The organism is Saccharothrix sp. NRRL B-16348, from assembly GCF_001280085.1.
GTDB lineage: Bacteria > Actinomycetota > Actinomycetes > Mycobacteriales > Pseudonocardiaceae > Actinosynnema.
Genome location: NZ_LGED01000147.1, coordinates 1 through 57671 on the forward strand (window position 1 = coordinate 1; position 57671 = coordinate 57671).

General features: G+C 71.3%; 38 protein-coding genes (1 of these 38 running past the window's edge). 24 read left to right on the forward strand and 14 right to left on the reverse strand.

Going from position 1 to position 57671, the window contains the following annotated elements:
* On the forward strand, positions 1 to 752 hold a 752-nt coding region (locus ADK67_RS52550; protein ID WP_197289461.1), incomplete at its 5' end, for an RICIN domain-containing protein.
* A 71-nt stretch (positions 753 to 823) separates the two neighbouring features.
* On the opposite strand, the gene ADK67_RS15045 is transcribed toward ADK67_RS52550, so the two are convergent.
* The 4 genes from ADK67_RS15045 to ADK67_RS15060 form a co-directional block, all read right to left on the reverse strand.
* Positions 824 to 2857 (reverse strand): iron ABC transporter permease, encoded by a 2034-nt coding sequence (locus ADK67_RS15045; RefSeq protein WP_053717058.1) that lies wholly within the window; start codon positions 2855 to 2857, stop codon positions 824 to 826.
* Positions 2857 to 3822 (reverse strand): ABC transporter substrate-binding protein, encoded by a 966-nt coding sequence (locus tag ADK67_RS15050; protein WP_053717059.1) that lies wholly within the window; start codon positions 3820 to 3822, stop codon positions 2857 to 2859. Before ADK67_RS15050 ends, ADK67_RS15045 begins: the two co-directional genes overlap by 1 nt.
* A 31-nt stretch (positions 3823 to 3853) precedes the next feature.
* The gene (locus tag ADK67_RS15055; RefSeq protein WP_053717060.1) at positions 3854 to 4672 is read right to left on the reverse strand and encodes an ABC transporter ATP-binding protein; all 819 of its coding nucleotides are present in this window, start codon (positions 4670 to 4672) and stop codon (positions 3854 to 3856) included.
* Positions 4673 to 4762: 90 nt separating this feature from the next.
* Positions 4763 to 5302 carry an SRPBCC family protein gene (locus tag ADK67_RS15060; protein WP_197289462.1) on the reverse strand — a complete coding sequence of 180 codons (540 nt, stop codon included), beginning with the start codon at positions 5300 to 5302 and terminating at the stop codon, positions 4763 to 4765.
* A gap of 163 nt (positions 5303 to 5465) precedes the next feature.
* On the opposite strand from ADK67_RS15060, the gene ADK67_RS15065 reads away from it, so the two are divergent.
* The 4 genes from ADK67_RS15065 (at position 5466) to ADK67_RS15080 (ending at position 22565) form a co-directional block, all read left to right on the forward strand.
* A complete protein-coding gene (locus ADK67_RS15065) occupies positions 5466 to 7676 on the forward strand; it encodes a terpene synthase family protein (protein WP_053717061.1) in 2211 nt (736 codons plus the stop codon).
* 103 nt (positions 7677 to 7779) lie between these two features.
* Positions 7780 to 10578: an AfsR/SARP family transcriptional regulator gene (locus tag ADK67_RS54655; protein WP_082403493.1), complete on the forward strand. Its 2799-nt coding sequence runs from the start codon at positions 7780 to 7782 to the stop codon at positions 10576 to 10578.
* A gap of 225 nt (positions 10579 to 10803) precedes the next feature.
* Positions 10804 to 20313: an RHS repeat-associated core domain-containing protein gene (locus ADK67_RS15075; protein WP_082403494.1), complete on the forward strand. Its 9510-nt coding sequence runs from the start codon at positions 10804 to 10806 to the stop codon at positions 20311 to 20313.
* Positions 20314 to 20324: 11 nt separating this feature from the next.
* Positions 20325 to 22565 carry a hypothetical protein gene (locus ADK67_RS15080; RefSeq protein ID WP_157620409.1) on the forward strand — a complete coding sequence of 747 codons (2241 nt, stop codon included), beginning with the start codon at positions 20325 to 20327 and terminating at the stop codon, positions 22563 to 22565.
* A gap of 53 nt (positions 22566 to 22618) precedes the next feature.
* Here the strand turns inward: ADK67_RS15080 and ADK67_RS15085 are convergent, their stop codons facing one another.
* From ADK67_RS15085 to ADK67_RS15100, 4 genes are all read right to left on the reverse strand, one after another.
* The gene (locus ADK67_RS15085) at positions 22619 to 23173 is read right to left on the reverse strand and encodes a PIN domain-containing protein (protein ID WP_053717064.1); all 555 of its coding nucleotides are present in this window, start codon (positions 23171 to 23173) and stop codon (positions 22619 to 22621) included.
* 21 nt (positions 23174 to 23194) lie between these two features.
* A complete protein-coding gene (locus tag ADK67_RS15090) occupies positions 23195 to 23647 on the reverse strand; it encodes a helix-turn-helix domain-containing protein (protein ID WP_053717065.1) in 453 nt (150 codons plus the stop codon).
* Positions 23648 to 23779: 132 nt separating this feature from the next.
* Entirely contained in the window at positions 23780 to 23941 is a 162-nt protein-coding gene (locus tag ADK67_RS15095; RefSeq protein ID WP_053717066.1) for a DUF397 domain-containing protein, read from the reverse strand.
* 9 nt (positions 23942 to 23950) lie between these two features.
* Positions 23951 to 24790: a helix-turn-helix domain-containing protein gene (locus ADK67_RS15100; protein WP_053717067.1), complete on the reverse strand. Its 840-nt coding sequence runs from the start codon at positions 24788 to 24790 to the stop codon at positions 23951 to 23953.
* A gap of 87 nt (positions 24791 to 24877) precedes the next feature.
* Here ADK67_RS15100 and ADK67_RS15105 point away from each other — a divergent pair, with 87 nt between their 5' ends.
* Positions 24878 to 25108, forward strand: a complete 231-nt coding sequence (locus ADK67_RS15105; protein WP_053717068.1) for a hypothetical protein — start codon at positions 24878 to 24880, stop codon at positions 25106 to 25108.
* Here the strand turns inward: ADK67_RS15105 and ADK67_RS15110 are convergent, their stop codons facing one another.
* Positions 25109 to 28072 carry a LamG-like jellyroll fold domain-containing protein gene (locus ADK67_RS15110; protein ID WP_082403495.1) on the reverse strand — a complete coding sequence of 988 codons (2964 nt, stop codon included), beginning with the start codon at positions 28070 to 28072 and terminating at the stop codon, positions 25109 to 25111. It lies immediately after the preceding gene.
* Between the two features lie 358 nt (positions 28073 to 28430).
* On the opposite strand from ADK67_RS15110, the gene ADK67_RS15115 reads away from it, so the two are divergent.
* A complete protein-coding gene (locus tag ADK67_RS15115; protein WP_231648192.1) occupies positions 28431 to 31076 on the forward strand; it encodes an AfsR/SARP family transcriptional regulator in 2646 nt (881 codons plus the stop codon).
* Here the strand turns inward: ADK67_RS15115 and ADK67_RS15120 are convergent.
* The gene (locus ADK67_RS15120; protein ID WP_053717071.1) at positions 31059 to 32369 is read right to left on the reverse strand and encodes an MFS transporter; all 1311 of its coding nucleotides are present in this window, start codon (positions 32367 to 32369) and stop codon (positions 31059 to 31061) included. The two genes, ADK67_RS15115 and ADK67_RS15120, sit on opposite strands and share 18 nt — an antisense overlap.
* A 329-nt stretch (positions 32370 to 32698) precedes the next feature.
* Between ADK67_RS15120 and ADK67_RS15125 the strand changes: the two genes are divergently transcribed.
* The 4 genes from ADK67_RS15125 to ADK67_RS15140 all read left to right on the forward strand — a co-directional run bounded on the left by ADK67_RS15125 (position 32699) and on the right by ADK67_RS15140 (position 38837).
* Positions 32699 to 33268 carry an NADPH-dependent FMN reductase gene (locus tag ADK67_RS15125; RefSeq protein WP_053717072.1) on the forward strand — a complete coding sequence of 190 codons (570 nt, stop codon included), beginning with the start codon at positions 32699 to 32701 and terminating at the stop codon, positions 33266 to 33268.
* 1 nt (position 33269) lies between these two features.
* Positions 33270 to 34250, forward strand: a complete 981-nt coding sequence (locus ADK67_RS15130; RefSeq protein ID WP_053717073.1) for a zinc-binding dehydrogenase — start codon at positions 33270 to 33272, stop codon at positions 34248 to 34250.
* Positions 34251 to 34260: 10 nt separating this feature from the next.
* Entirely contained in the window at positions 34261 to 36987 is a 2727-nt protein-coding gene (locus ADK67_RS15135; RefSeq protein WP_053717074.1) for an AAA family ATPase, read from the forward strand.
* Between the two features lie 134 nt (positions 36988 to 37121).
* Positions 37122 to 38837, forward strand: coding sequence for a family 20 glycosylhydrolase (locus ADK67_RS15140; RefSeq protein ID WP_053717075.1), 1716 nt, complete (start codon positions 37122 to 37124; stop codon positions 38835 to 38837).
* Between the two features lie 121 nt (positions 38838 to 38958).
* On the opposite strand, the gene ADK67_RS15145 is transcribed toward ADK67_RS15140, so the two are convergent.
* Positions 38959 to 39783 carry a hypothetical protein gene (locus tag ADK67_RS15145; RefSeq protein WP_053717076.1) on the reverse strand — a complete coding sequence of 275 codons (825 nt, stop codon included), beginning with the start codon at positions 39781 to 39783 and terminating at the stop codon, positions 38959 to 38961.
* A gap of 443 nt (positions 39784 to 40226) precedes the next feature.
* On the opposite strand from ADK67_RS15145, the gene ADK67_RS15150 reads away from it, so the two are divergent.
* From ADK67_RS15150 to ADK67_RS15180, 7 genes are all read left to right on the forward strand, one after another.
* The gene (locus tag ADK67_RS15150) at positions 40227 to 41189 is read left to right on the forward strand and encodes an XRE family transcriptional regulator (protein ID WP_231648193.1); all 963 of its coding nucleotides are present in this window, start codon (positions 40227 to 40229) and stop codon (positions 41187 to 41189) included.
* Positions 41190 to 41347: 158 nt separating this feature from the next.
* On the forward strand, positions 41348 to 43615 hold the full coding sequence (locus ADK67_RS15155) for an ATP-binding protein (protein WP_053717078.1): 2268 nt from the start codon (positions 41348 to 41350) through the stop codon (positions 43613 to 43615).
* Between the two features lie 164 nt (positions 43616 to 43779).
* On the forward strand, positions 43780 to 44904 hold the full coding sequence (locus ADK67_RS15160) for an acyl-CoA dehydrogenase family protein (protein ID WP_053717079.1): 1125 nt from the start codon (positions 43780 to 43782) through the stop codon (positions 44902 to 44904).
* Positions 44904 to 45911 (forward strand): s-methyl-5-thioribose-1-phosphate isomerase, encoded by a 1008-nt coding sequence (locus tag ADK67_RS15165; RefSeq protein WP_053717080.1) that lies wholly within the window; start codon positions 44904 to 44906, stop codon positions 45909 to 45911. The genes ADK67_RS15160 and ADK67_RS15165 overlap by 1 nt, the downstream gene beginning before the upstream one ends.
* Positions 45904 to 46569: an acireductone synthase gene (gene mtnC, locus ADK67_RS15170; protein ID WP_053717081.1), complete on the forward strand. Its 666-nt coding sequence runs from the start codon at positions 45904 to 45906 to the stop codon at positions 46567 to 46569. The genes ADK67_RS15165 and mtnC overlap by 8 nt, the downstream gene beginning before the upstream one ends.
* The gene (gene mtnB, locus ADK67_RS15175; protein ID WP_082403496.1) at positions 46566 to 47150 is read left to right on the forward strand and encodes a methylthioribulose 1-phosphate dehydratase; all 585 of its coding nucleotides are present in this window, start codon (positions 46566 to 46568) and stop codon (positions 47148 to 47150) included. The genes mtnC and mtnB overlap by 4 nt, the downstream gene beginning before the upstream one ends.
* Positions 47151 to 47155: 5 nt before the next feature.
* The gene (locus ADK67_RS15180; RefSeq protein ID WP_053717082.1) at positions 47156 to 47728 is read left to right on the forward strand and encodes a 1,2-dihydroxy-3-keto-5-methylthiopentene dioxygenase; all 573 of its coding nucleotides are present in this window, start codon (positions 47156 to 47158) and stop codon (positions 47726 to 47728) included.
* On the opposite strand, the gene ADK67_RS15185 is transcribed toward ADK67_RS15180, so the two are convergent.
* The 3 genes from ADK67_RS15185 to ADK67_RS15195 are packed head-to-tail and all read right to left on the reverse strand — an operon-like array spanning position 47703 to position 50258.
* Positions 47703 to 48311, reverse strand: a complete 609-nt coding sequence (locus ADK67_RS15185) for an HD domain-containing protein (RefSeq protein WP_053717083.1) — start codon at positions 48309 to 48311, stop codon at positions 47703 to 47705. The genes ADK67_RS15180 and ADK67_RS15185 overlap by 26 nt on opposite strands.
* A complete protein-coding gene (locus tag ADK67_RS15190; protein ID WP_053717084.1) occupies positions 48304 to 49593 on the reverse strand; it encodes a HAMP domain-containing sensor histidine kinase in 1290 nt (429 codons plus the stop codon). Before ADK67_RS15190 ends, ADK67_RS15185 begins: the two co-directional genes overlap by 8 nt.
* Positions 49590 to 50258, reverse strand: a complete 669-nt coding sequence (locus tag ADK67_RS15195) for a response regulator transcription factor (RefSeq protein ID WP_231648194.1) — start codon at positions 50256 to 50258, stop codon at positions 49590 to 49592. The genes ADK67_RS15190 and ADK67_RS15195 overlap by 4 nt, the downstream gene beginning before the upstream one ends.
* Before the next feature lie 224 nt (positions 50259 to 50482).
* Here ADK67_RS15195 and ADK67_RS50935 point away from each other — a divergent pair, with 224 nt between their 5' ends.
* The 6 genes from ADK67_RS50935 to ADK67_RS15225 all read left to right on the forward strand — a co-directional run.
* Complete coding sequence (locus ADK67_RS50935) at positions 50483 to 51268, forward strand: hypothetical protein (RefSeq protein ID WP_157620411.1); 786 nt, start codon at positions 50483 to 50485, stop codon at positions 51266 to 51268.
* 143 nt (positions 51269 to 51411) lie between these two features.
* Complete coding sequence (locus tag ADK67_RS15205; RefSeq protein ID WP_053717086.1) at positions 51412 to 52113, forward strand: hypothetical protein; 702 nt, start codon at positions 51412 to 51414, stop codon at positions 52111 to 52113.
* Positions 52114 to 52501: 388 nt separating this feature from the next.
* Positions 52502 to 54289 (forward strand): aa3-type cytochrome oxidase subunit I, encoded by a 1788-nt coding sequence (gene ctaD / locus ADK67_RS15210; protein WP_053717087.1) that lies wholly within the window; start codon positions 52502 to 52504, stop codon positions 54287 to 54289.
* An 89-nt stretch (positions 54290 to 54378) separates the two neighbouring features.
* Positions 54379 to 55605, forward strand: coding sequence for a phosphoserine phosphatase SerB (gene serB / locus ADK67_RS15215; RefSeq protein WP_053717088.1), 1227 nt, complete (start codon positions 54379 to 54381; stop codon positions 55603 to 55605).
* 14 nt (positions 55606 to 55619) lie between these two features.
* Positions 55620 to 56309 (forward strand): peptidyl-tRNA hydrolase, encoded by a 690-nt coding sequence (locus tag ADK67_RS15220; RefSeq protein ID WP_082403503.1) that lies wholly within the window; start codon positions 55620 to 55622, stop codon positions 56307 to 56309.
* 25 nt (positions 56310 to 56334) lie between these two features.
* Positions 56335 to 57671, forward strand: partial view of a phospholipase D-like domain-containing protein gene (locus tag ADK67_RS15225; protein ID WP_082403499.1) — the 5' portion only. Its footprint extends 73 nt past the window's final position; only the first 1337 of its 1410 coding nucleotides appear in the window; it begins with the start codon at positions 56335 to 56337; its stop codon lies off the right edge, out of view.

Consider the following 57671-nt stretch of genomic DNA (forward strand, 5'->3'; position numbering starts at 1 on the left):
CACCCGACCCCACCCCGAACGGTGAGCGGACCCCGTCCCGCACCCGACGGCGGCTGACGGTGCTGGCAGGCGTCCTGGTCGTGGTGGCAGGCGTGGTGCTGGCCGTCGTGCTCAACGACGGCACGCAAGCCCCCGCCCAGAACAACGCCGCCTCCACCACCCCCACCACGACCACCACCGCCGAACCGTCACCCGACCCGACCACCACCGAACCGTCGTCCCCACCAACCACGACCACCACCCCACCCCCACCAGCGCCGCCGACGGCCACGACCACGACCACCGTCGCCGCGCCCCAACCACCTCCCGCGCGGGGCCCGCAGGACGGCATCCAGCAGATCCGGCTCGTCCACTCCGGCCTGTGCCTCGGCGAAGGCCCCGAGGCGTCCAACCCGCAGCGCATCGTCCTCGGCCAGCACGACTGCGCCACCGCCGGCCCGCCCACCGAGCTGGAACGCCTCGCCGACGGCACCTACCGCATCAAGCTGCACAACGTGGTCAACGGCCTGGGCTGCGCCACCATGGACTACGGCGGCACGCGGGACGGCCTGCTCCTCGCCGGCGACTACTGCGACGACAGCCGACCCGACCAGCGGTTCACCCTCGAACCGGCCAACGGCGGCTACCGCCTGCGCTCCGTCCCGGGTGCCGCGTACTGCATCGGCACCCTCGCCGGCCGCACCGACCCCGGCGTCCAGCTGATCCAGAACCCCTGCAACGCCCAGGCCAGCCAGCTGTTCGTCTTCGGCTGACCCCACCGCCCGCCGAGCCGACCAACCGCCGCCCGCCGCCGACCCCCGACCCGACTCCGCCGCCCGACCGGTCAGGTGCGCATCTCGCGCGTCCGCCACATCACCAGCACGAAGTACGGCGTGCCGATCAACGCGATCACCAGCCCGGCAGGCACCTGCGCGGGCGCGATGACGGTCCGCCCCACCGTGTCCGCCGCGCTCACGAGCACCGCACCGACCGCCGCCGCGACCGGCAGCACGCGCGCGTGCCGACCGCCGACCAACGACCGGGCCAGGTGCGGCGCGACCAACCCGACGAACGCCACCACACCGATCGCCGACACGGCCGTGGCCGCCAGCACGCCCGCCGCCACCAGGATCACCAGCCGCGACCGCTCCACCCGCATCCCCAGCACGCGCGGCGTGTCCTCGTCCAGGCTGTGCAGGTCCAGCTCGCGGTGCCGCGCCCACAGCAACGGCGTCAGCAGCACCAGCGCCAGCGCGGTCGGCACCACCTGCTCCAACGTCCGCCCGTACGTCGAGCCGGACATCCACGTCAACGCCTTCGCGGTGTTCCACGGGTCCGACGTCACGATCAGCAGCGTGATCAACGCCATCCCGGCCGACCACATCGCGATGCCGATGACCACCAGCCGGTCCGAGTCCAGCCCCGACCGCCACGCCAGCCCGTAGACCAGCGCGAACGCCACCATCGCACCGGCGCCCGCCGCACCCGCGATGTGCCACGCGCCCGCCATCGGCACGGCCGTGATCAACGTGATCGCGCCGAGCCCCGCGCCCGCCGTGATGCCGAGCAGACCGGGTTCCGCCAACGGGTTGCGGCTCACCGACTGGATGCCGCACCCGGCCACCGCGAGCGCCGCACCGGCCACCAACGCGGCCAGCACGCGCGGCAGCCGCTGGTCGACCACGAACGTCAGCGCCGTGCCCGTCCGCCCCGCGAACCAGTTCGCCAGGTCGCCCAGCAGCACCAACCGGTCGCCGAGCATCAGCCCGACGGTCGGCGCCGCGACCAGCAGCACGCCCAGCACCACCGACGTCACCACGAGCCGCCGCGGCGACCCGGCCACGCCGACCCGTCCGGCGGGCGCCTGCCGGGGCGTCCCGCTGGACCGGCCCCGCCGCGCCAACCAGATCAGCACGACCGCGCCCAGGATCGTGGTCATCACCCCGGTCGGCACCCGCACCGCCGCCGCCGAACCCATGGCCGCCCGCAGCAGCACGTCCGCGCCGAGCACGATCACCACGCCGACGAGCCCGGACACCGGCAGCAGCATCCGGTGCTTGCCCAAGCCGGGCACGAACGGCGTCAGCAGCCGGGTGATCACCGGCGCGCTCAGCCCGACGAACCCGATGGGCCCGGCGATCGTCACCGCCGCCGCCGTCAGCGCCACGGTCAGCAACACCGCGCCGACACGCGTCCGCCGCACCTTCAACCCCAGCACGGTCGCGTTGTCGTCACCCAGCGCCAGGATGTCGAGCGACCGGCCCATGACCAGCAGCGCCGCCACCGCGACCACCACGACCGGCGTCATCTGCGCGGTCGCGGCCAGGTCGCTCACCGTCAGCGAGCCGGAGCCCCAGGCGAACAGCCCGGTCGTCTCCTGCTCGTACATCAGCAGCAGCAGGACCGTCGCCGACTGGAGCGTCAGCATGACGGCGGAGCCGACGAGCACGAGCCGCGGGCTGGTCGAACCGCCGCCGGACAGCCCGAGCACGACGACCGACGCCGCGAGCCCGCCGACGAACGCCGCACCGCCCGCGGGCAGCGTGGGCAGGCTCAGCCCGAACGCCGCGATGGCGACCACGGCCAGGTGCGAGCCCGCGTTCACGGCGAGCGTGTCCGGTGAGGCCAGCGGGTTGCGCGCCACCGACTGCATGCCCGCGCCGGCGACGCCCAAGGCGACGCCGAGCAGCAACGCGGCCAGCAGGCGCGGCACGCGCGAACCCTCCAGCACGGCGAAGGTCTGCGCGTCCCCGTTGCCCACCAGGGCGTTGAGCACGTCGAGCACACCGGTCGACGCGGTGCCCTGGGTGAGGTGGACGGCGGAGAGCACGGCGATGAGCGCCACGATCCCCGCCGTCACGGCGGCGGTGCGCATCATCAGGCGGTGGCAGCCTTCACGAACTGCTCGGCGACGTGGACGACCGACTTCGGCCCGCCGAACGTCCACGTGCCCGGCTCCAGCTTGACGACCTTCTTGTTCACCACGAACGGCAGCCGCTGCCACACCGGGTTGGCGGCGAGGCCGGTGGTGAACACGTCGTCCTCGGAGGCGCTGTAGAACAGCATCGTCTTCGGGTCGGTGAGCGCGGTCAGGCCCTCGACGTCGGTGGCGCCCAGGCCCCACTGCGGGTCGACCTCGCCGGTCCACGCGTTCTTCAGGCCGACCGCCTCGGCGGCGTCGGAGACGAGCGAGCCCTTGCCGAACGGGCGGATGTTGACGGTGCTGCCCTCCAGCCAGCCGTCGGCCATGAGGAACGGCGTGCCGGTCGCGCCCTTGGCCTCGACGGCCTTCTTGCCGTCGGCCAGCGCGGTGTCCAGCTCGGACAGCAGCTTGTCGCCCTCGGCGGCCTTGCCGACGGCCTGCGCGATGAGCTTCGTGTCCTCGCGCAGCCGGTCGAGGTTGCGGGAGGCGTCGCTGGCCTGGGTGACGATCACGGGGACGTACTTCTCCAGCTGGCCGACCAGCGTCTCGTCCCGGCCCTTGGCCATGATCACCAGGTCGGGGTCGAGCGCGACGATCGAGTCGACGCTGGGCTCGTTGCGCTTGCCCACGTCCTTCACGTCGGCGGCGAGCGGCACCGTCGCGTCCCACGTCTTGTAACCGGTGGCGTCCGCGACACCCACCGGCATGACACCCAGAGAGGCGACGGTTTCGGTCTCGGCCCACTCCAGCGTGACGACCTTCTTGGCCGGGGAGTCGAGCTTGACCTCCTTGCCGCGGGAGTCGGTCACGGTGACGGGCCCGCCGGCGGACTCGGTCGGCGTGGACGTCGGGGTCTCGGTCGTGCCGCACGCGGACAGCAGCACGGCCGCCGTCACGAGGGCAGGGGTGAGCAAGCGCATCGCTGGAACCTCTCGGGTGAAGGGGAAGGGGTCAGACCGGTCGAGGGGTGTGCCTGCCGAGGGGGCGGCAGTGGATCGCGCCGGTCACCGGGTCGTCGGCGACGTGCACCGTGACGCCGTAGGCGTGGGTGAGGTGCGCGCCGGTGAGGACGTCGCGGACCCCGCCCGCCGCGACGACCCTGCCCTCGCTCAGCAGCACCACCTCGTCGGCGATGATCGCCGCGTGGTCGAGGTCGTGCAGCACGACGCCCACCGCCACGTCGTGGTCGTTCGCCAGGTCGCGCACCACGTCGAGCACCTCGACCTGGTAGCGCAGGTCGAGGTGGTTGGTCGGCTCGTCGAGCAGCAGCACAGAGGTCTGCTGCGCCAGGCACGACGCCAGCCACACGCGCTGCAATTCGCCGCCGGACAGCTCGTCCACGCCCCGGTCGGCCATCGGGGTCACGCCCGTCAGGTCCATGGCGCGCTGGACGGCGGCGCTCCCCTCCAGGTCCACCCCGCGCCACCCGGTCCGGTACGGGTACCGGCCGTAGGAGACGACGTCGCGCACCGACACGCCCGACGGCGTCGGCCGCTGCTGGGTGAGCAGGGTGACGTTGCGGGCGAACTCCTTGCCGGACAGGGGGGAGTGGCCCCACACCGACCGCTCGCCCATCCGGACGTTCCCCTCGCGGGGCCGGTGCAGTCGCGCCAGGGACCGCAGGACGGTCGACTTGCCGGACCCGTTGGGACCGACGAGCGCCGTCACGACACCCGCGCGGAGTCCGAGCGAGACACCGTGCACCACCGCGCGGTCGTGGTGCGCCAGGACCAGTTCCTCACCGGCGAGCAGCGGGTCTCCCTTAGACATGAGGGGAGCCTAACCTAACGACACGGATCACCCATATGGGCGTGATCTACTGCACTTCCTGGCCTAACCGGTAACGCGGTGCGAGCAAGATCAGCCGCCGAAGTGCCGCCGCGTGTCCGCCACCAGGGAGTCGAACACCAGCACGTTCAGCCGGTCGCCCACCTTGAGCCCGGGCTCGTAGGCGAACGTCCACGTGAGCCGGGAGCCCTCGCCCGACCGCTCAACCAGGTAGTCCTCGCCGAACCGCCGGTACACCGGCAGGTTGGCCCGGTCCACCAGGAACGACTGCCGCCGCCCCTCCTCCCAGCGGATGAACACCTCGCGCAGCCGCAGCACGCCGAGCACCGCCGCCGTCCGCGTCGTGCCCACCCCGAACGGGCGAGGCGAGGTGTACTCCACGGACGACAGCAGCCGGCACCACCACAGCGGGTTGGAGGCGGCCAGTCCCCGCCACACACGTTCGGGTGACACCGGCAGGTCCAGCACGTAGCTGCGGCGCTGCGGCGCCGAGTCGAAGAAGTCCACGTCGAACGGCTCCAAGCGGGGCACGTCGTCCAGTGTGCCGCCTGCACGCCGGTTCCACCGCTCGTCCACGCGGCCGAACCACGCACCCGTGCGGTCGTACCGCACCGGCCCAACCGCCGATCGGCGGCGACCACCCACAGCAGCCCGCGATGAGCCGGTCGGGCGGACTCGGCGCTCGAACGTGTGGATCATTGCCGTCAAGTCTTGGCGGTCACGCCCCGGCACTGGTTGCGTACACCGGGTACGTCCCGACGAGAGGTGCGAGCCGATGGCGCAGCCGTTCCAGCTGCCGGATTTCTACCTGCCCTACCCGGCGCGGCTGAACCCCAACCTGGATCGCGCACGAGCGCACACGAAGGCGTGGGCGCACGAGATGGACATGATCGACGTGCCCCAGCACGGCACGGTCATCTGGACCGACGACGACCTCGACTCGCACGACTACGCCCTGCTCTGCGCCTACACCCACCCCGACGCCTCGCCGGACGACCTCGACCTCGTCACCGACTGGTACGTGTGGGTCTTCTACTTCGACGACCACTTCGTCGAGCTGTACAAGCGCAACCCGGACGTGGCGGGCGCGCAGGCCTACCTCGACCGGCTGCCGCTGTTCATGCCGGTCGACGGCGCGATCACCGACGAGCCGACGAACCCGGTCGAGAAGGGCCTCGCCGACCTGTGGACGCGCACCGTCGGCAGCCACTCCGCCGACTGGCGCCGCCGGTTCGCCGACAACACCAAGCACCTGCTGGACGAGTCCATGTGGGAGCTGCTGAACATCTCCGAGGGCAGGCTCGCCAACCCGATCGAGTACGTCGAGATGCGCCGCAAGGTGGGCGGCGCGCCGTGGTCGGCGAACCTGGTCGAGCACGTCACCGGCATGGAGGTGCCCGCCCGGATCGCCCTCACCCGCCCGATGGGCGTCCTGCGCGACACGTTCGCCGACGCCGTGCACCTGCGCAACGACCTGTTCTCCTACGAGCGCGAGGTGCTGGACGAGGGCGAGCTGAGCAACGGCGTCCTGGTGCTGGAGAAGTTCCTGGACATCCCGACCCAGGAGGCCGCCGAGGCGGTCAACGACCTGCTCACGTCCCGCCTGCACCAGTTCGAGCACACCGCGGTCACCGAGGTGCCGCTGCTGCTGGACGAGCACGCCGTCGACCCCGCCGGCCGCCTCGCCGTGCTGGCGTACGTGAAGGGCCTGCAGGACTGGCAGTCCGGCGGCCACGAGTGGCACGCCCGCTCCAGCCGCTACATGAACGAGGGCGCGGTCACCGCGAGCCCGGTGCTCGGCGGCCCGACGGGGCTGGGCACGAGCGGCCTCCGCGCGCTCGTGGCCACCGCGCCGCAACGCCTGCGCAGCTTCAGCCACGTGCCGTTCGAAGAGGTCCCGCCGATGCCCGAACCGGCGTTGGACATGCCGTTCGAGCTGCGGTTGAGCCCGCACTGGCAGGACGCGCTGGAGAAGAGCATCGCGTGGGCGCGCGAGATCGGCATCTTCGACGACGTGCCGAAGGTGTGGACCGAGAGCAAGCTGCGCGACTACGACCTCGCGCAGTGCTCGGCGGGCATCGCACCGGACGCGACCGCCGAGGAGCTGGAGGTCAACGCGCTGTGGTTGACCTGGGGCACCTACGGCGACGACTACTACCCGGTGGCGTTCGGCCGGACGCCGGACCTGGCCGTCGCGAAGGCCGCCACCGACCGGCTCAAGCAGATGATGCCGCTGGAGGGCGCGCCGCCGTCGCCGGTGACCCCGCTGGAACGGGGCCTCGCCGACGTCTGGCAGCGCACCACGGCCCCGATGCCGCACGACAACCGGCAGCAGCTGCGGCAGGCGGTCGAGCTGATGCTCGACAGCTGGGTGTGGGAGCTGAAGAACCAGCACGAGAACCGCGTGCCCGACCCCATCGACTACGTCGAGATGCGCCGCCACACGTTCGGCTCGGAGCTGACGATGAGCCTGGCCCGGTTCGGGCACGGCAGGCTGGTGCCCGACGAGCTGTACCGGACCCGCACGATCCGCAACATCGAGAACTCGGCGATGGACTACGCCACCATCCTCAACGACCTCTTCTCGTACCGGAAGGAGATCCAGTTCGAGGGCGAGGTGCACAACATGGTGCTCGTCGTGCGCAATTTCCTCGACGTGGACCTGGACCGGGCGTTCGGCGTCGCGACCGACCTGGCGAACGCGCGGCTCAAGCAGTTCCAGCATTCGGTCGGGGTCGAACTGCCCGCGTTGTTCGCGGAATTCCGCCTCGAACCCGAGGTGCGGGACGCGCTCCGCGCCTACGTCGGCGAGCTGGAGGACTGGCTGTCCGGCATCCTCAACTGGCACCGGCAGGTCGTCCGCTACCACGACGCCGACCTGGCCAAGCACTTCGGCGGCCGGGAGGTCGCGGTCACGCCGCGGGCGCTGCGCGGTCCGACGGGACTCGGCACGGCGTCGACGCGCATTCTGGTGAACAACGGGTGACGGGTAGCTGAAGGGAAATCGTCACAATGTCGAACAATGGGCAGACGTGATTTACGAGACCTTTCACTCCTGAATTCGCGGAATTCGGTGGCAGTATGACGCCGTGGTCGAGGGCAGAGTTCGCTACCGGTTGTTGGGCGCGGTCGCGGCACACCTCGACGGCGAGCCGGTGCGGCTCGGCGGGCCCAAGCAGCGCGCGGTGCTCGCCGCCCTGCTGCTCAACGCCAACCGCGTCGTCTCCGAGGACCAGCTGATCGGGCTCGTCTGGGACGGCGAGCCGCCCACCAGCGCGCGCGGCCAGCTCCAGGTGCGGATCTGGGAGCTGCGCAAGCTCCTCGGCCGGTCCGCGATCGTGCGCCGCTCGCCCGGCTACCTGATCGAGGTCGCGCCGGGGCAGCTGGACGTGCAGGTGTTCTGCGACGCGGTCACGGCGGCGCGCGTCGACCTGGCCGAGGGGCGGGTGGACGCGGGCGTCGCCCGGCTGCGGGACGCGCTGGCGCTGTGGGAGGGCCCCGTGCTCGGCGGGGTGACCGAGGCGTTGCAGGACCGGGAGAGCCGGCTGCTCGACGAACGGCGGCTGGCCGCGGTCGAGGACCTGTTCGACGCCGAGCTGCGCGCCGGGCGGCACGCGGACGTGATCGGCGAGCTGCGGCGGACCGCCGGCGAGTACCCGTTCCGGGAACGGCTCCAGGCCGCGTTGATGCTCGCCCTGCACCGGTCGGGCCGCACGTCCGAGGCGTTGGCGGTGTACGCGGAGACGCGGCGGCGGTTCGCCGAGGAGCTGGGCATCGAGCCGGGGCGTGAGCTGCAGGAGCTGCACGTCCAGGTGTTGCAGGGCGACCCGCCGTCAGGTGACGCCCCGATGGCGCGCCCGGCCCAGCTGCCGCACGACGTGCGCGGGTTCACCGGTCGGCACGCGGAGCTGGCGCGGTTGGACGACACCGGCATCTGGCTGATCACGGGTGCGGCCGGCGTCGGGAAGACCGCGTTGGCGGTGCACTGGGCGCGGCGGGCGCGTGACCGGTTCCCGGACGGCCAGCTGTACGTGGACCTGCGCGGGTTCGACGCCGACCACGAGCCCGTGCCGCCCGCCGCGGCCCTGGCGCAGTTGCTGCGGGCGTTGGGGCAGCAGCGGCTGCCGTCCGACGTGGACGAGCTGGCCGCGCTGTACCGGACCGTGCTGGCGGACCGGGACGTGCTGGTACTGCTGGACAACGCGCGCGACGGCGACCAGGTGGCACCGCTGCTGCCGCCGTCCGGGATGGTGCTGGTGACCAGCCGGCACCGGCTGGGCGACCTGGTCGCGCGGGCCGGGGCGCGGTCGCTGCCGCTGTCCGTGCTGCCCGCCGCCGACTCCCGCGCCCTGCTCACCGGGGTGCTGGGCGTCGAGTCGTCCGCGGCGCTCGACGAACTGGCGCGCCTGTGCGGCCACCTGCCGCTCGCGCTGCGCATCGCCGCGGCGAACCTCGGGCCGCAGGCGCGGATCGACGACCTGGTGGCCGACCTGCGCGCCGACCCGTTGACCGGGCTGACCGTGGACGGCGCCGACGAGAGCCTGCTGACCAGGGCGTTCGACGTGTCGTACGCGGCGCTGGCACCCGGCTCGCGGCGGCTGTTCCGGCTGCTCGGGCTGGTGCCGGGCGCCGACTTCACGCCACGCGTGGCGGCCGCGTTGCTGGACGTGCCGCCCGCCGAGGCGGGTCGGCTGCTGCACGGGCTGGCCGCCGCGCACCTGGTGGAGCAGCACGGGCCCGGTCGGTTCCGGTTCCACGACCTGGTGCGCGACTACGCGCGCACGTTCGGCGGCGAGGAGGGCGCGTGGGACCGGCTGGTGGAGTTCTGCCTGGCGGCGGTGGACGGGGTTGACCGGCACTTCAGCCGCCGTCCGCTGCGGCTGCCGCGGGACGCCGACCCGGCGTTCGAGGTGGACTTCGCGTCGTCCGCCGAGGCCGTGGCGTGGTTGGAGGCGGAGCACGACAACCTGACCGCGGTGCTGCGGCACGCCGCCGTGGACGGTCCGCACCCGACCGCGTGGTACCTGGCGGACGCGATCCGGTCGGTGTTCCTGCACCGGGGGCTGCGGGCGGAGTGGCTGGAGGTCGCGATCCCGGTGCTGGAGGCGGCCCGGGGCGTGCCGCGCGTGGAGGCGTTGATGCGGCAGGGCATCGGTGCGGCGTGCGTCCACCTCGGGCGGCGTGACGAGGCGATCCGGCACCTGGAGGCGGCGTTGCTGGCGCACCGCGAGGCCGACTGGCCGGAGGGCGAGGCGGCGACCGCGAACAGCCTGGGCATCGCGCTGCTGGCGTCCGGCCGGTTCACCGAGGCGAGTGACCTGTTCACCCGGTCGTTGGACGCGGGGACGCGGACCGACCGGATGATGGCGTTGAACAACCTGGGGTTCGCCGAACGCCAGTCCGGCCGCCTGGACAAGGCACTGGAGCACCTGACCCGCGCGTTGGCGATCAGCACGGAGGACGGCTCGCAGTGGGGCGAGGCCGTGGCGCGGGTGAACCTGGGGCACGTGCTCCGGTCGTGCGGCGACCTGGCGGGCGCGCGTGACCACTTGATGGCGGCGTGCGCGTTGCACCGGCACCTGGGCAACCGCTACGGCGAGGCGTCGGCGTTGACCGGCCTGAGCCTGGTCGCCACCGACTCGGGCGACTTCGCCGACGCCCTGTCCCACGCCGCCGACGCCCTGGCCGTCGCCCGCAGCGAGGAGAACCGCGAAACCGAGGTGGGCGCGCTCATCGCCCTGGGCAACGCCGAATCTGCCGCCGGCCACCACCGTGACGCCGAACTCCACCACCGCCAAGCCGTGACCCTGGCCCGCCGCTGGTCCTCCCCCTGGCAACTGACCGAAGCCGAAACCGCCCACCGCACCACCACGTCCATCCACACCTGACGGGCGTGTCCTACCTCCAGAACGCGCGTGTCCTACGTTCCCGTACCCCGAGTTGAACGCTCAGAACAGTCGATCTTGTTCTGAGCGTTCAACTCGGCTGTTCCGAACGTAGGACACGCGTGACGGGAACGTAGGACACGCGCGGGTGGAAGTGGAAGGGAAGTGAGGTGGAAGTGGAGGTGCTTAGCGTCCCCGACGGCCTGCTCAGTCGACTGGGGGAGCGGTATGTCGTCGCGTGTGCGCAAAGCCGGGCTGCTCGGAGTGCTGTGGGCGTCCGGCCCGGCCAAGGTGGTCGCCGTGGCCGCGGTGCTGGCCGTCACGGCCACCAGCGGCGGGGACGCGATCAACGGGTGGGGGCGGTCCGAGACCTACGCCGCCGACAAGAGCGTCGTGCCGGGACCCGGCCAACGGTGGGGTGAAGCGCAGGCCGACCCGGACCACCTCGAAGGCGCGCCGAACAACAACACGGTCCCCGACTCCCTGAGATCCCGGTACCCGAAGGTCCGGTGGGACGTCCAGCCGCACAACACCGCGTCGGTGGACACGCCGCCCGCCACCGAGACCAAGGGCTTCGAAGAGGGCAAGAGCCAGGAGAAGCCCGAGGCGCGCACCAAGCACGAGAAGGTCTACGCGAACCCGGACGGCACCGAGACCACCGAGTTCTCCGCCGGCGCGCTCAACTACCGCGACGGCGACCAGTGGAAGCCGATCGAGCCGAACCTCGTCCCGAACGACGAGGGCTGGCACAACGCCGCCGACGAGGTGGACGTCCGCCTGGCCCGCCGCGCCGACGCCGAACGCCTCACCACCCTCACCGTCGACGCCGACCACGAGGTCTCCTACGGCCTCGCCGGCGCGCACGAGGTCGACGGCGCCGCGAACGGCAGCACGGCCACCTACCCCGAGGTCCAGCCGGGCGTGGACCTGGAGTTGGAGTCGCAGCCGGGCGGTGTGAAGGAGACCCTGGTCCTCACCCGCCCCGGCGCCACCACCTTCACGTTCCCGCTCACCCTCAAGAACCTCACCGCGCACGTCGAGCACAACCAGGTCCTGCTGAAGGACCAGAGCGGCACGACGAGAGCCGTCATCCCGCCCGGCGACATGGTCGACGCCAACGGCCACCGCTCCACCGCCGTCACCTACGCCCTGACCAGCCACGACGGCCGCCAAGCCCTCCAGCTCACCCTGGACGCGGCCTGGCTGGCCCAGGCGGCCTACCCGGTCGCGGTCGACCCGACCATCCAGCTCCCGGTCGTGGGCGAGGCCGCCGACAGCAGCCTCTACGTCAACGGCACCTCGTCGTCCCCGGGCGGCAACACCCTGATGGTCGGCCCCAACGCCGCCTCGTACCTCCGCTTCGGCAGCCTGGTCGACAAGCTCCGCCACCACACGATCTTCGGCGCGCAGCTGTGGCTGGTGAACTACGACGCCGACTCGTGCAGGCCGCGCAACGTCACCGTCCACCCGGTCACCCAGAGCTGGGCGTCCAGCGACGACGTGGACTTCCCCGGCCCGGGCACCGGCCGCCAACTCGCCGAGCGGTCCTTCGCGCACGGCCACATCGCGTTCGGCCAGTCGTCCTCCAACTGCCCCACCGCGGGCGAGCTGATCAACCTCGGCGGCGGCGGACGCGACCTGGTGCAGAAGTGGGTCAACGGCGAGCAGGCCAACCACGGCCTCTCGCTGCGCGCGAGCGGCGACGGTTCCGGCAAGAAGTTCACCGGCCCCGCCACCGCCAACCCGCCGCGCCTCTACGTCACGCACAGCCCGTACAACGCGACGTACGCGCTGGCCGACCCGGTGCCGAACCCGCCGGTCCTGCAGAACCAGGACGGCAAGGTCAAGATCGCGGTCACCAACAAGAGCGCCTCCGCCTGGGCGCCCGGCGACTACTACCTCGCCTACCGCGCCTACAACGCCAAGACCGGCGCGTCGGTCGTCCAGCAGCGCTCGGCCAACCTGACCGCCACGGTCAGCCGCAACCAGCGCGTCACGCTCGACGCCACGGTCAAGGCACTGCCGCCGGGCAAGTACTTCCTCGACTTCACCATGGTCAAGACCGGCGGCCCGGTGTTCACCGACCACCAGGTCCCGCCCGGCCGGATCGTGCTGGAGGTCTTCGACATCCCGCCGGTCGTCCAGGAGCTGTACCCGCAGAACGGCTACCAGACGCCGACCCTCACCCCGCAGCTCTGGGCACGCGCGCTGGACGTCGACGCACCCCCGAGCGTCACCATGCAGTTCAAGTTCGAGATCTGCGAACGTGACGCCGCGAACAAGCCGGTCAACTGCGTGAACTCGGGCTACCAGGCCAAAACCGCCTGGACCGTCCCCGCAGGCACGCTCAAGTGGAGCAAGGCCTACGACTGGCGCGCGTACGTCAAGGACGCCACCAACGAGATCATCTCGCCGTATTCGACGGTCCTCACCAGCGTCCCGCAGCCGGAGATCACCTCACGCCTCGCGGGCGGCCCGTACGGCACCAAGGACCAGGAGTTCGACCCGCAGACGGGCAACTACTCCACCGCCGCCGTGGACGCCTCGGTCACCACGGTCGGCCCGGAGCTGCGCGTGGTCCGCACCTACAACAGCCTGGACCCGCGCCGTGACGGCATCTTCGGCGCCGGCTGGTCCACCCGCTACGACATGAAGCTCGTCCCGGACGACGACGGCTCCGGCAACGTCGTGATCACCTATCCGGACGGGCAGCAGGTCCGCTTCGGCCGCAACGCCGACGGCACGTTCGCCGCGCCGTTCGGCCGCCAGGCCAAGCTGACCGTCGACACGACCGCGTGGCGGCTGCTCGACCTGTCGGGCACCACCTACCAGTTCTCCCTCAACGGCAGGCTGAACCGGATCACCGACAGCGCCAACCGCGCGGTCGTGCTGACCTACGACACCACCACCGGCAAGCTGCAGAAAGCCCAGGTGTCCAACAGCCAGACCAACACCGCCGGCCGGTCCGTCACGTTCACCTGGACCGGCAACCGCGTCACCGCCGTCAAGGCCGACCAGACGACGTGGAGCTACACCTACACCGGCGACCTGCTCACCAAGGTGTGCGCGGGCACGTGCACCACCTACGAGTACACGGCCGGCTCGCACTACCGCACCTCGGTCCTCGACTCGCGCCCCGAGTCGTACTGGCGGCTGGGCGAACCGGAGGGCACGGCCGCCGCCAGCGAGGTGGCGGTCAACCTCGGCAAGGACGTCGGCACGTACAAGAACGTCACCCTCAACACGCCGGGCATCAACGCCACCGACACCGCTGCGTCGTTCAACGGCACCACCTCGTCCGTCGACCTGCCCAAGGGCACGGTGAAGAAGAGCCGTGACGGCGCGGTCGAGCTGTGGTTCAAGTCGTCGGTCACCGGCTCGGGCGGCCCGCTGCTCGGTTACCAGGACAAGGCGCTCGGCAGCACGTCCACCACCGGCGTCCCCGTCCTGTACGTCGGCACGGACGGCAAGCTGCGCGGCCAGTTCGGCGTCGGCGCGGTCAGCCCGATCACCAGCGGCACGCTCGTCAACGACGGCAAGTGGCACCACGTCGTGCTCAGCTCGATGGGCGCCACGCAGACGTTGTTCCTCGACGGCGCGAAGGTCGGCGAGTTGACCGGCAAGCAGGTCGACCACGAGAAGCTGACGTTCAACCAGCTCGGCGCGGCCTACGCGACCGGCACGTGGCCCGCCTGGGGCACGACGCCGCAGCGCCACTTCGCGGGCGTGATCGACGAGGTCGCCGTCTACTCGGGTCCGGTCGGCCCGCAGACCACCGCCGCGCACCGCAACGCCAACAACCAGGCCGACCAGCTCTCGAAGATCACCCTGCCGAGCGGCAAGATCGCCGCGACCACCACCTACGACACCACCCGCGACCGGGTGAAGGAGCACACCGACGACAACGGCGGCACGTGGCGCATCGGACCGCCCGCGGTCTACGGCGGTGACGACGACCTGCGCCGCACGGTCGAGGTGCTGGACCCGGCGAACCGGCCGAGCCTGTACGAGTACGACGCGCTGGGCGGCTGGCTGCTGCGCCTCGGTCAGCCGCTGGGCTTGGAGGCACGTCCCGAGGACCGACCGGGCGAGCCGACCACCACGCCCACACCGCCCACGGAGACGTGCAGCAAGCCGGACCCGAACGACCCGTCGTTCTGCACCACGATCCCGAGCGACTCGGGCGGCCCGGTGTTCGTCCGCTACGGCGCGGAGGGCATGAGCATCCGCTCGTACTCCTACGACGACAACGGCCAGATCACCGTCGTCACCGACGAGAACGGCGACACGGTCACCCTCGGCTACGACGCGCGCGGCAACATCACCTCGAAGAAGACCTGCCGCACCGCCACCGAGTGCCACACGTCCTACGAGACGTACCCGACGACCGTCACCGACGAGTACGACCCGCGCAACTTCCTGCCGCTGGAGTCGCGTGACGGCCGCTCGGCGAGCGCGACGGACACCACCTACCGCACCACGTTCAGCTACCACCCGACCGGCCAGGTGCTCCAGGAGACCGCGCCGGACGGCAGCTTCGTCAAGCACACCTACAGCAACGGCGCGGAGGCGGCCGTCAACGGCGGCTCACCGCCCGCCGCGCTGCTCGCGTCCACCACGGACGCACGCGGCAAGACGACCCGGTACGCCTACTACAACAACGGCGACCTGGCCCGCGTCACCGAGCCGAACGGCTTGGTCACCGAGTACACCTACGACAACCTGGGCCGCCGCGCCACGGTGAAGGTGATCTCCGACAGCTTCCCCGCAGGCGTGGTCACCACGTTCTCCTACGACGCCATGTCGAGGCTCCAGACCACCACCGGCCCGCTCACCGCGGACGCGGTCAGCGGCGAGAAGCACCAGCTCCGGACCACGAACACGTTCGACGTGGACGGCAACATCACCCAGGTCGAGGAGTCCGACACCCAGGGCAACGACGCGCCGCGCGTCACCAAGTACGACTACGACCAGCACAACCGCCTGGCCCGCGAGACCGACGCCGAGGGCGGCGAGACGTCCTACGAGCACGACGCGTTCGGGCAGCGGACCTCGGAGACCGACCCGAATGGCAACCGGTTCGACTTCGCCTACACCAGCCGCGGCGGCCTCGCCGAGGTGCGGCTGCGCGACTGGCGCAGCGACCCGGCGGGCGTGCCCGCGCCGGCCAACGGCTACCTGCTGGTCAAGTCGTTGTCGTACGACTTCGCGGGCAGGCTCGCCAGTGAGACCGACGCGATGGGCCGCCGCACGGAGTTCCAGTACTGGGGTGACGGCCTGCTGCGCCGCAAGGTGCTCAAGGACTTCCACAACCCCGACGGCAGCAAGCGCGACTTCGTCCTGGAGGACAACACCTACGACGGCGCGGGCAACCTGACCCGCAAGGTCACCGCCAACGGCAAGTCCGTCACCGAGCACACCCACGACCGGCTCGGCCGGGTGGCCACGGTCGTGGTGGACCCTGCGGGCCTGCGCCGCACCACCACCTACTCCTACGACGGCGGCGACAACGTCACCCGCACGGTCACCGGCGGCAAGGCGTCCAACGTGCCGTGGGAGGTGTCGGCGACCCCGGAGACGGTGAGCTACCGGCACGACGACGTGGGCAACGTGGTCGAGGAGACCGTCACCGACGGCATCACGGACCGCGTGACCAAGTTCGCCTACGACCAGCGCGGCCACCAGGTCTCGGTCACCGACCCGCGCCTGAACACCACCACGTACGGCTTCGACGAGCTGGGCCGCCAGGTCACGGCCACCGGCGCGGCCGTGTCCGTGGAACGCGACGGCGGCGCGCCGACGACCGCCAGGCCGACCACGAAGACCGGCTACAACACGTTCGACGAGGTCGTGGCGACGGCGGACCCGCTGGGCAACGTGTCGACCGCCGAGTACGACCGCCTCGGCCGGGTGGTGGCGGCGAGTTCGCCGACGCACCAGGGCGTCACGCCGACCGTGAAGACGTCCTACGACGGCAACGGCAACGTCACCGAGATCGTCAACGCCCGCGGCCACGCCACCAGGCTCGCCTACGACCAGTTGGACCGCGCGGTCATCTGGGACGAGCCGGCCACCACCGGCCGGGCCGTCACCCGCTACACGTTCACCCGGTCCGGCCAGGTGCTCTCGACCACCGCGCCGGACGGCTCGCGGACCGAGTCGACCTACGACGACCTCGACCGCCCGCTCACCTCGACCCGGTACGAGCGCAAGCCCACCACCGGCACGTTCACCGCGTGGCAGCGCTACGACGACCTGGGCAACGTGACCTCGGCCGTCGCGCCCTCCGGCGCCGCCACGGCGTTCACCTACGACACGCTCGGCCAGTTGATCAAGGAGACCGACCCGGCGGGAGTGCCCACGCACCGCGGCTACGACGCGGCGGGCAACGCCGTGCGGGTCACCGACGGCCTCGGCCGCACCACCCGCCTCGCCTTCGACCTGTTCGGCGACCAGGTGGCGAAGTCCGAGCTCCGGCCCGACGGCACGGTCCTGCGCACCACGAAGTCCGGCTACGACGCGGCGGGCAACACGACCTCCGTCACCGACGCCAAGCTGAACACCACCACGTTCGAGTTCGACGCGGGCGACCGGCTGGTCCGGCAGGTCGAGCCGGAAGGCGTCACGCAGGAGTTCGGCTACGACGCCGCGGGCAACCTGACCCGCTACACCGACCCGCGCGGGCACCGCACGATCACCACCTACAACGCGTGGGGCCTGCCGGAGAAGGTGGTCGAGCCCGCCACCGCGGCGCACCCGACCGACCGCACGTGGACCTCCGAGTACGACGCCAACGGTAACGAGGTCAAGCTGACCGCGCCCGGCGGCGTGGTCCGGACCCGGACCTACGACCCGGCCGACCAGCTCACCGCCGAAACCGGCAGCGGGGCCGAGAAACCCACCACGGCCAAGGACATCGCCTACGACGTGCTCGGCCGGGCGACCCGCGTCGGCGCCGACACCTACACCTACGACGACCGCGGCAACCTGCTCACCACGTCCGGTCCCGGCGGCACGGCGGAGTTCGGCTACGACGCCGACGGCAACCCGACCACCCGCCGTGACGCGGCCGGTACCGCCACCTACACCTACCTGAAGGGCCGGCTGAACACCGTCTCCGAAGGGCTGGCGGGCGTCACCCGGACGTACGGCTACGACGCGGCCGGCGCGGTGAAGACCATCGGCTACGGCGCGGGCCGCACCCGCACCTACGGCTACGACGACTACGGGCGGCAGAACTCGGACGTCCTCACCGGCTCGACCGGCCAGACCATCTCGTCCGTCGCCCACCAGCGCGACGAGCTGGACCTGGTCGCGAGCAAGACCGAGAACGGCGTCGAGACCACCTACACCTACGACGCCGTGGGCCGGTTGAAGACGGCCACCACGGGCGGCGTCACCACGCCGTACGAGTGGGACCCGGCGGGCAACCGCACCAAGGCGGGCGCGAAGACCGCGACCTACGACGAGCGCAACCGCCTGCTGTCCGACGGCGACTACACCTACGCCTACAGCCCGCGCGGCACGATGGCGAGCCGCACCAGCTCCGGCCACACCGAGCCGTTCGCGTTCGACGCGTTCGACCGGATGGTGGGCGCGGCGGGCCAGACCTTCACCTACGACGGCCTGGACCGGGTCGCCACCCGCAACGGCGCCGCGTTCACCTACGCGGGCCTGGACGACCAGGTGGTGTCGGACGGCGCCGCCACGTTCGCCCGCGGCCCGGGTGACGAGCTGCTGGCCACGAAGCAGGGCGAGGCGTCCCGCGTGCCGGTGGCCAACGGCCACGGCGACGTGATCGGCGCGATGGCGCCGGACGGCCAGGCGCTGTCCGACCGGACCGCCTACAACCCGTTCGGCAAGGTCACCGCGAAGACCGGCGACACCGGCCCGCTCGGCTACCAGGGCGACTGGACCGACCCGGCCACCGGCCAGGTCGACATGGGCGCGCGCTGGTACGACCCGGCCACCGGCGGGTTCGGCTCGCGGGACGACATCCCGTTCCAGGGCGGCGACGGCATCCGCGCCAACCGCTACACCTACGGCGCGGGCGACCCGGTGGGCCAGGTCGACCCGGACGGCCACTGGTCGTGGCCGTGGGACTGGTTCGACGACGACGATGACGCGCCGTCGCAGTGGGTCGTGCCGTACGAGTGCTACCTCTGCTTCGACCACGACGACCTCAGCTACGCGATCCGGGAGCAGGCGGACCGCTTCTCGGGCAAGAAGAAGAAAAAGCAGCCCGGCGCGAACGGCACCTACCCGAGCTACGCGCCCGGCCCGGCGTACACGGGTCCGGGTGGCGGCGGCAGCTGCGGCAGTTGCTACAAGAGGGGTGGCGGCGGACCCACCGCGGCGGAACGCGCCGAAGCGGCCCGTCGGGCGGAGTACGAGCGCAAGCGGCGGGTGACCGCGCAGGCCAAGTCGGCGGCGCAGTACTCGGCGCGGCACGTGCCGAGGACGGTGTCGGGCGCGGCGCACGCGCCGGTCACGAACATGCCCAAGACGGTCTCGTCGAACCCGAAGCTGCCCGCGGGCAAGGTCGGGTCGAACCGCGACGTGGTCGCCGACGCCAAGCGCGGCACGGACAAGATCTACGACGCCGCCGTGCAGAAGGCCGGCAACCCGGTGGCGAACACGTCCAAGGCTTCCGAGGCGAAGTCGAGTGGCGGTTTCGCCTGGAAGTGGCCGAAGTGGCAGGGCTGGAAGGCCGAGGGCAAGGGCCTGCTGAACGGCCTCGCCGAGATCAGCGGCTTCAACGACGGCAAGCGGTGCGTCACCGAGGGCGACACGGAGAGCTGCATCTGGGCCGGTGTGTCGGCCGTGTCGCTGCTCGCCGGGCCGTACGGGGTCGGCGCGGTGCGTGCCGCGAAGGGCGTCCGGATGGGCGTGAAGCACGCCGACGAGATCGTGGACGTCGCGTGCTCGCTGGTCGCCGGCAACAGCTTCGCCGGTGACACGGCGGTGCGCATGGGCGACGGCTCGACCAAGGAGATCGAGGACGTCCGGGTCGGCGACCAGGTCGCTGGCGCGGACCCCACGACGGGGCAAACCGGTTCGTTCGCGGTGACCGACCTGATCACGGGCTCGGGCGTGAAGCGGATGGTCGAGGTGACGGTGTCGGCCGAGGGCCGCACGTCCACCCTCACCACCACCGACGGCCACCCGTTCTGGGCGGACGGCGCGTGGGCCGAGGCCGGTGACCTCGTGGTGGGGCAGGAGCTGTACGAGGGCACGGTCGTCGGCGTCCGGTCGTGGAGCGAGCGGCGGGCGGTCTACAACCTGACCGTCGACACCGTGCACACCTTCCAGGTGGTGACCGGCGACGCGGACGTGCTCGTGCACAACGCGGGCAAGTGCGGCAAGGCGTTGGCCAAGGTGCAGTCGGGCCTCGGCAAGGTCAGGGACCTCGGCAAGGTCGGCCTCGGCAAGGCCAAGGCGGGCCTGGGCAAGGTCGCGGCCGGTCTCGGCTCGGCCGCGCGCAAGGGCCGCGAGATCGTCGGACACCTCGGGTACCTGGCCAAGAAGAACTTCTACCGCAACCCCCTCGACTACGTGGCGACGCAGGGCGGCAAGCCGTACTGGGCCTGCTTCGTCAACGGCGCCATCGCGGGCTTCACGTTGTGGAGCAGCCTCAACCCGCAGCCCAAGACCACCATCGGCGCTGCGGTGATCGGCTGCGTCGGCATGACCATCAAGGACGCCTGGAAGCCCGGCTACGGGGACTGGCGGAAATGAGAGGAACCAAGTTGTCCAAGAGATCCGGCGTGGGCTTGCTGGCGGTCGCCGCCGCAGTGCTCGCGATGGTGGTCGCACCACCTGCCCAGGCGGACTCGTCCGCTGGCGGCGGTGACTACGTCTCGCTGAACGGGCACGCGCACGTGCTGGACACCCGTGACGGCACGGGCGGCGTCACCGGGCAGCGCGGCCCGGAGAGCACCACGACGTTCCCGGTGCTCGGCGTCGGCGGCGTGCCGACCAGCGGTGTCGGCACCGTGATGGCGCGGGTGGCGATCCTCGCGCCGACCGCGGAGACGTGGCTGGAGCTGTGGCCCGACGGCACGCCGCGGACCTCGGACGGGACCGCCGTCACCGCTCGGCCGGGCGAGGACCTGTCGGCGTTCGTCGCGGTGAAGGTCGGCGCGAACGGCAAGATCGCGGTGTACCAGGCCGCCGGCAAGGCGCACATCGTGGTCGAGGTGCACGGCTACTTCAAGTCCGCGCAGGGCACCAACGGCGGCGGGTTCGTGCCGGTGGCGCACACCCGGTTGATCGACACGCGCAGCGGGCTCGGCGTGTCCACCGGGATGATCCCGGCGGGCGGCACCCGGACCGTGACGCTGACCGGCGGGCTCGTCCCGGCCGGCGCGTCGGCCGCCTACGTGAACCTGGCCGTGCCGGGCGCGTCGGCGAAGGGCTGGCTGGCGTACGCGCCGTCCGGCCTGGCCACCCGGCCGGTCATGAACTACCTGACCGGCACCACGCAGCAGGCCGCCGTCGTGCAGCTGAGCGCGGACGGCAAGGTGACCTTCACCAACAAGGGCACCGCCGCCGCGCACTTCATGCTGAACGTCGAGGGCTACTTCACCGGCTCGGCCACCACGGGCAGCGGCTTCCGCTCGAACGACGGCCGCCTGATCAACACCCGGTCGGTGGGCGCGGGCCTGCCGATGGCCGCGAACAGCACCCTCGACGTGCAGGTCGGCGGCACGTTCGGGCTGCCAACGCGCGGCATCGCGGGCGCGTTGCTGTCGATCACCACCACGTCCGAGGCGGCCGGCTACGTCAAGGCCTGGCCGGTGGGCGAGGCCGAGCCGGGGCTGACGATGATGGACCACGGCATCAGCCGCCGGACCAACTCGATCGTGCTCAAGCCCGGCACGGACGGCAAGATCCGCATCCGCAACGGCAGCTCCGACACGATGCACCTGATCGTGGACCTCCAGGGCTGGTTCGCCGAGCCGCTGCCCACCGTGCCGGTGGTGCCGGACAGCCGCACGACGGTGTTCCAGGCCGCCCCGGTCGCGGGCGCGCGCGTCGGCACGCTGGAGTACGCCTACACGGACAACTCCGGCCGGGTCGTCTACGGCCACCAGTCCGATGTGGACAACTTCGGGTCGATCCAGTGGACGGTGATCTCGGGCAACGAGGCGTTCACCGGCCAGCCTGCGATCGCGCAGCTGTCCGACGGGCGCATCCAGGTGACGGCGCAGCGCCGTGATGGCGACGTGTGGTCGGTGACCCAGACGGCCGCCGGCGCCGTGACGTGGAAGCCGTGGGTGGACTTCGGCGGCTCGATGGCCGCCGCGCCGACCGTGGCGAAGCTGGCCGACGGGACGTTGGCGCAGTTCGCGGTCGACGCCGACGGCAAGCTGTGGGTGTACCAGCAGAAGGGTTCCGTGCCGTTCTGGCGGAACCTGGGCGACCAGAACCTCGTCGGCGGCCTGACGGTCGTGGCGGTGCGCGACGGCGTGCGCGTGTTCGGCCTGGACGGCGCCGGCGTGGTGAGGAGCGTGCAGTTCTACCACGACGGCTCGCTGTCCCCGTGGACCAACCTGGGCGGCTCCGGCTCGTCCGGCGCGCCTGCCGTGGTGGTTCGCCCCGGCTACCAGTTGCAGGTCTTCGTGCGTGACGGCGCGGGCAAGGTCGTCACCAAGCTCCAGGACGCGGCCGGCACCTGGCCGGGCGACTGGACCGAGGTCGGCACCGGCACCGTGACCCCGGCCGGCGCACCCGCTGCCGTCCTCGATCCCGCGCTGGGTCGGGTGGCCGTGGTGGTCCGCGGCTCGGACAACGAGATCTACCGCGTCTGGGAAACCGCCACGGGCTCCAACACGTGGGGCGAGTGGTCCTGGCTGATCGAGGGCATCTCGGACCCCTCGGCCACCGACCCGACCGCCGTCCCCTTCGCCAACGCCAACGGCGAATCGTGGCTGGTGACCTTCCGCAGCCCGAACGGCACCCCGAGGTTCATCGACCGCAGGATCTAACTGCTGTCAGCGAGAACGGAGAACGGGCCGGGGATCACCACCCCGGCCCGTTTTCAGCTTCGACGCAGAGCCGACCGAACCTCGTCGGCGAACCGCGGCGCTGTCCTGGCGAACCGCTCGATGAACTCCTGTGCGGTGACCTTCGGCTTGCGGTAGTCGGCGATCTGCTCGCGGAGGCACCGGAGGGTCCGAGCCGGGTACAGGTCCAGTTGGTCGAGCAGGAAGTCGTCGGGGTGCACGGCGTCGATGTCGTAAGGCTTCAAGGCATCCGAGGGGAAATCCTTGATGTTCGCCGTCACGATCACTGCGGCGTCACCGCGAACGGCGGCCGCGAGCACGTGGCGGTCCTTCGGGTGGTTGGTCATCGACTCGATGAGCGACTCGTAACCGGTGACCAGCGCATCAGGGAAGGTCTGTCGCATCAACGTGACTCTGCGGCGCGCGTTGGCCTCAGGCACGCCGAGCTTGGGCAGGTTTCGCTCGACCTCGTCGAGTACCTGCCCGGACCACAGCAAGCGGTAGGTGCCGGCCTCGGCCAGTCGCAGCAGGAGATCTGCCAGTCGGATCGGCACCAGTACGCAGGCATCCAAGAAGGCGGGGAAGGCCACCTGCTCAGTCTGGCGGACGACCTACCGGGTGGGCGGGAACCCGTCCACCGTGTCGTAGGAGTCGTCTTCCACCGCGAGGCGGGTCATCTCCTTCAACGCGGCACGCCGTTCGACCCGTGCGCGCTCGCGATAGGCGACCACGTCGGCCACGCGGACTCGACGGTGGCGGCCACGCTTGTCGAACGGGATCTCGCCGTCCTCGAGCAGCCGGACCAGCGTCGGACGGGAGATACCCAGCATGTCGGCCGCTTGCTGGGTGGTCAGCAGCTTGGAGTGCGGGACGATCGAGATGGCCAAGCCCTGGGACAGCGCGCTGACCACTTCGCGCAGCGCCTCGTAGACCTCGCCGCGCAGCTCGATCTCAGTGCCGTCCGGACCGACCAGCTTCGCCTGCGTGCTCAGGACCGCGGCCAAGTCCTCCAGTTCGCCTTCCGGCGGTGGAAGAAGCGTGTGCTGCTCCAGCGTCGCAGTCATCAGCCATCCCCTTGCCCTAGTGCCGCGAGCCGGCACCCAGCCGGCCAGGTACCAGTCTAATCGAAAAAACCGAAAATGGCACGGGAGGGTAGGGGATGGCGGCCGGGGTCGGTGTCACCCCGGCCACGTTGCTCACTTGGTGCGCTTGACGAACCCGGCCCAAGCGCTCGCCGGGAAGGCGAGCTGCGGCCCGGTGGGGTTCTTCGAGTCCCGGACGCCAACCGGCCCGGCCGTCGGGAACTTGACGGCCACGCAAGCGCCGTTGTCGGCGCTGTAGCTACTCGTACGCCACATGGCGAACTCCTACGTGATCAATGACTCGATCAGGGTCGCGCTCTCGCCTGGCGACAACGCGACCCGCTCCAGGTTCTGCGTACTCAGCGTATAGGTCTGGACCCGATCGGGTTCACCTACGAAGACAGCCGCATCCTGGATCTCGATGTACACGATCGGGCGGGCGTCCACGAAGTCGAGCAGCATGAACTGGCCGGTGTTGGCGGCATGAGGTCCGGCCTCCGGTTGAACCACCTGCAAGGTGATGTTCGGCAGCGTGCCCAGCTTCAGGAGGTGCCGGTACTGCTCGTTCATCAAGTCCTGATCGCCGACCCGGAGCCGGAGAGCCTGCAAGTTGAGCACCGCGTGCAGTTCGAGCGGTTCGTCCTTGAGCAGCAACCGGGTCCGCTGCATCCGCAACTCGACCAGGCGGCCGGCCGAGTCCGACTTCACCCGTGGCGAGGCGTTCGTGAGAGCCCGAGCGTAGTCCTCGGTCTGGAGCAGGCCCGGCAGCACGATCGGCTCGAAGACGAACTCCCGCCGCGCCAAGGATTCCAGGCCGACCATGGTGCGCAGCCAGTCCGACACCACATCGGTCCACGGCCCGACCCACGAGGCGTCGTCGGCGCGGCTGCTCAGCAGCACGAGCCGGTCGATGTTCTCGCGCTCGACGTTGCAGGCCTTGAGGATCTTGCGGATGTCGCCCGGGTACTGTGTGCTCCGCCCGGTTTCCATGTGGCCGAGCTTGGGCTTGCCGATGCCGCAGGCGCTCGACAGTTCCGACAGCGACAGGTCGGCTTCTTTCCGGTAGCGCGCCAGTTCGACGCCGATCAACCACTGGAGCGCCGAGGGCGCGGCCAACTCGAACATGATCCGAGCTTAGCCAAATCAGCTCGATAAACGTATCACCTGATCGTGCGATAGCGAGCTGTAGACGTTTACCCCTACCGTTCCGGCATGCACATCAGTGACAAGACCGTGTTCAGCCACACGTACCTGGAAGTCGCGCCGGCGACGGAGGTGAGCTGCGAAGTCCTCTCCGACCAGGTGGAGGTGTTCGTCGGCGAGCGCAGCGAGATCCTCGGCGTCGCGAACGGCGTCACGCTGGCCCTTGGCGAGGAAGCCCTCGGTCAACTGCTCCACACGTTGACCGAGGGCCTCGCCGCGCTCAAAGACCGGGCCGCCTGATCAACCCCGGGCGAACGGGCCCGGCGTCACGACCTCGAACGGCAGGTGCGTGATCGTCGTACCCCCGCGCTGGATGCGGAACTCGTCCAGCGCGCCCTTGAAACGGTCCGTCCCGTCCGGTTTCGCGCCGATGCGAATTCCGTCGACGTCGTACGTGTCGTGGTAGGTCATTGCACCTTTAATTGCAGCGCTTCCGCGGACCGTGCCGTCGACCAGCAGTTCCAGCGTCCCACCGACCCGCCGCAGCACGACGTGGTGCCACCGGCCGTCCCCGAACGCGCCGACCGACGCGACGGACGTCGGCCCGGCGTCGGTCTGCACCCGTGCCAGCAACCGCCCCTGGCTGGGCTGCGCACGCAACCACAGCGCGCGCTCCGTCCCACCGACGCCGCACGCCCACACCAAGACCTGGTCGGTCGTCCCGGCCGTGTACCGCATCCGGAAGTCGATCGCGAAATCCCCGTCCAACGCCTGGTACGGCACGACCACCGCATCGTCCACGCCGTCGAACGCCAACGCCTTGCCGGCCACACCGGCGGTGGTCGCCGCACCACCCAGCACCGCCGAGTGGTGGCAGTACGCCGACACATCCGCCGTCGCCGGCCCGGACGGGGTGCGGACGACGTCGTGCGCCTGCGTGTTCTGGTGCTCGAACCCCCACCACAGCACGGGCCGCGTGCCCACGGTCAGCCGCACGTCGTCCACCCTGCCGTCGAGCACGTCCGTCCCGTCCGGCTTCGACCCGACGCGGACGCCCAACGTGTTCGACACCGACCCGGTCAACCCCGTCGCCACGGCCGGGGCGCCGCCGTCGACGCTCAGCTCCACCCGGTCGCCGACGCGGCGCAACACCAACTGGTGCCACGCCCCGTCGCCGAAACCCGCCGCCGCCGACGGGTCGTCCACCGCCACGGACACGTGCCCGGCGTCCGTCTCCACCCACCCGAACAGCCGGTCCGACCCCGGTTGGGCCCGCACCCACACCGACGGCCTGCCCGCCGTCGCCCCGTAGGCCCACAGCAACGCCTGGTTCGCCGTGCCCTGGTGCTGGAACCACAACGAGAACGCGAAGTCGCCCGCGCCGGGGTCCAACGTCGGCGAGTACGGCGTCTCGGCACCGGGATGCGTGGCGTCGACGTCCAGCGCCGTCCCCGCGTGACCCGCGACCACCGGCCGGTACCCGCCCAGCAGCGTGGCGTCCGCGCACTGCCCGGTGAGGTCGTCGGACAGCGCGACCCGCGTCCGAACCGGCGTCACGGCCCCGTCCACGACCTGGAACGGCAGGTTCAGCACCTGGACGCCCGCCTTCCGCACGCTGAAGTCGCGCAGCACGCCCGAGAACGCGTCCACCCCGTCGAGCCGCGACCCCAGCCGCAGCCCGGTGCGCGTCTTCGTCACCGCACCGCCGACGCCCGTAGCCGAAACCGACACCCCGTCCACGGTGAGCGTGATCCGGTTGCCGACGCGGGCCAGCGACAGTTTGTGCCAGGCGTTGTCGGCATAGGCGTTGTCCAGCGCGACGGTCGCCTCGCCGGTCGTCCCCTGGACCCAGGCGACCAGGCGTCCGGACTGGATCCGCGCCCACACCTGCGGCACGTCCGCGCCCTGCCCGAACGCCCAGAACAACGCCTGGTTGCCGGTCGACCCGCCGTGCCGGAACGACGTCTCGACGGTGAAGTCCTGCGCGCCGACGTCCAGCGACCGCGAGTAGGGCACGTCGGCCTGCCCGGTCAGCCCGGCGTTCACCGTGCCGCGCACGTAGGCGTCGTTGGCCTGCGCCGTCGTGTCCGGTGACGTCGGACCGGCCGCCGGCGTCGCGTCCACGGCCGGGTTCGTGCCGGCGGGGATCTGCGCGTGCTGCGTGGTGAACCGGTTGAACCGGATCTCGTCCGCCGAGAACGCCTCGCCGCCCTCGTACAGCAGGCCGATCTCGCCGGTGGACAGCTCGGCCAGGTCGGAGTACCCGGCCCGGCCGCTGTGGATCAGGCCGCCCGCGCCCCAGGTGATGCCGCCGTCCGTCGAGTACCGGATGCGCATGAGTTCCCGGTCCTGCGGGTCGGACGGGCCGGAGAACAGCAGCGTGCCGTTCCGCAGCGCCAGCACCGCGCCCTGCACGTTCGGCGTGGTCAGGCTCGGGACCGGGGTGGAGGCGGACACCGTCGTGCCGCCGTCCGTGCTGATGGCACGGGTGCGGTGGTGGCCGGTGGTGATCTCGTTGCGGCCCGCCACGTACAGGTCGCCGTTGGGCAGCTCGGCCACGGACATCTCACCGGGCCTGATCTTGCCCTCGACGTGCGAGTCGGGCGTCTGGCTCGCGTACCAGTTGTCGCCGTGGTCGGGGCTGTAGAGCACCCCGGCCCGCACGACGTCGCCCACGGCCTGGTGCGCGCCCACGACGAGCCGACCGTCACGCAGCTGGATGCCGTGCGACGGCCCGGTGGCGAACCAGCCGCGCGTGGTCCCGTCGAACGACGCCGGGATCTGCCGTGCGGGCGACCAGGTCACCCCGTCGTCGTCGCTGTGCTGGACCCACGGCAGCCGGGCACCGCCGGGCACGGCCTCGTTCGACGTGGACAGCAGGAACACCCGCCCGGTCGTCCGGTCCACGACCGGCGCCGGATTTCCCCTGGTGAACGGCCTCTCCAGGTCGTCGGGCACCCCGCTCAACACCACCCGGGCCGGGCTCCACGTGCGGCCGTCGTTGGTGGACCGCCGCACGACGATGTCGATGTCACCGCGGTCGGCGCACGAGGGCGACTCCCGCGCCTCCGCGAACGCCAACAACGTGTCCGTCGAGGTCCGCACCAACGCCGGGATCCGATAACACCCGTACCCGCCGGTGCCGCCCTTGAACAGCACGTGCTCGACCCCGATGGACGACGGCGACCCCGTCACACCGCTACCGAACGCCGGCACCGGCGCGACCAGCGCCAGGACCAGCACGAACCCCAGAAGTCGTCTCACCGAAGCAGGCTAGGCAACCCCACTTCCAACGGACTTCCACGCCACTTCGCGGCCTGAGCACGGACGGTTCGCGGACGGCTCGTCGGGCACGTCGTGGACACGAGGACGGCCGTCCCCAGACCGACCGTCCCCGTGAGCGTGGAGATGACCGCGTTCCCCGAAGGGCGTGGACACGCCGCGGCGTCCCAACCGGCAGGGGGGAGCACCGGTCGGGACGTCGACCCCTCGTCACCGGCGGGGGTGTGGGGCACTCCGCCGGGGTTACCTCATCTATCCGCGGTCATGGGGGACACCCTGCTCCGGCGAACGTGAGCGAACCTAGGATGAACCTTGAACCGGCTGTTCGAGGGGGCTGAGCGTGGACTTCGGGCTGCTCGGCGGTGTCCGCGCTCGGGTCGGCGGCGACGACCTCGACATCGGCCACACCCGCCGGCGGAGCGTGCTGGCGGCGTTGCTGCTGGAGGCCGGGCGGCCGGTGTCCGCGGAACGGCTCGTCGACCGCGTCTGGGGCGCCCGGCCGCCGTTGCGGGCCAAGGAGACGCTCTACGGGTACGTCTCCAAGCTGCGGTCCGCCGGGATCGACATCCAGCGCCGGCCGGGCGGCTACGCGCTGGAGACCGACCGGGTCGACCTGGTCGAGTTCCGCGCCCTCGCCGAGCAGGCCCGCGCCGAACCCGACGACCAGCGTGCCGCCGAGCTGTACGACCAGGCGTTGCGGCAGTGGCGGGGCGACGCGTTGGACGGCCTCGACTCGCCGTGGTTCGCGCAGGTCAGGGACTCGTTGCGGGCCGAACGGGCGGCCGTCGAGCTGGACCGCAACGACGTGGCGATCAGGCTGGGCCACCACGCCGCCCTGCTGCCCGCCCTCCGTGACGCCACCCAGGCCGACCCGCTGGACGAACGCCTCGCCGGCCAGCTCATGCTCGCCCTGCACCGCAGCGGCCGGTCGTCGGAGGCGTTGCAGCACTACGACGCGTTGCGCCGCACGCTCGCCGACGAGCTGGGCACCGACCCCGGCAAGCCGCTGCAAGACCTCTACCTGCGGCTCCTGGGTCAGCAAGCGCCGGCGGACGCCCCGGCCGTGCCACGGCAGCTGCCCGCGCCGCAACGCTGGTTCACCGGCCGGGCGAAGGAGATCGCGGACCTCACCGAGCCGTCGGCCACGGTCGTCATCACGGCGATCGGCGGCGCGGGCGGCATCGGCAAGACGGCCCTGGCGCTGCACTGGGCGCACCAGCACGCCGACGACTTCCCGGACGGCCAGCTCTACGTGAACCTGCGCGGCTTCGACCCGGTCGGCGACCCCGTCACGCCCCAGAACGCGCTGCGCGGCTTCCTCGCCGCCCTCGGCGTCGACGACCCGCCGGCCGACCTCGACGCCCAGGCCGCCCTCTACCGCAGTCTGGTCGCGGACAAGCGGATGCTGGTCGTCCTGGACAACGCCCGCGACACCACCCAGGTCACGCCCCTGCTGCCCGGCGGCGCCCGCTGCACCGTCCTGATCACCAGCCGCCTTCAGCTCCTCGGCCTGCTCACGGCGCACGGCGCGCGTTCGGTCGCGTTGGACGTGCTGGACGAGCACGAGTCCCGCGCGTTCCTGGTCTCCCGCCTCGGCGCGGAACGGGTCGAGGCCGAGCCGGACGTCACCCGCGAGCTGCTGGAGCTGTGCGGCGGGCTGCCGTTGGCGTTGAGCATCATCGCGGCCCGTGCGGTGACCCAGCCCGACCTGCCGCTGTCCGCCCTCACCGAGGAGCTGAAGGACCAGCGCCTCGACGCGTTGGACGACCTCAGCGCCGACCTGCGCACGGTGTTCGCCTGCTCGTTACGAGTGCTCACCCCGGCGGCGACGGAGCTGTTCGGGCTGATCGGCCTGACCTCCGCGCCCGACCTGAGCCTGAAGGCGATCACCGCCCTCACCGGCCGCGCCGACACGCGCCGCCTGCTCAGGGAACTCGAAGCCGCCCACCTGGTCCAGCAGCACCGGGTCGGCCGCTACCGGATGCACGACCTCGTGCGCCTCTACGCCGCCGAGGTCGCGCCCGCGCACGCCGACGCCAACCTCAAGGCGTTCATCGGCTACTTCGCCGCGACCGCGCACGAAGGCGACCGGCTCATCGAGCCGCACCGCCCGCCGATCACCGCGCCGGACGGCGACCCGGCCCCGTTGCCGGACGTGACGGCCGCGATGGACTGGTTCGACGCCGAGTACGAGTCGCTGCTCGCCGCCCAACGGCTGGCTGCCGAGCACCGCTGGCACGACGTCGCCTGGCACCTGGCGTGGGCGCTCACGAACTACCACCTGCGCCGCGGCCACGCGGCCGAGGACATCGCGGTCTGGCGGGCCGCCCTCGACGCCGCCGACGCCCTCCAGGACCGGTTCAAGCAGGTCTCGGCGCACAAGTTCCTCGGCATGGCGTTGACCGACGTGGGCCGGTACGACGACGGCGACCACCACCTGCGGCAGGCGTTGGAGCTGGTCGAGGACGACTACGGCAAGGCCGCCGCGCACCGCGCCATGGCGTGGGCGATGGAACGCCGCGGTGACGTCGCCGGTGCGTTGGAGCACGCGCAGGCGCAGCTGGTCCGGTTCCGCGCGCTCGGCATCCCCGTCCGCATCGCCGAGGCGCTCAACGACGTCGGCTACCGGATGGCGCGGCTGGGCGACTACGAGGGAGCCGAGGCGCACTGCCGGGAAGCGTTGGCGCTCAACGAAGAACTCGGTCACGTCGAAGGCGAAGCGGCCACTTCGGACAGCCTCGGCTACATCGCCCACCACCACGGGCGCGACGCCGACGCCGTGGAGCACTACCGGCACGCGTTGAAGCTCTACCGGCAGCTGGACAACTCCTACGAGGAGGCCACCGTGCTGCGGCACTTCGGCGACGTGCTCGCCGCCGTGGGCCGGCACGACGAAGCGCGCGACGCACGGCAACGAGCCCTCACCCTCCTCCGCGCCCAAGGCCGGGTCGAGGACGCCGACGAAGTCCTAGCGCTGCTTGGCTGACGCCAGCACCCCGACCGCGACCACGGCCACCGCCGCCAACACCACGACACCCGTGCGGAACCCGGCGGCACCGCTGCCCGCCAGTCCCGCCGCCAACGCCGCCACCGCGGGCCCCACCGTCGTGCCGACCATCCGCGCGGTCGCGCTCAACCCACCCGCCGCACCTTCCCCGCCTTCCGGCGCACCGGCCATGACCAGCGTGTTCATCGCCGTGTTGAACAAGCCCTGCCCGATACCCAGCACCGCCAGCCGCCAGCACAGGTCGACCAACGACGTCACCGGCAGCACCAGCAGCCCCAACGCGAGCGCGCTCACCACCGAACCGCTCATCGCCACCAGCCACGGCCCGTACCGGTCGCTCAACCAACCCGACACCACCGCCAGCGCGGCCACGCCCGCCACGAACACCAGCAGTGCCACCCCGACGTCCTCCGGCGAGCCGCCCAGCACGTCCGTCACGTGGTAGGGCACGAGGAAGAACATCACCCCGCCCAACGTCGACACCAGCGACAACGCCAGCAGCGGCAGCCCGAACAGCCTCCGCCGCACCAACGCCAGCACCGGCCGTGACGCCGGCAGGCGCGCCCACCACACCGCCAACACCACCGCTGACGCCAGCAGCCACGCCATGTCCTCGAACGCCAGCAGCACCGACGTGATCGCACCGCCCAGCAGCACCGCCTCCAGCACCAACCCCCGGTCCGGCGCCGGCAGCCCGCGCCCGTCACCGCGCAGCGACCGCCACCCCAGCCACAACGCGACCGCCACCACCGGCAGCTTCATCAGGAACACCGAACGCCACCCGAACGCGCCCGCCACCAACCCGCCCAGCGGCGCGCCGGCCAGCCCGCCGACCGTCATGATCGTGATCACGTACCCGATGGCCCGCCCGCGCTGCTCGGGCGCCACCGCCGCGACCACGATCGGCATGTACCCGGCCAGCACCAGCGACCCGGCCACGCCTTGCAGCACCCGTCCCACCACCAACACCCAGAACGACGGCGCGACCGCCGTGAGCACGCTCGCCACCGCGACACCGACCATCGCCAGCAGGAACGCCGACCGCACGTCCGCCCGGTCCACCCACCGCCCGGCCGGGATCGCGATCGCCGCCATCGGCAGCGTGTAGGCCAGCAACACCCACGCCGTGGCCGCCGGCCCCACGTCCAACTCACCGCCCAGACTGGGCAACGCCACCGCCGCCACCGTCATCTCGGTCGTGACGACGAGCATCGCCGCCGCCAACGCCACCACCGGCGCCCAACGCGTCTTGACCTGCACGTCCTGTGTCATGCCGGCGAACCTACGGCCGCCCGCCGCCCGCCCGAATCCGTCAGGTGACCAGTCGTCGGACGCGCAGTCGGGCTTCCGGTAGGAGCAGATCGAGCGACTCTCGCTCAACCCGGACCTGCTCAAGGACCCGCGCGCCGTGCTCGACGCGCTCAAGCAGGAGATGCCGCTGTACGCCGACGGCGGCCACGCCCGACTCGGGACGGCGTCCGAGCGGAGCGACGTCCGCGAAGACTGATGGGCGACCCCCGACGACCAGTCATGTGACAGATGCCCGTGCTCTCCCCTCGCTCCTAGCGTCGACGCCGACACAACCGAGGGAGGGCACACCCGTGATCAAGCTAGCGATCATCGTCGGCAGCACCCGGCGCGGCCGGTTCGCGCCGGTGGTGGCGAACTGGTTCGCCGACCGGGCCAAGCAGCGCGACGACCTCAGCGTCGACGTGGTCGACCTGGACGACATCGACCTGCCGGACCGGCTGCACGGCTTCGGCGAGGAGCCCGCGCCGGAGGTCGCGCTGGTCTCGCCGCGCCTGCGGGACGCGGACGCGTTCGTCGTCATCACGCCCGAGTACAACCACAGCTTCCCCGCGCCGTTGAAGAGCGCCATCGACTGGCACTACACCGAGTGGCAGGCCAAGCCGGTCGGGTTCGTCTCCTACGGCGGCCTCGGCGGCGGGTTGCGGGCGGTCGAGCAGTTGCGGCAGGTCTTCGCCGAGCTGCACGCCGTCACCGTGCGCGACACCGTCAGCTTCCACGGCGCGTGGTCGCGGTTCGACGACGCGGGCGAGCCGGTCGACGCCGACGAGGTGAACAAGGCCGCCACCGCCGTGCTCGACCAGGTGGTCTGGTGGGGGACGGCGCTCAAGGAGGCCCGCGCCAAGCGGCCTTACGGGGCCTGACGTGCGGGCCGTGCGGCTGCACGCGTTCGGCTCGGCCCTGCGGTGCGAGGACGTCGAGGACCCGTCGCCGGGGCCGGGCCAGGTGCGGATCGCGGTGCGCGCGGCGGGCGTGCACCTGGTGGACGGGGTGATCCGGCGCGGCCGTGACGACTGCGTGCCGTTGCCGGAGCTGCCGACCGTGCTGGGTTCCGAAGTGGCCGGCGTGGTGGACGCGGTCGGCCGTGACGTGGCCGAGGCGTGGCTGGGCGAGCGGGTGGTGACGCAGCTCGGCCTCGCCGGCGGGGGATACGCCGAGCTGGTGGTGCGGGAGGTGGGCGCGCTGCACGTGATCCCGGCGGGACTCGACTTCGCGGCGGCCGTGGCGATGGTGTGCACCGGCGGCACGGCGTTGGGAGTGTTGGACGCGGCGGCCCTCGCTCCGGACGACGTGGTGGTCGTGACGGCCGCCGCCGGCGGGGTCGGGACGTTGCTGGTGCAGGGCGCGGCGCGGGCGGGTGCGCTGGTCGTGGGCTTGACGGGGTGCGAGGAGAAGCGACGGGTGGCGTTGCGTGCCGGTGCGGCGGTGGCCGTCGACTACTCAGGGGAGGGGTGGCAGCGGCAGGTGGTCGCGCAGCTCGGGGGACGGGAGGTGACGGCGGTGCTGGACGGTGTCGGCGGCGTGCTGGGACGGGGTGCCGTGGACCTGCTCGCGCCGGGCGGGCGAGTCGTCATGTTCGGGTCGTCGTCGGGTGAACTGGTGCACCTGACCTCGGCAGACCTGTTCGCCCGCGCCCTGACCGCGACCGTCGCCGCCGGACCGCAGGTGGCGAAGCGGTCGGGTGGGCTGCGCGCGCTGGAGGCCCGTGCCCTGGCCGCCGCCGCGACCCACCGGCTGACGCCGTTCGTGCAGCCCTTCCCGCTGGCCGAGGCCGGGCGGGCGCACGAGGCGATGGAGACCAGGCACACGGTCGGCAAGGTCGTGCTGCTCCCGGACGCCGGCTAGGGTCGGGGACATGCTGCACGGGAGGTCCGCCGAACTGGCCGTGGTGGAGCGGCTCCTGTCCGACGCCCGCGCCGGCCGCAGCGGCGTGCTCGTGGTGCGCGGCGAGGCGGGCATCGGCAAATCCGCCCTGCTCGCCCACGCCGCCACCCAGGCGACCTCGCCCTGCGGCTCTGAGCAGCGATCGCCCAGTCCAGTCGGTGACAACCACGCCCCGACCGGTGCCGGGTTCCTGGTCCTGCGCGGCACAGCCGTGGAGTCCGAGTCCGTGGTGCCGTTCGCCGGTCTGAACCTGCTCCTCGGCGCCGTCGTCGACCGCGTCGACACCCTCCCGCCCAACCAGGCCACCGCCCTGCGCGCCGCCCTCGGCCTCGCCCCGCCCGAAGGCGGCGACCACCACCTCGTCGGCCTGGCCGTCCTCACCCTCCTCGCCGACCTCGCCGACCAGACCCCCGTCCTCTGCCTGGTCGACGACGCGCACTGGCTGGACCAAGGCTCCGCGCAAGCCCTCGTCTTCGCCGCCCGCCGCCTCCAGGCCGAAGGCATCGCGATGATCTTCGCCGCCCGCGACCTGCACGCGCCGCCGTTCCCCGCACCCGGCCTGCCCGAGCTGCGCCTCACCGGCCTCGCCCCGGAGCACGCCGCCGCCCTCCTCGAAGAGCACGCCGCCGACCTCCCGCGCTACGTCCGCGACCAGATCGCCGACGAAGCCCGCGGCAACCCGCTGGCGCTGCTCGAACTTCCCGCCGCCCAACGCGAAGGCCACCTGCCCGCCGCCCACGCCTACCGCGTCGCCGCCCTCCCCACCCACAGCCGCATCCAGCAGACGTTCGCCGACCGCATCGGCACCCTCCCCGAACGCACCCGCACCCTCCTGCTGATCGCCGCCGCCGACGACACCGGCGACCCGGCCGTGGTGTTCGAGGCCGCCCGCCTGCTCGGCGCGTCCGTCGACGACCTCGAAGTCGCCGAACAACGGCAACTCCTCCGCTCCGACGACGGCCGGCTCACGTACCGCCACCCCCTGATCCGCGCCGCCGCCTACCAGAGCGCGCCGCTCAAGCACCGCCTCACCGTCCACAAAGCACTCGCCGAGGTGCTGGACGACGCCCACCGCAGTGCGTGGCACCTGGCCGCCGCCACCACCGCACCCGACGAGACCGTCGCCCAAGCCCTCGCCCGCACCGCCGAGGACGCCCGCAACCGGGGCGGCTACATCGCCGTCGCCTCCGCCTACCACCGCGCCGCCGAACTCACCCCGGACCCCGTCGACCGCGGCCACCGGCTGGCGGCGGCAGCGGGCGCGGCCGGTGCGGCGGGCCAGTTCGACCGCGCGGTCGTGCTCGCCGACCAGGCGTGGGACCTGGTGGGCAACCCGGTGGACGGCGCGCGGGTGGCCCGCATCCAGGCGCGGCTGGCCAGCGAGCAGGGACGGTCGGCGCAGGCCGCCGCGCAACTCGCCCGCGCCGTCACGTGCGCCCAGCACACCGATCCGGAGCTGGCGGGGGAGTTGCTGTTCCACGCCGCCAACAACGCGTGGGCCGGCCGCGACTTCGACATCCTCGAGGACGTCGCGGCCCGCGCCGACGGCCTGCCCGGCGCCGACGACACCCGACGCGTCGCCAAGGCCGCGTTCGGCCTGGACGGCGACGACGTCCCCGGCGGCATGGCCGCGCTGCGCGAACTCCTCGACTCCCCGTACGTGGGCGGGCCGGGCAACGCGATCACCGCCTGGTGGCACCTGATCCTCGGCGACGACCAGGCCGCCTACGCCTGGGCGTTCGACCTGGAACGCCAGTCCCGCGCCCAAGGCGCCCTCGGCGTGCTGCCCCGCGCCCTCGCCTACCTGGCCCGGGGCCGCCTGCACCTCGGCCGGCACCGCGACGCGCGCGCCACCGCCGAAGAGGGGCTGCGGATCGCCGCGGACATCGGCCAGGAGTTCAGCGTCGGCTTCCTGGCCGCCGTGCTCGCCGAACTGGCCGCCATCGAAGGCGACGAGGCCAGGTGCGAGGAACTGGTGGCGACGTTGGTCGGCGGCGCGCCCCAGTCCGTGCGGGCCGCGTGCGCCTTGGCGTTGCTGGACCTCGGACTCGGCCGGCACGAGGCCGTGCTGGACCGGTTGGCCGACGTCGCCGCTGGCGCCCACCGCCTGTACTCCGTCACCAGCCTGCCCGACGTGGTGGAAGCCTCCGTCCGGCTGGGCAAGCCGCACCACGACGCCGCCCGCTGGTACGACGAGTGGGCGTCGAGCACCGGCCAACCGTGGGCGCGAGCCGTCTCCGCGCGCTGCCGCGCCCTGCTCACCGACGACGAGCAGTGGTACGTGAAGGCCGTCGACCTGCACCGCGTCGACGACGGCCGCCCGTTCGAACGCGCCCGCACCGAGCTGCTGTACGGGGAGTGGCTGCGCCGGGCCCGCCGCAAGGCCGACGCCCGCACGCACCTGCGGTCGGCGTCGGACCTGTTCGAACGGCTCGGCGCGACACCGTGGGCCGCCCGCGCCCGCACCGAGCTGCGCGCCACCGGCGAGAGCCGCGCCGTGCCGGGGCCGGACCCGCTCAGCACGCTCACCCCGCAGGAGCTGCAGGTCGTGCGGCTGGCAGCCGAGGGCCTGAGCAACCGGGACATCGGCGCGCAGCTGTTCCTGAGCCCGCGCACGGTCGGCTACCACCTCTACAAGGCCTACCCGAAGCTCGGCGTCGCGTCGCGGGTGGAGCTCGGCAGGCTCGCCCTCGCGTAGCCAACTGGTCTAGACCCATTGACATCTCCTCCCTGGCGTACGCACGCTTGACGGCAGCCGGCCGCCGCCTTGCCCTAGGAGGACCAACGGTGACACTCCCCGCGAGGACGGCACGAGCGCTCGCCGTCCTGGTGATGGTGTTCGGCGCGATCGTCGTCTGGAACATCGACACCAGGACGGCCTCGGCCGCCGAACCCCTGACCAGCCTCGTCCCTGTGCCGGTCTCGGTGCAGCCCGCCGCCGGCGTCACGCACGCGATCACCGCCGACACCAGGATCCACACCACGCCCGCCGCGCACGGCGTCGGCGACCAGCTGGCCGCTCTGCTGCGCCCGTCGACCGGCTACGCCCTGCCCGTCACCGACACCACCGGCGTGCCCACCGACGGCATCGCGCTGCTCATCGGCGGCGCACCCGCGTCGGTCGGCGACCAGGGCTACCAGCTCACCGTGACGTCCGCGTCCGTGCAGCTGAGGGCCAACACCCCGGCGGGCCTGTTCGCGGGCGTGCAGACGTTGCGCCAGCTCCTGCCCGCCAAGGTCGAGAGCCGGACCGCCCAGGCGGGCCCGTGGACCGTTCCGGGCGCGACGATCACCGACCACCCGCGCTTCGGGCACCGCGGCGCGATGCTGGACGTGGCGCGGCACTTCCACCCCGTCGCCACGGTCAAGCGCTACCTCGACCAGCTCGCCCTCTACAAGGTGAACTACTTCCACCTGCACCTGACCGACGACCAGGGCTGGCGCATCGTCATCGACAGCTGGCCGCGACTCGCCACGCACGGTGGCAGCACGCAGGTCGGCGGCGGGCCCGGCGGGTACTACACCAAGGCGCAGTACCAGGAGATCGTTGCTTATGCCGCCGCCCGGCACATCACCGTCGTGCCCGAGGTCGACCTGCCCGGCCACACCAACGCCGCCCTGTCGTCCTACGCCGAGCTGAACTGCAACGGCGTCGCGCCCGCGTTGCGCACGGACATCGCCGTCGGCTACTCGTCGTTGTGCGTGTCCAAGGAGATCACCTACACGTTCGTGGAGGACGTGATCCGCGAGATCGCGGCGTTGACGCCCGGCCCGTACTTCCACATCGGCGGCGACGAGGCGAACGCGACCACCGACCAGGAGTACCAGACGTTCATGAGCCGGGTGCTGCCGCTGGTCGGCAAGTACGGCAAGAAGGCCATGGGCTGGCACGAGTTCGTCAAGACGACCACCGACACCGGCGCGGTGGCGCAGTACTGGGGCACGACCACGTCCAACGCGGTCGTCCAGACCGCCGCCGCGCGCGGCCAGAAGATCCTGATGTCGCCCGCGAACAAGGCTTACCTGGACATGAAGTACAACTCCGGCACACCCATCGGGCTGAGCTGGGCCGGCTTCATCGAGGTCCAGGACGCGTACAACTGGAACCCCGGCACGCACGTCTCCGGCGTGCCGGAATCCGCCGTGCGCGGCGTCGAAGCTCCACTGTGGACGGAAACGGTCGTGACCCCGGCCCACGTCGACTACCTGGCGTTCCCACGCCTGTCCGCGATCGCCGAACTGGGCTGGTCACCGTGGTCGACCCACAACTGGGACGCGTTCCGCCTCCGCCTGGCCGCCCAAGCCCCGCGCTGGACCGCGCTGGGCATCGACTTCTACCGCTCACCCCAAATCCCCTGGTCCAACACCAACACCACCACAACCACGACGACGACGACCCAACCATCCGGCACCTGGGCTCCGAACCGCGCGTACACCGTGGGCAACCAGGTCACCTACAACGGCGTCACCTACCAGTGCCGCCAGTCGCACACCTCGCTACCCGGCTGGGAACCACCGAACGTCCCCGCCCTCTGGCAACGCCTCTGACCTGAACGTTGAACTCACCGTCCCTGAACGTAGGACTCTCGCGCCCTGAACGTAGGACTCTCGCGCGTGTCCTACGCTCAGAACGCGCGTGTCCTACGTTCAGGTACCCCGAGTTCAACGCTCAGAACACGACGCGGGCGGCCGAGACCGGGCGTTCCGCCACCGCGAACGTCCCCGCGGACGACGTGTTCACGCTCCACCGGTACCGGCTGAACTCGCCGGTCGCGTCGGACGCGTAGAACATCATGTGCCCGTAACCCGCGCCGTCCGTCGCCGCGGTGGCGTTGAAGATCCGGTTGTCCGGGTACCGGAAGTAGTTGCCCACCCCGTACACGCCGTGCGGCTCGGACGTGCAGTCGACGACCTCCACCGCGTACTGCGTCTCACCGCGGAAGTTCAGCCCGCGGTTCGGCGCGGTGTAGACGCCCTTGACCGAACGCACCATCACCACGTGACCGGTGTTGGTGTCCTGGTCGTTGCGGTAGTCGACGGCGACCAGGTCACCCGGACGAAGGTCAGCCACCCTGGTGACGCGCTCGAAGTGCGGGATCTCCCGCTCCGCGAACGCCGCCCGGTAGTCCCGCGCGAACGGGCTCGCCACGCCGAAGTGGGCGCTGAAGAACCCCGAAGTCGCCCACTTGTACGTGCGCTTCAGCACTGCGGTCAGGAACGACGCGCACTGGCTCTGGTTGACCCACCCGGACGCGTCACCGGGCGAGCCCCACCGGACCACGTTCGGCTGGTCCGGCTCCTTGTAGGTGTTGTTCGCCAACGGGCACGTCGGCAACGACAGGTAGCCGACCAGTTGCTCGGCTTCCAGCAGGTGCGGTGTGGACGGCCGGTGTGGACGCGGCGTCCGGGCCGACGCGGCGGTCGTCCCGAGGGGCGCGGTCGCCGGTGCGGCGACGGCGGTTCCCCCGGAGAACGATCTGCGCGACAGGTCCATCGTGCGACTCCCCCTTCGATGCGGGCCCGCATACCGTAGTCGAAGGGGGTGGGCCGCACGTGGCGGTTCAGCGCGCGTAGACCAGCAGAACGGTCGTCAGCACGGTGCAGAGGGCGAGCATCGTGGCGAGCCCGGTCATCGCCGCGCCGGCCGACGATGTACTGAAGTTAACTGAACCTCAGTGCTTGAGAGCAGTGCGGTGTACCTGCCTGACAAGGCCCTGATGAAAGAGTAGGGTGCGATGACTTTTCCTCCAGTTGTGTACGTTTCGCGCTTGAGCTGTCGCGCTGAAGTTCACTGAAGGGCGCGCGGACGTGGTCGTTGCGGATGACTCCCACTTGCTGGCGCACCGCCTTCGGGCGCTGCGTGAAGAGCAGTGGCCCGACGTGACGATCACACAGAGTGATCTTGCACAAGCGTTCAGTGCCGAGAAGCCCGCCAGCGTGCCTCTGCTGTCGTCGTGGGAGAGCCGCAGCAAGCCCAAGACGCCGCCGCTGCACCGCCTCGCCTCCTACGCCACGTTCTTCGCCACCAAGCGCTCCGTCGCCACCCGCCCCTACCGGATGATCCCGGTCGAGGAGCTGACCCCCGACGAACTGCGGAACCGCGAAGAGCTGCTGCGCGAACTGGCCGACCTGCGCGCCGCCGTCGAACGCGAGGACGGCACGACCACCGCCCAGGACCGCGCCGACCGCGGCTTCTGGTACTTCGACGACCGGCACGACATCACGATCGTCGTCGCCCAGCTCCCGGCCGACATGCGGGCGAAGATGCCCTACTCGGACCCCACCCAGCCGGACTACGTCGAGCTGTACACCTGCGCCGACCTCGACGCCCTGATCGAGCTGCACGGCCACATCCGCGCGCTCAACCCGCGCAGCCAGGTCAACTTCCGCATCGCCTCCGACCTGGCCCCCGACGACTACACCACGCACCTCGTGCTGCTCGGCGGCGTCGACTGGAACCTCGTCACCCGCGAACTGCTCGACCGCGTCGACCTCCCGATCACGCAGGTCGCCCGGCACGACGAGGCCGAAGCCGGCGGTTTCGTCGTCCGCGACCGCGACGGGGGCGAACGCCTCTTCGCACCGAAACTCGCCAACCACCGCGGCCACGAGGTCCTGCTCGAGGACGTCGGCCACTTCTACCGCGGCACCAACCCGTTCAACCACAAGCGGACGGTGACGATCTGCAACGGCCAGTACGGCAGGGGCACCCTCGGTGTCGTACGGGCTCTGACGGACAGCAGGTTCCGCGACCGCAACGGGGCATACCTCGAGCAGCGGTTTCCGGGCTCGGCCTCGTACAGCGTCCTCGCCAGGGTGCAAGTGGTGAACGGCCAGGTCGTGACACCGGACTGGAACCTGTTCGAATCCCGCCTGCATGAGTGGCCCGTTGAGCCGTAGTGAAACCGGCTGGGTGGACCTGCATGGCTAAAGACCGCAAAAATCGGGGCTCCTTTCGGTCGGATTGGTCCGTTCGTCTGCCAGGCTGGTGCGCTTGAGCGGCGAATGCGGACTGGGCGCTACGCTGGGCATGTCGACTGGAGAGAAGCGTCTGGGACATGTCGAAGAAGCGTGAGCCCGTCGAAGGCACCAAGATCGTCAACGACGTGATGGCTCCGAGCGGGATGGTGGTGCAAGCGGGCTCGGTGACGGGCGACGTGCACATCCACCATGCGGATTCCGGAAGCACGTTCGTGCCGCGTGAGTTGCCCTCAGCGGTCTACGGGTTCACCGACCGCGCCGAGCAGTTGGCGGAAATGGATCTGGTGCTGACGTCCGCCGATGAGCCCACGACGTCCGCCGCAGTGGTCATCTCGGCCATCTCCGGCACTGCGGGTGTGGGCAAGACCGCGTTCGTGACGTACTGGGCGAATCGCGTGAAAGACCGCTTTCCGGATGGTCAGCTGTACGTCAACCTCCACGGTTGGGGGCCGCAAGGACCACTCGCTGCCGCTGAGGCGCTGGCCGGCTTCCTGCGGTCGCTCGGGCTGAGCAACGACCAGATCCCGCACAACATCGATGAGCGTGCCGCGCGTTTTCGGAGCCTGGTGGCGGGTCGTCGCATGCTGATCGTCCTCGACAACGCCCGTGATGCGGGGCAGATCCGTCCTTTGCTGCCTGGAACCTCATCCTGCGTCGTGTTGGTGACCAGCCGCGATTCCCTTCCTGGCCTCGTCTCCCGGGACGGTGCGCGGCGGATAAACCTCGACCTGCTTCCGCAGACTCAAGCGGTATCGCTGCTACGCATGCTGATCGGCCCTCGCGTCGATGCCGAGTTGGCTGCGGCCGAGGCCCTGGTGAGCCACTGCGCGCGATTGCCTCTGGCACTGCGGATCGTCGCCGAACTCGCGGTCTCCACGGACGTCCCGCTGAGCGAGTTGGTCCGCGATCTGGAGAACGAGGAAAGCCGGCTCGATTTGCTAGAAGCGGGTGATGACCCGTACACAGCCGTCCGGGCAGTTCTCTCCTGGTCGTATCGGAACCTCGATCTTGCTGAGGCTCGCGCCTTCCGCCTGCTTGGCCTGCACCCTGGCCGCGATTTCGACGAGAACAGCGCCGCGCAGCTGGCGGGCACATCGCCGGTGGAGGCCAGAAGGCTGCTCGGTGCCCTGGTTCGGGCGCACTTGGTCGAGCGTAGTCAAGCGGGGCGGTACCAGATGCACGACCTGCTCCGCGTTTACGCAGCAGACCTGGCGACGCAGGAGGAGTCCGCTGAATCGAAGCGGACGGCGTTGCTGAGGTTGTTCGACTACTTCCTTCGCGTCGCCGCTTCGGCCACGCAGATCGCCTTCCCTCAGGAGCAGCGCTACCTGCCAGACGCCCCCGCCGTCGAGCGGCATGATCCCGAGTTGCTCGACGACTACCAGGCCGCCAAGTGGTTGGAGGCGGAGCGGCCCACTCTGCTTGCGGTAGCCGTCCAGGCGGAGCGTTCACGACCGCCGGCGTATGCGGCCCTGATGTCCGCCATCCTGGCCCGATACCTCGACAGCCGGAGCCACTTCGACGACGCGGTGGCATTGCACACCGTTGCCGTGAGCGCGAGTCGTGAGGCAGGTGATCGTGAAGGCGAGGCGCGCGCGATTCAGAACCTTGGCACCATTTATCAGCGGCTTGGCCGCTACAACGATGCTTACGACAACCTGTCGAACGCAGTGTCCGTCGCGCGGCAGATCAACGACGTGGCGACAGAGGTTCTCGCTCTCGGTGAGCTGGGGCAGGTGGCCTGGCTCATGGGCCGTTACGATGAAGCTCTGGATTTTTTCGCCCCGGTCTTGGCTTTCCGGCAGCGGACAGATGATCCGACCGGGCTCGGTCGCGTGCTGAACAACATCGGTCTGGTCCTGATCAGGCTGGCGCGACACGAGGAAGCCCTGGGCAACCTGGAAAGTGCTCTCGCGCTGTTCCGGGAGACGAATGACCGTTTGCGGCAAGGTTACGCACTCAATGACATCGGGGTGCTGCTACAACGGATGGCGCGGTTCTCCGAAGCCTTCGGCTACCACTCCGAGGCCATGGTCATCGCACGCGCGGCCGGTGACCGTGCGCTGGAGGCTGCCGTGTTGAACGGACTTGGAGCGGCGCATCGGCAGACCGCAGAGTCCGACATCGCGCTTGAGTTGCACGCCCAGGCACTCTCGATCGGCATTGAAGTGGGCGACCGCTACGAGCAGGGGCAGGCGCACGAAGGTCTGGGTGACGCCCGTCTCGCCCTGGGGGACGAGGACGGTGCGCGGGACCACTGGCGGCTCGCACACACGATCTACCTGGAAAGTGGTGCTCATGAAGCCGACTCCGTGGCCGAGCGGCTGAGGTCGCTGGGTGGCTGACGACACAGCGGATCGTTGATCGAAACCGAGTCGGTTCGGGGTGCACCACACCACGCCGAAACGTGGTCGCGTGCCTGACGCTCCCATGTGGCGGAACGCTCAGCCCACGGCGCGCGCCGGCGATTAGGCTCGCCTGCTGGGACGCAGACGGCAGGAGGCAGGGCATGACGAGCACCGATGGTCGGCAGAAGTGGCTGACCGTCGCCGAGGAGCTGGCCGCGGCGTTGCGGGTCGACGCGGCGGAGCGCGACCGGCGCGGTGCGGAGCCGGCGGCCGAGGTGGGGGCGTTGCGGCGGTCCGGGCTGCTCAAGATCGACGACTGGGCCACGCAGCAGGCCGTGACCAGGGTCGTCGGCGCGGCGGACGCCAACGTCGGCCACCTCCTCGGCTACCACTACCTGCAAGTGTGGCGCAGCGGTCTCTTCGACAACCCGAACTTCCAGGCCGGCGACAACGTGTTCTGGGCGGGCGTCAGCAACCCGCTGGACGCGGCGCTGGAACTGCGGCCGGTCGACGGCGGGTTCGAGGTCACGGGCCGCAAGACGTTCGCCACGGGCGCGTCGGTGGCCGACCGGCTCGTGGTCAGCGCCACCCACGCCGAGACCCAGGACAAGATCACCTTCACGCTCGACGCCAAGGCCGACGGCATCACCTACGCCGGCGACTGGGACAACATCGGCCAACGCCTCACCGCCAGCGGCGGCGTGGTGTTCGACCACGTGCGCGTGCCGTCCGACCAGGTCCTCGGCCCGCACGACGAGACCAGCCCGCGCCTCTCGCTCGCCGCCCTCGGCTTCCAGCTCGTGCTCGCCCAGCTGTACGTGGCGATGGCCGAAGGCGCGCTCGCCGAAGCCGCCCAGTACACCCGCACCACCACCCGCCCGTGGTTCCTCAGCGGCGTCGACAAGGCCACCGCCGACCCGTACGTCCTGGGCACGTACGGCGAACTGGTCGCCGACGCGCAGGCCGCCGGCTTCCTCGCCGACCACGCCTCGGACAAGCTGGACCAGGCCTCCCGCCGCGGCGCCGAGCTGACCCGGAACGAACGCGCCGAGACCGCCGCCGCCATCTCGTCGGCCAAGGTCGTCGCCACCAAGGTCGCGAACCAGACCACCAGCCGGGTGTTCGAGCTGTGCGGCGCGCGGGCCACCGCCGCCGGCTACGCCTTCGACCGGTTCTGGCGCAACGCCCGCACCCTCACCCTGCACGACCCCGTGTCGTACAAGGCACGCGAGGTCGGCGCGTACCACCTCACCGGCGAGCACGCGCCGTTCACCGGGTACAGCTGATGGAGCCGCTGCTCGCGCGCAGCGTGCGCCTCGAAGACGACGGCGTGCACGTGCTGGACCGGCGGAACTTCCCGTTCGAGCGGACCTGGGTGCGCTGCGGCACGGTCGCCGAGGTCGCCAAGGCCATCGAGGACATGGTCACCCAGTCCTCCGGCCCCTACTTCGCCGCGCTGTGGGGCATGGTGCTGGCCGCCCGCGAAGCCCGCGGCCTGCCCCGTGACGAGGCCCGCGCCCACCTCGACCAGGCCGGGCAGCTCCTGATCGCGACCCGCCGCACCAACAACCACCTGCGCAAGGCCGTGGCCGCCGTGCTGGCGGGCGTCGACGCGAACGACGACCTCGAAGCCGGTGCCCTGGCCGGCGCGCAGGCGGGGGACGAGCGCTACCGGGGCCGCAGCCGCAGCCTCGGCAGGCACACCGCCGCACTGCTGCCGGACGACGGCGCCGTGCTCACGCACTGCTGGGCCGACCTCTACCTGACCGAAACCGTCACCGCTGCCCAAGCGATGGGCAAGCGTTTGCGGTTCCTCTGCACGGAGACCCGCCCGTACCTCCAGGGCGCCCGCCTGACCGCGGAGACGCTGGGGGAGATGGGCGTGGACACGACCCTCATCACCGACGGCATGGGCGCGGCCGTCATGTCGACCGGTGACGTGGACGTGCTGCTGACCGCCGCCGACCGCGTCACCATGGACGGGCACGTGGTCAACAAGGTCGGCACGCTCGGCCTCGCGGTCGCCGCGCACGCGTTCGACGTGCCGTTCCTGGCCATGGTGCAGGCGCCGGACCGGCAGGCGCCCACGTCCGCCGACGTGCCGATCGAGTACCGGCCCGGTGACGAGGTGCTGCACACGCTCGGCCGCCGCACGGCCACCGACCGGGCCCGGGGCCTGTACCCGGCGTTCGACGTGACGCCGCCGCGGTTCGTGACGACGGTGGTGACCGACCGCGGTGCGTACGCTCCGGACGGGTTGGCCGATTACTACGTTGGGGACGTTCATGACTAAGTGGGTCGTGCTGGACATCGAAGGCACGCTCAGCGCCACCGACCAGGTCCTGGTCACGTTGTACGACTACGCCCGGCCGCGGCTGGGGCCGTGGATCGACGCGCACGGCGACGACCCGGCCGTCGCCGAGGCCGTGGCGCAGATCCGCGAACTGTCCGGAGTGGACGGTGGCACGGACGAGCTGGTGCGCGTGCTGCACGGCTGGATGGACGCCGACCAGAAGGTCACGCCGCTGAAGACGTTGCAGGGCTTGATCTGGCAGCGCGGGTACGCCGAGGGCGACCTGGTGGCCGAGTTCTTCCCGGACGTCGTCCCCGCCCTGCGCAAGTGGCACGCCGAGGGCACGAAGCTGGCGGTGTTCTCCTCCGGCTCGGTGGCCGGTCAGGTGGCGTTCTTCGCGCACACCGCGGACGGCGACCTCACGTCGTTGTTCGAGTTCCACTTCGACACCGTGAACGCGGGCCCGAAGCGCGAGGCCGCGTCGTACCTCAAGATCGCCTCCGTGCTCGGGTCGGGCGACATCACGTTCTACTCCGACGTCCCCGCCGAGCTGCACGCCGCCGCCGAGGCGGGCTGGCAGACGGTCGGCGTGGCGCGCCCCGGCGAGCCGTACGGCGACGCGGACTTCGGTCCGCACCGCAAGGTCGACGCCCTGTGACGCCCGGCGAGGCGCTGGCCGCCGAGTGCGCCCGCTACACCGCGATGGGCTGGATGCGCGGCACGTCGGGCAACCTCTCCGTGGTCGTCGACCGCGACCCGCTGCGGCTCGCGGTGACCGTCAGCGGCAAGGACAAGGGCGAGCTGACGCCGGACGACGTGGTGCTCGTCGACGCCGAGGGCCGCACGGACGACCCGGTGCGCGTGCCGTCGGCCGAAGCGGGCCTGCACGGGCGGATCGCGGCGGTGTCCGGCGCGGGCGCGGTGGTCCACGTGCACGCCCTCGCGCCCGTCGTCGCGGCCGAGCACTGGCCGGACGGCGTCGAGCTGCACGACCTGGAGATGCTCAAGGGCTTCGGCCGCCAGGCGCACGAGTCCGTCGTCATCCCGGTGGTGCCGAACAGCCAGGACATGCGGGTGCTCGGCGACGCGTTCGAGGCCGGCTTCCGCAAGGACGTGCCGGCCTTGATTGTCGCCCGCCACGGGGTGTACGTGTGGGGTGACGACCTCTACCAGGCGCGGCACCGGCTGGAGTGCTTGGAGTGGCTGTTGCGCTTCAAGGCCGAGATTCACAGGAGGTAGGCGCGATGACGTTGCTGACCGTGTGGTCGGACACCGACCCGGAGACCGCTCTGGTGCGCACCGCCGACCCCGCCGAGATCGCGGTGGAGCTGAAGCAGCTGGGCGTCCGCTACGAGCAGTGGCCGGTCGTACCGGGTGTGACCAGGGAGAACGCCCTGGAGGTGTACGCCGAGCAGGTCGCCCGCGTCACCGAGACCGAGGGCTACATCCTGGTCGACGCGATGGAGATGACCCCGTCGGACGACCCGGAGTGGCTGGCGTCGGCCGGGCAGGCGCGGCTGAAGTTCCTGGCCGAGCACACCCACGACGACGACGAGGACCGGTTCTTCGCGCGCGGCTCCGGCGTGTTCTACCTGCACGTCAAGGAGCGGGTGTACGCGGTGCTGTGCGAGGCGGGCGACCTGCTGAGCGTGCCCGAGAACACCACGCACTGGTTCGACATGGGCACCCGGCCGGACTACGTGTCGATCCGGTTCTTCCACGACGACGACGGCTGGGTCGGCAACTTCACCGGCAGCGAGATCGCCAAGGCGTTCCCGACGTTCGACACGCTCATGGCGGGTCACCGAGCGAGCTGAGCTCGGCGGCGAGGTTCGCCTTGGCGCGGGCCTCCCACCGCGCACGCGCGTGCGGCGTGACGTACAGCGGGTCCCGTCGGGCCAACGTGCGCAGGACGTTCGCGCGACCGACCCGCCAGGCGTCGTCCGGCACGTGCGCGTACTCGGCGCGCACGGCCGTGCGGTAGCGCTCGTAGGCGGCCGGGTCCGAGCCGAGGACGGCCAGGTCGGCGTCCAGGAGCAGGCACGTGAGCGGGTCGTCCGACGCGTGGTCCGCGGTGGCCAGCACGAGATCGGCCACCGCGTCGGCCTCCGGCAGGCCGGCGAGCCGTTCACGGGCCCACTCGGCGCTGCGCCGCTCGTCCTCGCCCGGCACGCCGTCGTAGATCACGTCGTGCACCAGGGCAGCGAGCGTGAGCACAGCGCGCTCGCGTGCCGTGCGGTCGGCGGCCAGCACGTTCACGTCCCGGACGACCGCCAACACGTGGTCGGCGTTGTGGTAGCCCCGGTGCGGTTCGGCGTACCGGTCGGCCAGGTCGCCGGGCCCCTGCGTGCCGCCCAGCCCGCGGACCGCATCACGCCACCGCGCCTCCAGCTCACTCATCCGGCAACCTCACCGTGAAAGCCGCACCACCCTCGGGCGCGGGACCGGCCTCGATCGTGCCACCCAACCGGGTCACCAGGCCGTGCACCAGGGCGAGCCCGACACCCGTGCCGACCGGCCGCGACCGCTCGTACTTCGCGTGCAACGCGCCCTTCCGGAACGCCACCCGGTAGTCCTCCTCGGACAGCCCCGGACCGCCGTCACGCACCTGGAGCACGTCGTGCAGCGCCAACACCACCGGCCGACCGGCGGGCGTGAGGCGCAACGCGTTCTCCAGCAACCCGTCCAGCACCTGCCGCAGCCGCCGTGCGTCCGTCGTCCGCACGGTCGGCTCCACCGGCGCCTCCAGCCGGAACTCGACCCCCTTGGCCGCGCACCGCGCCCGCCACACCCCGGCGGCGGCCGTGACGACCTCGGTCAGGTCGACCGGGGCGAGGTCGACGCGGAAGTCGTCCGCACCCAGCCTCGCCAGGTCCAACAGGTCCGTGACCAGCCGGTCGAGCCGGTGCGCTTCCGCGGAGATGGTGCGGCCGACCGACGGCACCTCGGGCCCGGACACCACGCCGTCGGCCAGCGACTCGGCGAACCCGGTCACCGCGGTCAACGGCGTGCGCAGCTCGTGCGAGACCGACAGCAGGAACTCCCGCTGCCTGGCCTCGCTGCGCGCCAACGCGTCGGCCAACCCGTTCACCGCGCCACCGACCTCGGCGACCTCCGCCGGCCCGTGCTCGGGCGCCCGCAGGTCACGCCGACCGCCGCTCATGGTGCGCGCGACCGCCGCCGTCTGCCGCAACGGGCGCGCGACCAGCTTGCCGAGCAGCAACCCGGCCACCGCCGCCACCAGCAACCCGACGCCCAGCGCGAACGTGATGTTGCGCAGCAGCTTGCGCCCCGGCCCGTTGCCGATCCCCGTCTCCTGCACCAGCGCGACACCGTCGCGCACCTCGACCAGCCGCGTGCCGGCGAGCCCGGACCTGACCTTCGCCTCGCGCACCGCGCGCACGGCCTGCGGATCACCGGCCAGCCCGCCGTCCGGCCCGATCAGCACCACCGCGATGCCCTGCCCGCGCAACACCTCGACCACCCGCAGCCGCCCCGCCCGACCCACGTCCAGCTGCCCGGCCACCACGTCGGCCTGGTCCGCCAACGCCTCGCGGCTCACCTCGCGTGCCGCGGTGAGCACCAGCCGTGCCGACACCAACCCGGCCACCACGACCGCGACACCGGCCACGGCCAGGCACAACGCGGTGATCCGGAACGCCAGGCTGGTCCGGGTCCTCACGGCGCCTCGGCCGAGTAGCCGACACCGCGCACGGTCCTGATCGGACTGCGCCCGCCGAGCTTCGCCCGCAGCTGCGCCACGTGCACGTCCACCGTCCGCGTGCCCGCCGCCGCCGCGTAACCCCACACCGCGCTCAACAACTGCTCCCGCTCGAACACCCGCCCGGGGTGCCGCATCAGGTGCGCCAGCAGCTCGAACTCCGTCGACGTCAACGCCACCTCGGCGTCGCCCGCCCACACCCGCCGCCGGTCGCCGTCCAGCTTCACGTCGCCGACCACGTGCACCGGGTTGACCTGCGGCGTTCCCCGGCGCAGCACGGTGCGCACCCGGGCCACCAGCTCACGCGGGCTGAACGGCTTGGTCACGTAGTCGTCCGCGCCGAGCTCCAACCCGAGCACCCGGTCCACCTCGTCGTCCCGCGCGGTCACGAACAGCACCGGCGTCCAGTCACCCGCCGCGCGCAACGCCCGGCACACCTCGACCCCGTCCATCCTGGGCAGGCCGACGTCCAGCAGCACCGCCACCGGCCGCAACCGCCGCACCGCCGCCAACGCCGCGTGCCCGTCCGCCTCCACGTGCACCCCGAACCCGTCGCGCCGCAGGTAGAGGCAGATCAGGTCGGCGATGGCCCGTTCGTCCTCCACGACCAGCACGAGTCCCTGCACGCCGCGAATCGTGGCACGGCGCCGGTGGCGATCAGGGTCGCGAGAGTGTTCGGGTTCGGTAAAGGCCGCCGGCATCCCCGCCACGGGGGAGATCCAGGCATTCCACGTGAGCTTGGCATAACGAATCGGTCTCGAGGTGCATCACGCGAACGGGTTAACGCGATAGAGCAGCGACGGAGCAGCCTGATCCGCCGAACGCCACCTCGAGCCATGTGGAGACCCCCATGCGCACGACAAGTCGCACCCTGTTCGGAGCAGTCCCGTTGCTTGCCGTGATCGCGGCCGGTCTACTCGCCACCGGCGCGTCCGCTCAGCCGAACCAGGACCCACCCCGGTCCGGTGACGACCGCGCGACCGCCGTCACCGGGAACATCGACATCGACCAGCAGGGCAACGCCTGCGCCGCCGTGGGCCTGCCGGGCGCCGAGGCGACCCTGTCCGGTGGGTTCACCAGCGACGGCACCTACATCGACATCACGGCCGCCCCGTCCGGCTTCGTGATCACCGGCGTCGTCGTCAAGGGCGGCAACGCCTACAACGTCTACCCGGCGCTCGGTCCGCTCCCGTGGCCCGACCTGCACTCACCGCTGAACGAGAGCGACACCCCGGCGACCATCAGCCACTGGTTCGTCTGCTTGACCCCGGTCACCACCACCACCACGACAACGACCACCACCACATCGACCACCACCGCCGCCACAACGACCACCACCGCCGGCACGACCACCACCACTCCAAGCACGACCACCACCACCACCCCGGCCGCGACCACCACGACCACCGCGATCCCCACGACGACCACCACCACGACCCCGGCCGGCGTGGTCGTGGCCAGGACCACGACCACCACGACCAAGGCAGCCGCCGCCGCGGTCGTCCCCGGCTCGAACAACGGTCTGGCCAGCACCGGCTTCGACGGCTGGTGGCTGATCGTCGCCGGCCTGTCACTCCTCGCCATCGGCGCTGCGTTCCTCGCCTCGCCCCAACTCCGCAAGCTCCTCCGTCGGTGAAACAGCCGCTACCGACCGTCAACATCACCGACTCATAACGAATCGACGCCAACCCGCTTCATCTGAATGGGCTACCTCGATAGAGGGGTGGCCGGTGTAGTTCGATCCCCCGGTCAGCCCTCGAACCCCCGCGGAGCAGCACCATGCGCAGAACCACCCGCCGCCTTTTCGGAGCAGCCGCACTGCTCGCCCTGAGCACCACCGGTCTGCTGGGCGGCACCGCCTCGGCCACGCCCGACGTGCCCCTTGACGCGGGCGACGACCGTGCCGTCGTGGCCGGGGGCAACGTCGACATCGGCCAGCCGGGCAACGCCTGCGAGGTCGCCGGTCTGCCCGGCGAGGAGATGGTCATGCCGGCGGGCTCCTTCACCGTCGACGGCGTCCACATCACCATCACCGCGAACCCCGAGGGCTACCTCCTCACCGGTGTCGTGGTGAAGGGCAGCAGCGCCTACAACGTCTACGCCGCCGACAAGCTCGGCGACCTGGCCTGGGAAGACCTGCACCCGCCGATCAACTCCAGCGGCGGCCCCGCGGGCATCAGCCACTGGTTCGTCTGCGCCGAGAAGGACGCCTCGGTCACCACGACCCCGTCCACCCCGGCGACCACCACCGACGTCACCCCCACGACCACCACCGAGGCGGTCGCCCCGACCACCACGGACTCGGTCGCGGCCACGCCGACCACCACCTCCGCGCCCGCCATGGCGGACGGCGCCAACGACGGCAACCTGGCCAACACGGGCTACGACGGCGGCTGGCTGCTGTTCGTGGGCCTGGCCCTGGTCGCCGCCGGCGCCGCCTTCGTCGCCTCACCAAAGCTCCGCAGCCTCCTGCGCCGCTAACCCCACCCTCGCCTTAAACCCAGAGGGCCGCCCCGCACACCTGGGAGCGGCCCTCTGCCACATCCGCCCCTCGCACCCTCGCATCAACCCCTTCGCGAGTTTCACAGCGACGCAAACCCGCACCCCGCGAGGTCGCGTCGATCGTTCGCGTCCTCATTCCCGGCGATCACGCTTTTCGATCGTCGGGAATCAGGGCGCGAACGGTCGACTTCCAGGCGACCTCGCCGCCGTCTGCGGCGCAGCGGCCATTCAACACTGTGACCTGCGCTACCTCACTTGATCCAGGGGATGGCCCAGCGCAGACCCCCGGAACGCCGCCGTCTACGATCCGATGAGCCGGCGGCGCCACCCACCGGCGAAGCCAGAACCAGACAGTGCAGGAGGCACCGTGACGGCCGTAGCCCCGCAGCCGATCGCGACGCGGCCCTTCGGGACTCGCGACGCGGTCAAGGGTTCGTTCCTGCTGCGGATGTTCCGCACCACGGACCACAAGCAGATCGGGATCATGTACCTGGTCACGTCGTTCGCCTTCTTCATGGTGGGCGGCGCGATGGCCATGCTGATGCGGACCGAGCTGGCGCGCCCGGGCATGCAGTTCCTGTCCCAGGAGCAGTTCAACCAGCTGTTCACCATGCACGGCACGGTGATGTTGCTGCTCTACGCGACGCCCATCGTGTTCGGTTTCGCCAACTTCATCCTGCCGCTGCAGATCGGTTCGCCGGACGTCGCGTTCCCGCGGCTCAACGCCTTCTCGTACTGGCTGTACCTGTTCGGCGGCCTGATCGTGATGGCGGGCTTCCTCACGCCGGGTGGCGCGGCCGACTTCGGCTGGTTCGCCTACACCCCGCTGTCGAACGCCATCCACTCGCCCGGCGTCGGTGCCGACCTGTGGATCTCCGGCCTGATCGTCGGTGGTCTGGGCACCATCCTCGGCGCGGTCAACATGATCACCACCGTGGTCTGCCTGCGGGCGCCCGGCATGACCATGTTCCGGATGCCGATCTTCACCTGGAACATCCTGGTGACGTCGGTGCTGGTGCTGCTGGCGTTCCCGATCCTGACCGCCGCGCTGTTCGGCCTGCTGGCGGACCGCCACCTGGGCGCCCACGTGTTCGACCCCGCCAACGGCGGCGTGATCCTGTGGCAGCACCTGTTCTGGTTCTTCGGCCACCCCGAGGTCTACATCGTCGCGCTGCCGTTCTTCGGCATCGTCAGCGAGATCTTCCCGGTGTTCAGCCGCAAACCGATCTTCGGCTACAACGGCCTGGTCTACGCGACGCTGGGCATCGCGGCGCTGTCCGTGGCCGTGTGGGCGCACCACATGTACGCCACCGGCGCGGTGCTGCTGCCGTTCTTCGCGTTCATGACGTTCCTGATCGCGGTGCCGACCGGCATCAAGTTCTTCAACTGGATCGGCACGATGTGGAAGGGACAGTTGACGTTCGAGACCCCGATGCTGTTCAGCATCGGCTTCATCGTCACGTTCCTCTTCGGCGGCCTGTCCGGCATCCTGCTGGCCGCGCCGGCGATCGACTTCCACGTCTCCGACACGTACTTCGTCGTCGCGCACTTCCACTACGTGCTGTACGGCACGATCGTGTTCGCCACGTTCGCGGGCATCTACTTCTGGTTCCCGAAGATCACCGGCCGGATGATGGACGAGCCGCTGGGCAAGCTCCACTTCTGGACCACGTTCCTCGGCTTCCACGCCACGTTCTTGGTGCAGCACTGGCTGGGCAACGAGGGCATGCCGCGCCGGTACGCGGACTACCTGCCCAGCGACGGCTTCACCACGCTGAACATGATCTCGACGATCGGCGCGTACATCCTGGGCGCGTCCACGCTGCCGTTCATCTGGAACATCTTCAAGTCCTACCGGTACGGCGAGACCGTGAAGGTGGACGACCCGTGGGGCTTCGGCAACTCGCTGGAGTGGGCGACGTCGTGCCCGCCGCCGCGGCACAACTTCACCGAGCTGCCGCGCATCCGCTCGGCGCGCCCGGCGTTCGAGCTGCACTACCCGCACATGATCGAGCGGCTGCACAGCGAGGCGCACGTGACGTTCACCGGCAAGGCCATCGCCCACGAGGACGCGAAGCCCGCGCCTTCCGAACTGGCCGCGTCGGCTGTGCAATCGGGCACAGCCTCGGAGCACACCGAGAGCGACCACAAGTAACGCTTGTAACCTGAGTTCAGGTTCAACGGCGAGCCCCGACGACCGTCCTGGTCTTCGGGGCTCGCCGCTGTCTGGCATAGGAGCCATCAGTGACCAAGCCCAGCGCCACGCCCGTCCTGATCACGGTCACCGGACCGGACAAGCCGGGGGTCTCCTCCGTGCTCTTCGCGGTGCTGACCAGGCACGGCGTGGAGATCCTCGACGTCGAGCAGGTCGTCATCCGCGGCCGGTTGGTGCTCGGCGTGCTCGTCGCCGCCGACCGTGACCCGGAGGGGTTGCAGGAGGCCGTCGAGCAGGCCATGGCGACGGTGTCGATGCACGTCGAGGTGGAGATCGGCGCGGACTCGAAGCGGACCGCGCGGCTGGAGTCCAGCCACGTGCTGATCGTGCTCGGCCGCCCGGTCACGGCCCGCGCGTTCACCGAGGTGGCCCGCCGGCTGGCGTCGCTCGGCGTGAACATCGACGCGATCCGCGGCGTCGCCGACTACCCCGTCACCGGCCTTGAGCTGCGCGTTTCCGTGGCCGACGACACGCCGGAGAGCGACGCGCAGCTCCGGTCGGCGCTGGCCGAGGTGGCGGTGCGCGGCGGGCTGGACATCGCGGTGGAACGGGCCGGGCTGACCCGCCGGGCGAAGCGGCTGGTGGTGTTCGACGTCGACTCCACGCTTATCCAGGGCGAGGTGATCGAGATGCTGGCCGCGCACGTCGGGGTGGAGCCGCAGGTCAAGGAGATCACCGACGCGGCGATGCGCGGGGAGCTGGACTTCACCGAGTCGCTGCGGCGGCGGGTGGCGCTGCTGGAGGGCCTGGACGAGGCCGTGCTGGACGAGGTCGCGGTGTCGCTGGAGCTGACGCCGGGCGCGCGCACGACGATCCGGACGTTGAAGCGGCTCGGGTTCCGCTGCGGCGTGGTGTCCGGTGGCTTCACGCGCGTGATCCAGCGGCTGGTGGACGAGCTGGGCCTGGACTTCTGCTCGGCCAACGAGCTGGAGATCGTGGACGGCAAGCTGACCGGCCGGGTGCTCGGCGAGGTGGTGGACCGGGCGGGCAAGGCGGTGGCACTGCGGCGGTTCGCCGACGAGCAGGGCGTCACGCTGGCGCAGACCGTGGCCGTGGGAGACGGCGCGAACGACATCGACATGCTCGGCGCGGCCGGGTTGGGCATCGCGTTCAACGCCAAGCCCGCGTTGCGCGAGGTGGCGGACACGGCGCTGTCGCACCCGTTCCTGGACGCCGTGCTGTTCGTGCTCGGCGTGACGCGCGCGGAGGTGGAGGCCGCGGACGCGGCGGACGGTCTGGAGCTGAACCGGCTGTGAACCCGATCCTGCGGATGCTGGTGGACCGGCACTACGCGACCGACGAGGAAGACCCGGAGTCGGTGCGGGCGATGCCGGTGGTGCTGCGGATCGAGCGGTCCGCGCCACCGTCCCGGACGGACGTGCTGGAGGCCGCGGCGGCCGCCGCCATCGCGGTGTGCCTGGACGACCGCGCGCTGCCGGGCGGCGAGTGGCACGACGAGCTGGTGGCGTGGGTGCGCGGGCGGATCCGGAAGGTGACGCGGCGGGCACGGGGCGCGCACTGGGAGGCCGTGCAGTCGTTGCCGGGCGTGACGATCACGGTCGGCAGCGCGTCGGTGCGGGCGTTCGTGCCGGGGCGGGTGGTCGACCTGCCCAAGGAGCTGAGCAGGTTGCAGATCTCGGGCAGCGAGCTGCCGCCCGACACCCCCGGCCCGATCCCCGCCGGGGCGTGGGAGCTGTGGCTGAACCCGCGGGTCGAGATGACGGCGGGCAAGGCGGCGGCGCAGGTGGGGCACGCGTCGATGCTGCTCGCGCCGCACCTGTCCGACGCCGAGCTGAAGGAGTGGGCGGCGCTGGACTACCGGTGTGCCGTGCGGACGCCGTCCGCGGCCGACTGGGACGCGCTGGTGGCGCGGCCGGACGTCGTGCTGGTGCGGGACGCCGGGTACACCGAGGTCGCGCCGGGCACCGCCACGGTGGCCGTGCACCGACGTTTCGGGTGACCGTTTTGCGGTAACCATCCCCGGCGTGGGCCTGTTGGACGTGCTCGATGCGAAGCTCGGTGACGGGCTGGAGAGCTTGCTGTGCGCACACCACTCCAGACGGTTGCGCAAACTCGGGTGGGGCTCGGCCTTCGGTTCGGCGACGGGCTGGTGGACGCCGCGGCGGCCGGTGCGGGACGGCAACTTGGTCGAGGTGCTGGTCGACGGGCACGAGGTGCTGCCCGCCATCGCGTCGGCGATCGCGTCGGCGCGCGAGTCCGTCCACGTGGCCGGGTGGTGTGCCAGCCCGGAGTTCCGGCTGACCCGTGAACCGGGTTCGCCGACGTTGCGCGAGGTGCTGGCGTCGGCCGCGTCCCGGGTGCCGGTGCGCGTGCTGCTGTGGGCGGGACCGCCGGTGCCGATGTTCGAGCCGACCCGCAAGCGCGTGCTGGCGGCGCAGCGCGAGTTCACCCGCGACAGCGCGGTGCGGTGCGAGATCGACGCGCGGGAGCGGACGCTGCACTGCCACCACGAGAAGATCGTCGTGGTGGACGGCGAGGTGGCGTTCGTCGGCGGCATGGACCTGACCGCGGTCGAAGGCGACCGCCACGACACCGCCGAGCACCCTCCTCGTGAACCGCTGGGCTGGCACGACATCGGGACCCGCCTGCGCGGGCCGATCGTCGCGGACGTGGCCGACCACTTCCGGCAGCGCTGGCAGGAGATCTCCGGCGAACGGCTGCCCCCGGCCACCCCGCCACCTCCCGCCGGCTCGTCCTCGGCGCAGCTCGTGCGGACGATCCCGGAGCGGACCTACGACTTCGCGCGGACCGGCGAGTTCAGCCTGCTCGACTCGTACCTCCGCGCGCTGCGCTCAGCGGAGAACCTGATCTACCTCGAGAACCAGTTCCTGTGGTCACCGGAGATCACCGAAGTCCTGCTCTCGAAGCTGCGCAACCCGCCTCATCCGGACTTCCGCGTGGTCCTGGTCCTGCCGCGCAAGCCGAGCAACGGCGCGGACACCACCCGTGGCCAGCTGGGCCGCCTGCTGGACGCCGACGACGGCCACCACCGACTGGTCGCCGCCACGCTGTCCTCGCACGACGGCGTGACGTCCTCGTCGGTCTACGTGCACGCCAAACTGGCCATCGTGGACGACCGCTGGCTGAGCATCGGCTCGGCCAACCTGAACGAGCACTCGCTGTTCAACGACACCGAGGTCAACGTCGTCACCGACGACCCGACCGTCGCCCGCGACACCCGCCTGCGCCTCTGGTCGGAACACCTGCAACGCCCGCTGTCCGACGTCGCGGCTCCCGCCCACGACGTCGTGGACCACCTCTGGCGCCCCACCCTGACCGCCTCGGGCAAGCACCGCCTCAC

Coding starts and splice junctions, on each gene's coding strand:
- ADK67_RS15105 (WP_053717068.1), top strand. CDS start 24,878: ATGCACATCAGTGACAAGACCGTGTTCAGCCACACGTACCTGGAAGTC.
- ADK67_RS15045 (WP_053717058.1), bottom strand. CDS start 2,857: ATGATGCGCACCGCCGCCGTGACGGCGGGGATCGTGGCGCTCATCGCC.
- ADK67_RS15160 (WP_053717079.1), top strand. CDS start 43,780: ATGACGAGCACCGATGGTCGGCAGAAGTGGCTGACCGTCGCCGAGGAG.
- ADK67_RS15185 (WP_053717083.1), bottom strand. CDS start 48,311: ATGAGTGAGCTGGAGGCGCGGTGGCGTGATGCGGTCCGCGGGCTGGGC.
- ADK67_RS15165 (WP_053717080.1), top strand. CDS start 44,904: ATGGAGCCGCTGCTCGCGCGCAGCGTGCGCCTCGAAGACGACGGCGTG.
- ADK67_RS15220 (WP_082403503.1), top strand. CDS start 55,620: ATGCTGGTGGACCGGCACTACGCGACCGACGAGGAAGACCCGGAGTCG.
- ADK67_RS15095 (WP_053717066.1), bottom strand. CDS start 23,941: ATGTGGCGTACGAGTAGCTACAGCGCCGACAACGGCGCTTGCGTGGCC.
- ADK67_RS15180 (WP_053717082.1), top strand. CDS start 47,156: ATGACGTTGCTGACCGTGTGGTCGGACACCGACCCGGAGACCGCTCTG.
- ADK67_RS15120 (WP_053717071.1), bottom strand. CDS start 32,369: ATGACACAGGACGTGCAGGTCAAGACGCGTTGGGCGCCGGTGGTGGCG.
- ADK67_RS15155 (WP_053717078.1), top strand. CDS start 41,348: ATGTCGAAGAAGCGTGAGCCCGTCGAAGGCACCAAGATCGTCAACGAC.
- ADK67_RS15090 (WP_053717065.1), bottom strand. CDS start 23,647: ATGACTGCGACGCTGGAGCAGCACACGCTTCTTCCACCGCCGGAAGGC.
- ADK67_RS15065 (WP_053717061.1), top strand. CDS start 5,466: ATGGCGCAGCCGTTCCAGCTGCCGGATTTCTACCTGCCCTACCCGGCG.
- ADK67_RS15100 (WP_053717067.1), bottom strand. CDS start 24,790: ATGTTCGAGTTGGCCGCGCCCTCGGCGCTCCAGTGGTTGATCGGCGTC.
- ADK67_RS15140 (WP_053717075.1), top strand. CDS start 37,122: ATGGTGTTCGGCGCGATCGTCGTCTGGAACATCGACACCAGGACGGCC.
- ADK67_RS15135 (WP_053717074.1), top strand. CDS start 34,261: ATGCTGCACGGGAGGTCCGCCGAACTGGCCGTGGTGGAGCGGCTCCTG.
- ADK67_RS50935 (WP_157620411.1), top strand. CDS start 50,483: ATGCGCACGACAAGTCGCACCCTGTTCGGAGCAGTCCCGTTGCTTGCC.
- ADK67_RS15205 (WP_053717086.1), top strand. CDS start 51,412: ATGCGCAGAACCACCCGCCGCCTTTTCGGAGCAGCCGCACTGCTCGCC.
- ADK67_RS15075 (WP_082403494.1), top strand. CDS start 10,804: ATGTCGTCGCGTGTGCGCAAAGCCGGGCTGCTCGGAGTGCTGTGGGCG.
- ADK67_RS15055 (WP_053717060.1), bottom strand. CDS start 4,672: ATGTCTAAGGGAGACCCGCTGCTCGCCGGTGAGGAACTGGTCCTGGCG.
- mtnC (WP_053717081.1), top strand. CDS start 45,904: ATGACTAAGTGGGTCGTGCTGGACATCGAAGGCACGCTCAGCGCCACC.
- ADK67_RS15050 (WP_053717059.1), bottom strand. CDS start 3,822: ATGCGCTTGCTCACCCCTGCCCTCGTGACGGCGGCCGTGCTGCTGTCC.
- ADK67_RS15145 (WP_053717076.1), bottom strand. CDS start 39,783: ATGGACCTGTCGCGCAGATCGTTCTCCGGGGGAACCGCCGTCGCCGCA.